The sequence below is a fragment of the Streptomyces hilarionis genome (assembly GCF_024539675.1).
Lineage (GTDB): Bacteria > Actinomycetota > Actinomycetes > Streptomycetales > Streptomycetaceae > Streptomyces > Streptomyces hilarionis.
The window spans coordinates 1-54,868 of record NZ_JAHHIT010000068.1 but is presented as its reverse complement, the minus strand read 5'-3'; the positions used below and the strand labels follow the sequence as shown (position 1 = coordinate 54,868).

Sequence of the window (54,868 nt, the reverse complement as noted above, 5' to 3'; positions counted from 1 at the left end):
CCCCGGGTCCACGGCCCCCGCCGTCCCGCTCCCCCGAGCGCTGGGGCGGCGTCCCTGACGTCGTCCCATCCGCCCTCCCCGTCGCACCCGTCGCACCCGTGGCTTCCTACGACGGGTGACTCTGTCCGAACACCCCGTAGTCACCGCCCGCGGGGCCCCCTACCTTGTCCCCCGTGTCCAGACCCGCAGCTCACACCCGTCAGCCCGGTCCTCCCTTCGACGCCCCCGCCGCCCGCCGACTCCGCGTCGCCCTGGGCATGACCCCCGCGCACGTCGCCCAGGGGCTGCGCACCTCCTACGCCCTCGCCCACGCCACCCCCGACCTGGTGAACGCCTGGGAACGCGGGGCGCTCACCCCCGCCCACGCCGAACTCACCGCGCTCGCGGGCGTGTTGTGGTGCTCCCCGGCCGAACTCATCGGGCCTCCCCGCACCCTGCGCGAACACCGCGTCGCCCGGGGCCTGGCGCCCGAGGACGTCGCCCGGGCCGTGGGCCACGAGTTCCTGGCGTACACGCGCATGGAGGAGAGCGGGCAGTGGCGCGGCACGGACCGGCAGAGCGCGGTCCTCGCCGAGCTCCTCGGCCTCACGCTGCCGGACCTGGTCACGGTCACCGGCCGGGAGGGCGAGCTCGCCGACCTGCTGCGCGCCGCGGCCGGCACGCGCTGGCAGGCATACGTCAAACAGGTGGCCCGGATCGTGCCGCTGGAGCGGCGGCTCCTGGAGGACGCGCTCCAGGAGCTGCACCGCGACTACCAGGGCCGCATGGTCGCCACGCTGAGCTGGGGCGGCGGCAGCGCCTCCGGGGCCGCGGGCGACACCGGGGAGGACTTCCTCGACGCGATCGTCGAGCACTTCTGGACGAGCCTGCGGAAGCGGACCGCGTAGGCCGCGCGGGCCCGCTCCACCCCCGGTCTAGAAGACCGACTCCGCCTCCACGATGCGGTCCTTGGGGACCGTCTTGAGCTCGGTCACCGCTTCGGCCAGCGGCACCATCACGACGTCCGTGCCGCGCAGCGCCGTCATGCGGCCGAACTCGCCGCGGTGCGCCGCCTCCACGGCGTGCCAGCCGAAGCGGGTGGCGAGGACGCGGTCGTAGGCCGTGGGGACGCCGCCGCGCTGGACGTGGCCGAGGATGACCGGGCGGGCCTCCTTGCCGAGCCGTCGCTCCAGCTCGTAGGCGAGGGCCGTGCCGATGCCCTGGAAGCGCTCGTGGCCGAACTGGTCGATCGCGCCCTTGCTGTAGTCCATGGTGCCCTCGGCCGGGTGCGCGCCCTCGGCGACGCAGATCACCGCGAACTTCTTGCCGCGCGCGAACCGCTCCTCGACCATCTTCACCAGGTCGGCGGGGTCGAAGGGGCGTTCGGGCAGGCAGATGCCGTGCGCGCCCGCCGCCATGCCGCTCTCCAGCGCGATCCAGCCCGCGTGGCGGCCCATGACCTCGACGACCATGACCCGCTGGTGGGACTCCGCGGTCGTCTTCAGGCGGTCCATCGCCTCCGTGGCGACGCCGACGGCCGTGTCGAAGCCGAAGGTGCGGTCGGTGGAGGAGATGTCGTTGTCGATCGTCTTCGGGACGCCGACCACCGGCAGTCCGGCGTCGGACAGCATGCGCGCGGCCGTCAGGGTGCCCTCGCCGCCGATCGGGATGAGGGCGTCGATGTTGAAGTCGTGGATCATGTCGGAGGCGCTCTCGCAGGCCTCGCGCAGCCGGTCGCGCTCCAGTCGGGACGAGCCGAGGATGGTGCCGCCGCGGGCCAGGATGCCGCTCACCGCGTTGAGGTCGAGTCCGCGGTAACGGCCGTCCAGCAGCCCCGCGTAGCCGTCCTCGAAGCCGATCACCTCGTCGCCGTAGTGGTCCACGGCGCGGTGCACGACCGAGCGGATCACTGCGTTCAGGCCGGGGCAGTCGCCGCCTGCGGTGAGAACTCCGATGCGCATCGTGCTGTGTCTCCTGCTCGCTGTCGTTGCCGGTGAGCCGGATTCGATTGTTTCACGCCGCCGGACGGGCCGGTCTCTTGACGGGCGCCTTAACCACGGACGGGGGTATTGTCAAGAGGGATCTGCTCACCTAGGTGGGCGATTTTTGTGCGCCGGAGAGAGTCGGGCCGAGCGCCCGGCCCGAGCGCCGACGAACTGCCCCGGAACGAAACGGAGAGCTCGCGTGACCCGCTGTGTGTACGTGACCGGTATCGACCGCGGCGACGGCCGCCAGGTCGTCGAGCTGGGGGTCATGGAGCTCCTGACCCGGCAGGTCGACCGGGTGGGCGTCTTCCGTCCCCTCGTCCACGACGGGCCCGACCGGCTCTTCGAGCTGCTGCGCGCCCGGTACCGGCTGGCGCAGGATCCGGCCACCGTCTACGGCATGGACTACCACGAGGCGTCCGCCCTCCAGGCCGAGCAGGGGGCGGACGAACTGGTCTCCACCCTCGTCGAGCGGTTCCACCGGGTCGCCCGCGACTACGACGTCGTCCTCGTCCTCGGCACGGACTACGCCGACACGCAGTTCCCGGACGAACTGGCGCTCAACGCGCGCCTCGCCAACGAGTTCGGCGCGTCCGTGATCCCCGTCGTCGGTGGCCGCAAGCAGACCGCGGAGTCGGTGCTCGCCGAGACCCGCAACGCCTACCGGGCCTACGACGGCCTCGGGTGCGACGTCCTCGCCATGGTGACCAACCGGGTGGCCCCGGAGGACCGGGAGGCGATCGCCGCGGGTCTCGGGGCCCGGCTGCCCGTGCCCTGCTACGTCGTGCCGGACGAGCCCGCGCTCTCCGCGCCGACCGTCGCGCAGATCAGCCACGCCCTGGGCGCGCGGGTGCTGCTGGGCGACGACTCCGGACTGGCCCGCGACGCCCTCGACTTCGTCTTCGGCGGGGCGATGCTGCCGAACTTCCTCAACGCCCTGACGCCGGGCTGCCTGGTCGTCACGCCCGGCGACCGGGCCGACCTGGTCGTCGGCACGCTGGCCGCGCACAGCGCCGGCACCCCGCCGATCGCCGGTGTGCTGCTCACGCTGGGCGAGGTCCCGACCGACGAGATCCTCACCCTGGCCGCGCGCCTCGCGCCCGGCACGCCGGTCGTGTCGGTGCCCGGCAACAGCTTCCCCACCGCGGAGCAGCTGTTCTCGCTGGAGGGCAAGCTGAACGCGGCCACCCCGCGCAAGGCCGAGACCGCGCTGGGCCTTTTCGAGCGGTACGTCGACACGAGCGAGCTGCGCAAGCGCGTCTCCGCGCCCAGCACCGACCGCGTCACGCCGATGATGTTCGAGCACACGCTCCTCGAGCAGGCCCGCGCCGACAAGCGCCGGGTGGTGCTCCCCGAGGGGACCGAGGAGCGCGTCCTGCACGCGGCCGAGGTGCTGCTGCGCCGGGGCGTGTGCGACCTCACGCTGCTCGGGCCCGTCGACCAGATCCGCAAGAAGGCCGCCGACCTGGGCATCGACCTGGGCGAGTGCGCGCTGATCGACCCGGCGACGAGCGAGCTGCGCGACGCCTTCGCGCAGAAGTACGCCGCGCTGCGCGCCCACAAGGGCGTCAGCGTCGAGCTGGCCTACGACGTCGTCTCCGACGTCAACTACTTCGGCACGCTCATGGTGCAGGAGGGGCTCGCCGACGGCATGGTCTCCGGGTCCGTGCACTCCACGGCCGCGACCATTCGGCCCGCCTTCGAGATCATCAAGACGAAGCCGGACGCCGGCATCGTGTCGTCGGTGTTCTTCATGTGCCTGGCCGACAAGGTCCTCGTCTACGGCGACTGCGCGGTCAACCCGGACCCGGACGCCGGGCAGCTCGCCGACATCGCCGTGCAGTCGGCCAGGACGGCGGCGCGGTTCGGCGTGGAGCCGCGGATCGCGATGCTGTCGTACTCCACCGGCACGTCCGGCTCGGGCGCGGACGTGGACAAGGTGCGCGAGGCGACGGAACTGGTGCGCGGGCGGCGGCCCGACCTGAAGATCGAGGGGCCCATCCAGTACGACGCCGCCGTCGAGCCGTCCGTGGCGGCGACGAAGCTGCCGGACTCCGACGTCGCCGGGCAGGCCAGCGTGCTGATCTTCCCGGACCTCAACACGGGCAACAACACCTACAAGGCCGTGCAGCGTTCGGCCGGCGCGATCGCGGTCGGGCCGGTGCTCCAGGGGCTGCGCAAGCCCGTCAACGACCTGTCACGGGGCGCTCTCGTCCAGGACATCGTCAACACCGTCGCCATCACGGCGATCCAGGCCCAGAGCCCGTCCCCGACCCCCAGCGAGAAGGCGACCGAACTGTGAGCGCGACCCGTGTCCTCGTCCTCAACTCCGGCTCCTCGTCGCTGAAGTACCAGCTGCTCGACATGCGGGACGGCAGCCGGCTGGCGAGCGGACTCGTCGAGCGGATCGGCGAGCGGTCCTCCCGCCTGAAGCACACGCCGCCGGCCACCGGCGGCCGGATTCGCGAGCAGAGCGAACCGATCGCCGACCACGACGCCGCCCTGAAGGCCGTGGCGGAGGAGCTGGCCAGGGACGGCCTGGGCCTGGACTCCCCCGAGCTGGCCGCCGTCGGCCACCGGGTCGTGCACGGCGGCAAGCACTTCACCCGGCCGACCGTGATCGACGACGCGGTCCTCGCCGAGATCGAGCGGCTGATCCCGGTCGCCCCGCTGCACAACCCGGCCAACCTCACCGGCATCCGCACGGCGACGGCGCTGCGCCCCGACGTGCCCCAGGTCGCCGTCTTCGACACCGCCTTCCACACGACGATGCCGGAGGCGGCGGCGCGCTACGCGATCGACGTCGAGACGGCCGACGCGCACCGGGTGCGGCGCTACGGCTTCCACGGGACGTCGCACGCGTACGTCTCCCGGGCGACGGCGAAGCTGCTGGGCAGGACCCCCGAAGAGGTGAACGTCATCGTGCTGCACCTGGGCAACGGGGCGTCGGCGTCGGCCGTGGAGAAGGGCCGGTGCGTGGACACCTCGATGGGCCTGACGCCACTGGAGGGGCTCGTGATGGGGACGCGTTCGGGGGACGCCGACCCGGCCGTCATCTTCCATTTGGCGCGCGTTGGCGGAATGTCCATCGACGAAATCGATGCTCTTCTCAACAAGAGGAGCGGTCTCGTCGGGCTGTGCGGCGACAACGACATGCGGGAGATCCGACGCCGGATCGACGAGGGCGACGAGCGGGCGCAGCTCGCGTTCGACATCTACATTCACCGGTTGAAGAAGTACATCGGCGCTTATTACGCCGTACTCGGGCGGGTGGACGCGGTCGCGTTCACCGCCGGGGTCGGGGAGAACGCGGCCCCGGTGCGGGCGGCGGCGGTCGCGGGCCTGGAGTCGCTGGGCCTGGCCGTGGACGACGCGCTGAACGCCGTGCGCGCCGACGAGGCGCGGCTGATCTCCCCGGCGGGCTCCCGGGTGGCGGTCGCCGTGGTGCCGACGGACGAGGAACTGGAGATCGCCACACAGACCTACGCACTGGTGAAAAACACAAACTGAGCAGGAATACAACTGAGCACGCTTCCGCCCGTTTGTATCTTCCGCCAGACGGAATATTCCGCGGCGAAACAAACCGATAGGATCGCCCCATGCGCCGTTCGAAAATCGTCTGTACTCTCGGCCCCGCGGTCGACTCCCACGAAATGCTCGTGTCGCTGATCGAGGCCGGCATGAACGTGGCCCGCTTCAACTTCAGCCACGGCTCGCACGCCGAGCACCAGGGTCGCTACGACCGGGTGCGGGCCGCCGCCAAGGAGACCGGCCGGGCCATCGGCGTCCTCGCCGACCTCCAGGGCCCCAAGATCCGCCTCGAGACCTTCGCCGAGGGCCCCGTCGAGCTGGTGCGCGGTGACGAGTTCACCATCACCACCGACGACGTCCCCGGCGACAAGACGATCTGCGGCACGACGTACAAGGGCCTGCCGGGCGACGTCTCGCGCGGCGACCAGGTCCTCATCAACGACGGCAACGTCGAGCTGAAGGTCCTGGACGTCGAGGGCCCGCGGGTGCGGACGATCGTCATCGAGGGCGGGGTCATCTCCGACCACAAGGGCATCAACCTGCCCGGCACGGCCGTCAACGTGCCCGCGCTCAGCGAGAAGGACATCGAGGACCTGCGGTTCGCGCTGCGCATGGGCGCCGACCTGGTCGCGCTGTCCTTCGTCCGGGACGCCAAGGACGTCGCCGACGTCCACCGGGTCATGGACGAGGAGGGCCGCCGGGTCCCCGTCATCGCCAAGGTGGAGAAGCCGCAGGCGGTGGAGAACATGGAGGACGTCGTCATGGCGTTCGACGGTGTGATGGTCGCGCGCGGCGACCTGGCCGTCGAGTACCCGCTGGAGCGGGTCCCCATGGTGCAGAAGCGCCTCATCGAGCTGTGCCGGCGCAACGCCAAGCCGGTGATCGTGGCGACCCAGATGATGGAGTCGATGATCACCAACTCCCGTCCGACCCGCGCCGAGGCCTCCGACGTGGCCAACGCGATCCTGGACGGCGCGGACGCGGTCATGCTGTCCGCCGAGTCGAGCGTGGGCGCGTACCCGATCGAGACCGTGAAGACGATGTCCAAGATCGTCACCGCGGCCGAGCAGGAGCTGCTCAGCAAGGGCCTCCAGCCGCTCGTGCCGGGCAAGAAGCCGCGCACGCAGGGCGGTTCGATCGCCCGCGCCGCGTGCGAGATCTCCGACTTCCTCGGCGGCCGCGGCCTGGTGGCGTTCACCCAGTCCGGCGACACCGCCCGTCGGCTCTCGCGCTACCGCGCGTCCCAGCCGATCATCGCCTTCACCACCGACGAGGGCACCCGCAACCAGCTGGCGCTCAGCTGGGGCGTCGAGTCGCACATCGTGCCGTTCGTGAACACCACCGACGAGATGGTCGACATGGTGGACCAGGAGATCGCCAAGATCAACCGGTTCAACCCGGGCGAGATCGTCATCATCACCGCCGGCTCGCCCCCCGGCATCCCCGGCACCACCAACATGCTCCGCGTCCACCACCTCGGCGGCGGCGCCCGCGACTGAGCGGGCGGCCCCGTGACGGGGCCCGTGCGGCACTGAGGGCGCTCCCCTGCGAAGGGGGGCGCCCTCGGCTTCCTCCGCCGCCGGCTCACGCGGCCGGCGGCGCTCCCGCTCCGACCGCCCCGCGCAGCCACGCGTGGTCGCGCAGCTCCGGATGAGCGGCCGTGATCAGGCGGAACGCCTCGGCCCTGGCCGTCGCGGCGAGCCGCCGCAGCTCGTCCCAGGTCGGTTCGGCCCTCGCAGCGGGCCGCTCCGTCGTGAGGCTGACGGTCTCCCCCTGGCGGCCGAAGGAGTAGACGTGCCGGGCTGTCGAGCCGCCAGTCCGGGGGCCAGGAGACGTCGTCCGCGCGGGGCTCGAACGAGAAAGTGATCATCGTGCTCCCCGCTCGTGCGGGCGCACGACCGTGCCCCCGTCGGGGGTGACCCGGCGGGGGCACGGTCTTCTTGCGGCTCCCGGAGTGGCGTGTGACGCCGGCGCTCAGCCGGCGGTCGTGTACTGGTGCAGGCCGGGAACGGTGAGCGTGCCGCCGAACTGGCCGGCCTGCTGGACCTTGGCGTTGGTGAAGTAGATCAGCGGGATGTTCAGCGGCGGCGGGCTCTTGGGGCTGAACGTCACCGGGATCAGGCCGAACAGGTTGCCGGAGATGCTCTCCGTGTACATCACCGTGTCGCCGTCCTTGATCGTGGACGTCGTGCCCTTGCCGGCCTGCACGTGGTACGTGCGGTTCGCCTGCTTGTCGTCCACCGTCTGGTGCAGGTCGCCGATGTCGGTCCCGCCGGAGATGACGTACTTCAGCACCTCCTTGACGGTGCCGTTGGCGGTCTTCACCTTGACGATGCCCTGGTAGTCCGCGCCCTTGAGGAGCAGCGAACTGGCGTTCAGGAACCAGGGGTCGTCGGGCAGCCGGACCTTGTTGTCGATGCCGCCCTCGTCGTCGGTGGCCGCGGGGCAGTCGTCGGCGTTCGCGCCGGCGCTCGACGAGGGGCTCGGCGTGGCCGTGGCGTCGGCGGCGGTGTCCTTGGCGTCCTTGGCCGCTTCCTTCACCTTGTCGGCGGTCTTCCGAGCCGCTTCCTCGGCGGTGTCCTTCGCCGCGCCCGCGCCCGCGTCGCCGGTCTCCTTGGACGTGCCCGTGGAGCCCTTGTCCGTGGACTTGGACGTGTCCGAGGCGCCCGAGGAGCCGGATCCGGCGGCCGGGGCCGAGGCCTCGGCGGAGGGAGAGGCCGACGGGGACGGGCTCGCGGTGGCCGTGTCGTCGGCCTTCTTGCCGTCGAACAGGTCCGTGAGGGCGTCGCCGACGGTCTCCAGGAGGTTCTTGCTCGTCTCCGTGGCCGACGGGGTCGTCGCGGGGGTGTCGCCGGACGTCGCCGACTGCGCGGGCGAGGAGGACGCGGACGGCGCGGGCTCGGCCGCGTCGCCGGAACCCGAACCGGACGAGGACGAACCGCTCTTGCCGTCCGTGGAGTCCGCGGAACCCGACGTGTCCTTCGAGCCGCCCGAGTCGCTCCCGGCGCCGTCGGAGGACCCCTTGGAGTCGTCCTGGGAGGCGCTCCCGGAGTCGTCGGCGGACTTGCTCGCGCTCGGCGAGGCGGACGGCGAGGGCGAGGCCGACGCGGAGGCGTCCGCGCCCTCCAGGGCCGCCACGCAGTCCTTGTACTCGTCGATCGTGAGGTTCTTGGACGACGGCTGGTCGTCGGCGTTCGCGAGGGTGGGCGTGAAACCCATGCCCATGAGGACCGCGGTCGGCATGGCCGCCAGGGCTATCGCCTTGCCGGCCGGCATGTGGAACCTGGTGAACAGCGGCTTCTTGGGTGCCGCGTGGCGCGGTCCGGTGGTTCGCACGCAGGCAGCGTCCACATCGCTCCCGGTGGAAACCTCGTCAGCCGGCACTGTGCCTCCCGTTCGCCCCGTTGGCCGGGCTCGTTCCTGACAGATCGTGCAGGTCGTGCGGCTCGCCCGGTCCCTCGCCCTTGCCGAAGGACGGCCTCTCGTCGACGGCGGGACCGGTGCTGTACGGGTTCGCGCCGAGGTCGTCCGACGCAGCGGAGCCCTCGGGGTACAGGCCCTCGGGGGCGCCTCCGGCGTTCGCGCCGGTCTCCGGCGTCCGGGCCGGGGCGGGCGGCGCCCCCGGGGCCCAGGAGACCGCCATCGCGCCGCCGACGAGGGCGAACAGGAAGCCGATGAGGAAGCCGCCGAGGTTGGACACCGGGATGGACACCAGGCCCAGCAGGATCGCCGCGACGCCCGCGAAGACCTGCACGTGCTTCTGGAACCACAGACTGATGCCCAGGACGCCGAGCAGCACGCCGATGATCAGGGAACCCGCGCCCGCGGTGGTCGCCATCGCCAGTGTCAGGTGGCCCACTTGGAGGTGGGCGTAGGGGAAGTAGGCGATGGGGAAGCCGGCGAGAAGGACGAACAGGCCCGCCCAGAACGGCCTGGTGCCCCGCCAGGCGCGGAACTGCTGCCTCCGGCGGGTGAACTGGCCGGGTGCGGCAGGGGTCTCGGCGCTCATGGAAAACAGCTCCCTGGTGCGGCGTTTCTGTGGTGGTGAGTCGTGCCGTGGGTGAAGACCCGGGCTTCAGACTGGACGGGCGGGGGCGCCACCGGCTCCCCCGCCCGTCAGAGAGTGCTTAGTAGCACTCCTTGACACCCGTCGACAGCGACATCTTCAGGCCGCTGAGCTTGAAGGTTCCGGCGGTGGTGGCCCACGCCGTCTGCTTCACGTCGGTCAGCGTGGCCGACTCGGCCTGCTGAGCGAAGCCGTACGGGTTCGCCGTGTCACCGCTCTTGAGGCCCGGACCCTTGCTGGCGTCCTTGGCCGCAACGCCGATGTCGATGTTCCTGAAGGTCGCGTTCGCCTCGAGGTCCTCGACGTCGATGTAGAGGTTCTCGGCCTCGACCGGCGTACCGCCGCCGCCCGCCTTCAGCGTGAGGCTGACGGACCCGAGCAGCGGGATGTTCGGGGTGACCACGGACTGGCACATGTTCGTGATCGAGGCGCTCTTGAACGCCGAGACGGCGACGGGGTGAGCCGTCTTCTTGCCGTCGAGGGTGTAACCCGAGTCGATCGCGCCGTACTGCGAGAAGCCCGTGCCTTCGAGCTTGTCCGCGCTCACCTTGAACGACTGACCCGACACGCTGAAGGACGCGGCCAGCGCGCCCTGCGCGAGGGCCACGCCTATGCATGCCGTCGCTGCGACGCTGGGCACCATGACCACAGCGAAGCGCTTCCATCTGGTCCCGCCACGCACCTGGGACTCCATATTTCCTCCTTCTCGGACGTACATCTCCTGGCCCTGACTCGCCTCCGAGTCGGCGGCTCAGCCGGGCAGGGATGGGAGAAGTGCTACGTCCTCGGGAAGGGGAGCGCCTGTCCCGGAGGCGCGAACCGCGCACCGATCACCGGCGATCACCCCCGAGCGACAACCACTGGTCGCGCCTGACACGCATCACGCACAACCTTGCTGGACAGGCTTCGCCGCAGCGAAGACCCCCCTGTCCAAGGGCCGACGCCACTGCCGTCGACCCTGCTCGGTGGGGACCCAGGAAAACCCGTTGACCCAACCGGCTGTCGGGGTACGGGATTGGACCGAGCGTGGCCGATCGTGGTGCATTCTCGCCGCCCGCACAAGGGGGTTCGTTACTGGCTAGTAACGGCGGGATAACCGAACAACGACCCACAGGTCTCGACCGGCGACGCAGGGTGTCCTTCATGCCCAGGACAAAACTATTGATCGATGGACGGAATCCGACACATCGACGGCCGCGTCTTACTCCCAGTAACAGCGGCCGCGATTACCAAGATTTGGTAAAGCGCGGCCGCGGGGGAACCGGATCAGCAGAATTTTCACTCCGACGGCACGGGCTCTGACGTTTAGCGACTGGTCAGAACCCGGGCGCGCGACGGTCAGAACAGCGCGCGGGCCAGCGCACGCCGGGCCGCCGCGACCCGGGGGTCCTCGGGGCCGACCACCTCGAACAGCTCGAGCAGCCGCAGCCGCACGGCGTCCCGGTCGTCACCGGCGGTGCGCGCCACGGTGTCGATGAGCCGGCCGAACGCGTCCTCGACGTGACCGCCCACCAGGTCCAGGTCGGCCGCCGCGATCTGCGCCTCGGCGTCCTTCGGCTTCTCGGCGGCGTCCTTGCGCACCCGCTGCGGGTCCATGCCGCCCACCCGGTGGAGCAACTCGGCCTGCGCGAGCCCGAGTTTGGCCTCACTGTTGGCCGGGTCGTCGGCGAGCACGTTCTTGTAGGCCTGGACGGCGCCGCCGAAGTCACCGGCGTCCAGGGCCTGCACGGCGGCTTCGAGCAGGGCGTCGTGAGGGCCGACGGGCTCGGCCGCGACCGGCTGGGCGGCGCCCGGCCCGGCGTCCGCGTCGACGGTCAGGCCGGTGAGGCCGAACCGCTGCTCGGCGACCTCCACCAACTGGTCGAGGGTCTGGCGAATCTGGGCCTCGCCGGCCGCTCCCTGGAAGAGGGGCAGCGCCTGCCCGGCGACGACCGCGAACACCGCCGGGATGCCCTGCACCCCGAACTGCTGCATCAGCATCTGGTTGGCGTCGACGTCGATCTTGGCGAGCAGGAAGCGGCCGTTGTACTCGACGGCCAGCCGCTCCAGGACGGGGCTCAGCTGCTTGCAGGGCTGGCACCACTCCGCCCAGAAGTCGATGACGACGGGCACCTCGGCGGACCGTTGCAGGACGTCCCGCTCGAACCCCGCCTCGTCGACGTCGATGACGAGATCGGCCGGGGACACGGCCCCCGCGCCGCCCTGCCGGGCCGCTTCGGCGCGCGTCTGCTCCGCCTTGGCCTTGGCCTCCTGGGCCGCCTTCACCGCGGCGAGGTCGACGACTCCGCTCATGGACATGTTCCGTGGCTGCATGCGTCTATCCTCCCCCGTCCGCGCGCCTGCGTGAAAAGCGATCCGAAACTTCCCGAACATCCCGGACACGAGCGCCCGGGTCCCCACCCCGCGCCCTGCCGGGCCCGGCCCGTGTACGTCCGTCACGAGCTTTCGATACGACTCGTAGCGTAATGGCACCGGGTGCCTCCGCAACACCGCACCCCGGTGATCTGCCTCACGGAGGCGGGGAAAAAACCTGCGGTTATGGTCGGAGGCATGCAGATCCGCACTCCCGCCTGCCGTCCCGGCCGTCCGCGCAGCGCCGCCGCGGACACCGCGATCCTGGCCGCGACACGGGAGGCGCTGGTCGAGCTGGGCTGGTCGAAACTGACCCTGGGAGACGTCGCGACGCGCGCCAAGGTCGCCAAGACGACCCTGTACCGCCGGTGGGCCGGCAAGAACGAGCTGGTCGTCGACGCGGTCGCGGAACTCTTCGGCGAACTCGAACTCCCCGACCGCGGCAGCCTGGCCGCCGACATCGAGGGCGTGGTCCTTCAGTTCGCGGCGATCCTGGCCCGCCCGGAGGCCAAGAGCGGGCTGATGGCGGCCATCGCCGAGTCCACCCGCGACGACGCGCTGCGCGAACGCATCCGCGCCTCCATCGTGGAGCCCCAGAAGGGGCTGGTCCTGGAGGGCCGGGCCCGCGCGCAGGCCCGCGGCGAACTCCCCCCGGAGGCCGACCCGGTGGAGGCCGCGCGCACGGTCGACCTCATCTTCGACGTGGTGGCGGGCGCGGTGGTGCACCGCACCCTGGTCAGCGCGGAGCCGGCCGACGAGGAGTGGGTGCGCGGCTTCACCCGCGTACTGCTGCACGGCCTGTCGGCGGCGTCCGTCCCGGCCGCCGACGGCTGACGGCTCTGACGGCTCTGACGGCAGACGTTCAGAGGGGCCGACGGGCCGACGGGCCGACGGCGAAGCCGACGCCGGCCGTCACGGGCCGACGTCGGCTCACCACCGCCGGGGAGGGCGCGCGAGGACGCGGCGCGGGCGGGGGCGCTCCCCCGCGTCTCATGCGCCGGGGCGCCCCCGTGCCGGGCGGCGCGGTCGCACCGCGGTCAGGAAGTCACGCCTCGACGGGCGCCGGGGCCGCGTCCGCGGTCCGGCCGGCCAGCTCGTGGCTGATCCGGCGCTCGACGAAGAACGCCGCCGTCGGGATCGTCCCGGCCAGCAGGACCCACAGCTGCTTGCCGACCGGCCACTTCGCCTTGGAGCCGAGGTCGAAGGCGAAGATCAGGTAGACGACGTAGAGCCAGCCGTGCGCGATGGCGACGACGCGGGTGAAGTCCGCGGCGCCGTCCACGTCCAGGCCGTACTTGGCGATCATGCTCAGGCACAGCAGCACCAGCAGGACACCGGTGACGTAGGCCAGGACGCGGTAGCGGGTCAGCACGCTCTTTTTCATGAGGACGAGCGTAACCACCGGTTTTGGGGCGATCTTGCCCGGGTCCGGACCCGCCGCGCCGGTCAGTCCTCGAAGTCGTGGGCCGCCACCCGCAGCGGCCGCAGCATCGCGAAGATCTCCCCGCACTCCTCGGCGTCGTACACCCCGAGCCCGAAGTCCATCGCCATCAGGTCGCGGGTGGCCGCCTCGACGACCTCGCGGCCCTTGTCGGTGATGACGGCGAGGGTGCCGCGTCCGTCGTGGGGATTGGGGCGCTTGTCCACCAGGCCCGACCGCACCAGCCGGTCGACGGTGTTCGTCACGGAGGTGGGGTGCACCTGGAGCCGCTCGCCGATCTTCGACATGGTCAGCTCGCCCTCCTTGGAGAAGGTGAGCAGCACCAGCGCCTCGTACCGTGCGAACGTCAGGCCGTACGGCTTGACGACGGCGTCCACCTCGGCGAGCAGGATCTGGTGCGCGCGCATGATCGACGTGATCGCGGACATGGACGGCACGTTGCCCCAGCGCTGCTTCCAGAGCTCATCGGCGCGGGCGATGGGGTCGAAAGGGAGACTGAGCGGTTTCGGCACGCCTCCAGACCTTACCGGCCGGTCACATCGCGGTCAGCCCCGTCTCGCCTGTCGGTCCCGTGGACCGCCCGGGCCGACAGCGCGCAGCACACGGCGCCGACCGCGCCCGCCCCGGCGACCGCCGCCGCGACTCCCACGAGCTCGGCGGCGACTCCGGCGAGCGCCATCCCGACGCCCTGGAACGTCATGAGCCCGGCGGTGAGCAGCGTCATGGCCCGGCCGCGCAGCTCCTCGGGCACGTCCCGGACGATCCACTGGTCGAGGCCCAGGGTGTACGCCGACCCGGCGCCCGAGACCAGCAGCAGGAGCAGCGAGACGGCGAGACCGGGGTGGAAGGCGTAGCCGAGGTAGGGCAGCAGGGTCACACAGACGAGCGGCAGGGCGATGCGCTCGCGGCTGACGGGCCGCAGCCGGGCCCCCGCGAACAGCTCGCCGGCGACCGTGCCGACGGGGAGCGCGCACATCAGCAGGCCGAGGCCGACGGGACCCGTGCCGAGCGAGTCGGCGTACGGCGCGGCCAGCGCCTCCGGGGCGACGGCGAACGCCGGCGGGATCCAGAAGAGCAGCAGCAGCGCCCGGGTGCGCCGGTCGCCGAGGACCTGGCGCGCGCCCCGGAGGGAGTCCGTCACCAGCGCGCCCGAGGCCCGGGCCCGGGCGGGGCGGCGGCGGGTGCCCAGGCGCAGCAGCGCGGCGGAGGCGAGGAACGTGCCGACCGTGACGAGCAGGGCCCGGCGCGGGGAGACGACCGTGAGCAGCACGCCGCCGAGCCCGAAGCCGGCGAGCAGCGCGCTCTGGGCGGTGATGCGCAGCAGGGAGCGGCCGAGGACGAACAGGTCGCCGTCGCCGAGGACGTCGGCCAGCGTGGCCATGCGGGTGCCCGCGAAGACCGGCGAGACGACGGCGAGACCGCAGCGCAGGGCGAGCAGGACGCCGAGGGGCGCGCCCGGCGTCGTCATCGGCAGGACGCACACCGCGCACACCAGGTCGCAGCCCACCAGGACGCGCCGGGCCGGAAAGCGGTCGGCGACCCCCGCGAGCAGGGTGCCGCCGACGACGTAGGGCAGGAAGCCGAGGGCCCAGGCGAGGGCGCTCATCAGGGGCGAGCCGGTCAGGTCGTAGACGAGCACGGCGAGCGCGACCTCGGCGACGATCACTCCCAGCAGGGAGAGCAGGTGGGCGGCGAAGACGGCCCGGAACTCGCGGACGGCCAGGACGCGGACGTATCCGGCGGGAGCGGGCGCCGGCGCGGCGGCCGTCGTGGCTTGTGACATGGGCAGCAGCGTGCGCGGGCCGCGGTCGGCGGCCTAGAGTTTCGGGCAGGGCCGAATGTCCGGCCGGCCGCGGCTCGGCGGACCGGTCCGCGGCCGTGTGCGGAGGGGGTGGGGCAGGTGCCGTCGCATCTGCACTTCGGGGAGGACGACTTCCTTCGCTGCCGGTTCGCCGTCTCCCCGTTGTGGGAGACGCAGGAGGTCGCGCGCACGCTGAAACGGCCCGACCGGCAGGGCTACCACGCACCCTGGCTGCGCCGTATCCGGGCGGCGGCCGAGCGGCTCGACCTGAGCGGTCTGTGGCTGCTGATGCCGCGCCGGGGCCACTCCCCCGACTGGCTGAGCCCGCCGCCGCTGGGGCCGGTGGCCGGGTTCGAGGAGGAGATCGCCGCCGTCCGGGCGGCGGACCCGGAAGCGGCCCGGCTGGACACCGCCCGTTCGCTGGCGGACACCCCCGGCGCGCTGGACTCGGCGCGGGGGCGGGCCTGGCTGGCGGACCCGGAGCGCATGATCCGGGAGCTGAGCGAGGTGCTGGAGGAGGTCTGGCACACCCTGCTCGCCCCGGACTGGCCGCGGCTGCGCGCCCTGCTGGAGGCGGACGTCGCCTTCCACTCGCGGCGGCTGGCCGAGGTGGGCCTGGGCGGGCTGCTGCCGGAGATCGACCGGCGGTGCGGCTGGCGGGCGGGCACGCTCACCATCGCCTCCCACGGGGAGCACGAGCGGCGGCTGGCCGGACGGGGGCTGGTGCTCATGCCGAGCGTGTTCTCCTGGCCCGACCTGGTCAGCGGCTTCGACCCGCCCTGGCAGCCGACGCTGGTGTACCCGGCGCGGGGCATCGCCGCTCTGTGGGCCGACCCCGCCGACCGCGCCGGCCGTCACCCGCAGACGCTCGTGCGGCTGCTGGGGCGGGGGCGGGCGGCCGTGCTCGGGGCGCTCGACGAACCGGCCGCCACCTCCGCGCTCGCCCGTCGGCTCGGGCTCGCCCCGTCGTCGGTGTCCGCGCACCTGACGCTGCTGCGCGACAGCGGGCTGCTGGTGTCCCGGCGCCAGGGCCACCAGGTGCTGTACGAGCGGACGCCGCTGGGAACCGCGCTGGCGTCGGGCGCCGCCCCCCAGGGCGACGGCGGGCCTCAGTAGAGGCTGCGCAGGCCCAGGACGTCGCCCTTGCCGAGGGTGCGGGCGGCGGTGGAGCAGGCGAAGGAGCTCGCGTACATGGTGAGGTTCTCGTGCCCCTGGCCGGCGTGGGCCAGGCCGAAGACGTGCCCGGCCTCGTGCGTGGCGACGCTGCGCAGGTCGTACGCGTGCGTGCAGGCGTCGGACGGGTGGTCGGTGAACGCGTAGTCGTGGGTGTTGAAGCGGACGTCGGCCTCCAGCAGCTCGTCGGGGCCGTCGGGCACCGGCCGGCTCCAGGAGCAGGTCGTGGCGACGGCCCCGGGGCCGATGTCGCCCGCGTCCCACACGCTCAGGCCGTCCCGGCGCACACAGCGGGCCTCGCGGTCGATGCCGGCCTCGTGGGAGGTGGTCGACAGGTACCGGGCCCGGGCGGTGACGGTGTCGTCGTAGCCGCAGTCGTTGCGGCTGGCGGTGATGGCGGCGACGCCGGCCTCGAAGGCGTGCCGGGCCTCGGCCCGGGAGAGGTGGGCGGGCAGCGGGCCGTCCCCGAGGAACCACTCGTACGTGCCGTACTCCTTGCGCCCGGCGGTGGAGTAGGCCCCGTCGGCGCAGGAGGCGGGGGCGTCGGCCCGGCGGCGCGGACGGGCCCGCGCGTGATCCGCCTCGTAGGCGTAGGAGACCGTGCCGTCGGCCGCGACCGCCACGGTGAAGCCGTGCGCCGAGCCGTCCGCGGTGAGGGCGTCGACGCTGACCGTGATGCCGGGTTCGGGGACCGCGAGGCCCGCGCCGTCGTGGGTGACCAGGCGGCCGACGGCACGGCAGTCGCGCACGGACGAGCCCGCGGGCAGGTCGGCGACGGTCAGCTCGCCGCGCGCCGGCGGGCACGCGGGCGTGCGCGCCGCCTCCCCCGTGCAGACCACCGCCAGCGACGCCGTCAGTGCGAACGCCGTGAGCGCCCTGCCGAGAGTCCCCGGTCCTCGCCGCCCTGCCACCGCACACTCCCCTTCAGGCGCCGCGCCGACGCGCGGAACATGATCGACCGGGGAGACACTAGCCATGCGGTCCGGGCGGCAACCCCGCCTCTCCGTAGCCGTTCGGGTGACCGGGCGGACGGGTGTCCGGGGCGGCTACGGGGCCAGGTGCCGTTCCACGGTCGCCACCTTCGAGGTCAGGCCGTCGCTCACGCCGGGACGGATGTCCGCCTTCAGGACCAGGGAGACCCGGGGGGCTCGTGCCTCGACGGCGGCCACGGCGCGCCTGACGACGTCCATCACCTCGTCCCACTCGCCCTCGACGGAGGTGAACATGGCGTCGGTGCGGTTCGGCAGGCCCGACTCGCGGACGACGCGGACGGCGTCGGCGACATACTCGCCGACGTCCTCGCCGACGCCCAGCGGGGTGACCGAGAAGGCGACGATCACGCGTTCACCACGCCTTCCTTGCGGGCGCGGGAGGCGATGACCGCGTCCTCGGCCTCGCGGCGCAGCCTGCGCTCGGCGAAGAAGCCGCCGGTGGGCAGGACGGAGAGGACGAAGTAGAGGGCCGCGGTCCTCAGGGACCACCTGGCGCGGTTCCAGGCGTCCGCCCAGAAGAGCACGTAGAGGACGAACAGCACGCCGTGGACCATGCCCATCACGGGCACCGCGTTGAAGTCGGTGGTCCGCTTCAGCACGGAGCACACCAGCAGCAGGAGAAAGGACACGGCCTCGGGGGCCGAGACCAGACGCAGTCGGCGGAGGGCGGAGGCGGTCTTCAGGTCCACGGGTCACCTTCGGGGGGAGGTACGGGAGCAGGGCGTCGGGGCACAGCGTTTGTGAATGCACGCACAAGCGTTCGTCCATTGTGGCAAACGGTCCCCCTAAGGGTGTGTTCAGGGTCGTTCTCCACCTCCGGGTGCTGTTGTGCGCACCCGGGTGGCGGATACCTTCCCAGCGTGGCGATGTTTCGACTCCAAGGCAGCAAGGTGCTCGCCGTCGACATGACCGGGGACGCCGTGAAGGCGAAGAACGGCTCGATGGTCGCGTACGACGGGCAGATGGCCTTCAAGAAGCTCAGCGGCGGCGGCGAGGGCATCCGGGGCATGGTGACCCGGCGGCTCACCGGCGAGCAGATGACCGTGATGGAGGTGAGGGGGCAGGGCACGTGCTGGTTCGCCGACCGCGCGTCCGAGATCAACCTCGTCCAGCTCCAGGGCGACAAGCTCTACGTCGAGTCGAGCAACCTGCTCGCGACCGACGCCGGCCTGCGGACGGGGACGAGCTTCACGGGGCTGCGGGGCGCGACCCAGGGCAACGGACTGTTCACGACGACCGTCGAGGGGCACGGCCAGGCCGCGATCACCTCGGACGGCCCGGCCGTGGTGCTGCGGGTCAGCCCGCAGTACCCGCTGACGGTCGACCCCGGGGCGTACATCGCGCATCAGGGCGACGTCCGGCAGTCCTTCCAGTCCGGTGTGACGTTCCGCACCTTCATGGGCGAGGGCGGCGGCGAGGCCTTCCAGATCCGCTTCGAGGGGAACGGCCTGGTGTACGTCCAGCCGAGCGAGCGCAACACGATCGCGGGGGATGTGTGACATGACGTTCCGTGAGATCAACTCCAAGATCGTCGAGGCGACCGTCGTCCCGGGGCAGCGGCTCTACAGCCAGCGCGGCGCGATGCTCGCGTACCGCGGCGAGGTGTCGTTCACGCCCAACGTCCAGGGCGGCCAGGGCGGGGTGATGTCCATGATCGGCAGGCGGCTCGCGAACGAGGACACCCCGCTGATGACCGTCGAGGGCAGCGGCACGGTCCTCTTCGGGCACGGCGGCCACCACGTCCAGGTCATCCGGCTCACCGGCGACACGCTGTACGTCGAGGCGGACCGGCTCCTCGCCTTCGAGGGCACGCTCCAGCAGGGCACGATGTTCCTGGGCTCGCAGGGCGGGGTCATGGGCATGGTCCGCGGCCAGGTCAGCGGGCAGGGGCTGTTCACCACCACCCTCAAGGGGCAGGGGGCCGTCGCCGTGATGGCCCACGGCGGGGTCTTCGAGGTCCCGATCACCCCGCAGCGCCCGGTCCACGTCGACCCCCAGGCCTACGTCGCCCACCACGGCGACGTCCGCAACAAGCTGTCGACCGCGCTCGGCTGGCGGGACATGGTGGGGCGCGGCTCCGGCGAGGCGTTCCAGCTGGAGCTCAGCGGCAGCGGTGCGGTGTTCGTCCAGGCGTCGGAGGAGAAGCTGTGAGCATGCACGGGGCTCCGGGCGGCGGCCCGACGGTCTACGACCCCATGACCCTGCCGGTCGACGACAACGTGAACAGCTACACCTTCTGCGTGGAGCTCAAGGGGAGCCAGTGGTTCCTCCAGAAGGGGAAGATGATCGCCTACTACGGGTCGATCGACTTCAACGGCGTCGGACACGGCCGGCTGGACCGTCTGGTGCGCACTTCCTTCCATTCGCCTCTGCACGCGAGCGACTGGGTCGTGGCGGAGGGCTCGGGCAAGATGCTCCTCGCCGACCGGGCCTTCGACGTGAACTCGTACGACCTGGACGACGGCAACCTGACCATTCGCTCGGGCAATCTGCTCGCTTTTCAGCCAAGTCTGTCGCTCAAGCAGTCGATCGTGCCGGGATTCCTCACGCTGATCGGAACCGGAAAGTTCGTCGCCGCGTCAAACGGTCCGGTGGTGTTCATGGAACCTCCCCTCCGGGTGGACCCCCAGGCGCTCGTGGGGTGGGCCGACTGCCCCTCTCCGTGCCATCACTACGACCACGGGTACATGACGGGCGTGATGGGCGGTCTACGTGCACTGACGGGCCTCGGCGGGGCTTCCGGCGAGGAGCATCAGTTCGAGTTCGTGGGCGCCGGGACGGTGCTGCTTCAGTCGACCGAGATCCTGATGGCGGAGCAGGCCACGGGGGCGGTCCCGCACGAGCCGGGAGTGCCCGGTTCCGGCGCGGGCGCGGGTGGGCACGGCGGCCCCGGAACGCAATCCGGCGCACCGCGCCTTCCCGGACAGCTGGGGGACCTCCAGCGTCGCTTCGGGCTGTGAGCGGTAGTCTGCGGAGTGTGACATCGAACGCGTGCGCACCGTCACACCGCCCTCACTAGTTCGCCTTTCAACATTTTAGGTAGACTTCATTTATGGAGACCGAAACGGCCACTCGATGGCTGACCGATGCGGAGCAGTGCGCCTGGCGCACCCATCTGGAGGTCAACAGGCTGTTGACGTACCAGCTCGAAAAAGACCTGCAGCCGTTCGGCCTGACCATGAACGACTACGAGATCCTGGTGAACCTCTCCGAGTCGGAGGGCCTCCGGATGCGGATGAGCGACCTCGCGTCCGCCACCCTCCAGTCCAAGAGCCGCCTCTCGCACCAGATCACCCGCATGGAGAACGCGGACCTGGTGCGCCGTGAGAACTGCGAGTCGGACCGCCGCGGCCTGTACGCGGTCCTGACCGAGCAGGGCATGGAGACGATGCAGAAGGTCTCGCCGCACCATGTGGACTCCGTGCGGCGGCACTTCATCGACCTGCTCTCCCCCGAGGCCCTGGGCGAGCTCTCCAAGGCCCTCAAGCCCGTGGCGGAACACCTCCGCGGGCACCGGGGACGGCCGTAGCCGGCTCTCCTCGGCACATGGACGGGAAGGCGGAGCCCGAACCGGGCTCCGCCTTCCCGTCCGACGTCCCGTCCAAGGGGGGCCGCCGACGCCGCCCCGCGATCCTGCCGCCCCTGCGCCCGGGCCGGGGGCCGGTGGGCCGCGGGCCCCGCGGTCTCAGGCCTCGGTGAGGCCCGCCACCAGCTCGTCCGCCGCGCGGTAGGGGTCCAGCGTGCCGGTGACGATGCGGTCGGCGAGCGCGCTCAGCCGACGGTCGCCGTGCAGGTCGCCGATGCGCTCGCGCAGCGCCGTCACGGCGATCGTCTCGACCTCGCGGGCCGCCCGGGAGCGGCGCCGCTCGGCGAGGACGCCGCGCTCCTCCATCCAGGCACGGTGCTTCTCCAGCGCCTGGACGACGTCGTCGACGCCCTCGGCGCGCGAGGCGACGGTCTTCACGATGGGCGGCCGCCAGTCCCCGGGAGCGCGGGACTCGCCGAGACCGAGCATGTGGTTCAGCTCCCGCGCGGTGGCGTCCGCCCCGTCGCGGTCCGCCTTGTTGACCACGTACACGTCGCCGATCTCCAGGATCCCGGCCTTGGCGGCCTGGATGCCGTCGCCCATGCCCGGGGCGAGCAGCACCACGCTGGTGTCCGCCTGGGAGGCGATCTCGACCTCCGACTGGCCGACGCCGACCGTCTCGACCAGGATCACGTCGCAGCCCGCCGCGTCCAGCACGCGGATCGCCTGCGGGGCGGCCCAGGCGAGACCGCCCAGGTGGCCCCGGGTGGCCATGGAGCGGATGTACACGCCGGGGTCGCTGGCGTGCTCGGACATCCGCACGCGGTCGCCGAGCAGCGCGCCGCCGGAGAACGGCGACGACGGGTCGACGGCCAGCACGCCGACCCGCCTGCCCTGCCTGCGGTAGGCGGTGACCAGCGCGGAGGTCGTGGTCGACTTGCCCACGCCCGGCGAACCGGTCAGGCCCACCACGTAGGCGTTGCCGGTGAGCGGGGCCAGCGTCGCCATGACCTCCCTGAGCTGCGGGGACGCCCCCTCGACCAGCGAGATCAGCCGGGCCACGGCCCGGGGCCGGCCTTCCCTGGCCTGCGCGGCCAGCGAGGAGACGTCCTGCATCACAGCTCCGTTCAGCTCCGTTCGACTCCGCACGCGTGCGCGGCCGGGGCCGCTCCGCGGCGTTCTCAGGCCTTGGGCACCCGGACGATCAGCGCGTCGCCCTGACCGCCCCCGCCGCACAGCGCGGCCGCGCCGACGCCGCCGCCCCGGCGCTTGAGCTCCAGCGCCAGGTGCAGGACGAGCCGGGCGCCGGACATGCCGATCGGGTGGCCCAGGGCGATGGCGCCGCCGTTGACGTTCACCTTTTCCGTGGACACGCCGAGGTCCTTCATTGACTGCACCGCGACGGCGGCGAAGGCCTCGTTGATCTCGATCAGGTCGAGGTCGGACACCTCCAGGCCGTCCTTCTTCAGGGCGTGCAGGATGGCGTTCGACGGCTGGGACTGGAGCGAGTTGTCCGGGCCGGCCACGTTGCCGTGGGCGCCGATCTCGGCGATCCACTCCAGGCCGAGCTCCTGCGCCTTGGCCTTGCTCATCACGACCACGGCCGCCGCGCCGTCGGAGATCTGCGAGGAGGAGCCCGCGGTGATCGTGCCGTCCTTGGCGAAGGCCGGACGGAGCTTGCCGAGGGACTCGGCGGTGGTGTCGGCGCGGATGCCCTCGTCCTTGCTGAAGACGACCGGCTCGCCCTTGCGCTGCGGGATCTCGACCGGGGTGATCTCCGCCTCGAAGACGCCGTTCTTCTGCGCGGCGGCGGCCCTCTGATGGCTCAGCGCGGCGATCTCGTCCTGCTCGGGACGCGCGATCCCGAGGCGGGTGTTGTGCTTCTCGGTCGACTCGCCCATCGCGATGTTCTCGAAGGCGTCGGTGAGCCCGTCGTGGGCCATCGCGTCGAGCATCTCGATCGCACCGTACTTGAAGCCCTCGCGGGACTTCGGCAGCAGGTGGGGGGCGTTGGTCATGGACTCCTGGCCGCCCGCCACCACGATGTCGAACTCACCCGCGCGGATCAGCTGGTCCGCGAGCGCGATGGCGTCCAGGCCCGACAGACACACCTTGTTGACGGTGAGCGCGGGGACGTTCATCGGGATGCCGGCCTTGACCGCTGCCTGCCGGGCCGGGATCTGGCCCGCGCCCGCCTGCAACACCTGGCCCATGATCACGTACTGCACCTGGTCGCCGCCGATGCCCGCACGGTCGAGGGCGGCCTTGATCGCGAAGCCGCCGAGGTCGGCTCCGGAGAAGGACTTGAGGGAGCCCAGCAGCCGTCCCATGGGCGTGCGCGCGCCCGCGACGATCACCGAGGTCGTGCCGTTGGAGCCAGTCGATCCAGTCATGAGCTGCGATTCCCCTTACCGGCCTGCACAGGCCGAGGAGTGAACGAGGGTTTACTTCGAATGTACTGAGTGGCACTCCGTGCCGTCATCGGGCCGTCAGTGTGATCGCGCGCACGTTGCGTAACCACCGCCGGCGCGCTGCACTGACATCATGCTGACGCGAATCGACCACATCGGGATCGCCTGCCACGACCTCGACGCGACCGTCGAGTTCTACCGTTCCACATACGGCTTCGAGGTGTTCCACTCCGAGGTCAACGAGGAGCAGGGCGTGCGCGAGGCCATGCTCAAGATCAACGAGACGTCCGACGGAGGCGCCTCCTACCTGCAACTCCTCGAACCGACGCGGGAGGACTCCGCCGTCGGCAAGTGGCTCGCCAAGAACGGCGAGGGGGTCCACCACATCGCTTTCGGTACGGCGGATGTGGACGGCGACGCCGAGGACATCCGCTCCAAGGGCGTACGCGTTCTGTACGAAGAGCCCCGACGCGGCTCCATGGGGTCACGAATCACCTTCCTGCACCCCAAGGATTGCCACGGAGTACTGACAGAACTGGTCACATCGGCCCCTGTTGAGTCACCTGAGCACTGACCCTCGTACATATGGGCCGGTAGGGTTGGGCTCGGTCGCCGCTCACACCGGGGCGACCCGGTCCTGCCGTACGGCGGCAGGACGCAGCCGGGGTCCGGGTTTCGGGGGACGAGCGTCGGGGCAGCAGCCCATGCTCCGTCGTTGATCTGACACCATTCCCCGGGAGCCCCGTTCGGCGGATGGACGGAGCTCGTTCGGCAAGCTTGCGACCAGGGACGGATGGGACCGCGCAGTGCGGGGCTACGAGAGCCAGGAGCGGGAACCGGCGGCTGACGTCGACCACCTGACTCGGTTCGAAGCCGAGATGAAGCGGCTGAAGACCGAGCGGGAAAAGGCGATTCAGCACGCCGAGGACCTCGGCTACCAGGTCGAGGTGCTGCGCGCCAAGTTGCACGAGGCGCGTCGCACCATCATGTCCCGGCCCGCCTTCGACGGCGGCGACCTCGGGTACCAGGCCGAACAGCTGCTGCGCAACGCGCAGATGCAGGCCGACCAGCTGCGCCAGGACGCCGAGCGCGAGCTCAGCCAGGTGCGGGCGCAGACCCAGCGCATCCTTCAGGAGCACGCCGAGCAGGCGGCCCGGCTCCAGGCCGAGCTGCACCAGGAGGCGGTCACCCGCCGCCAGCAGCTCGACCAGGAACTCGCCGAGCGCCGGCAGAACGTCGAGTCGCACGTCAACGAGAACGTGGCCTGGGCCGAACAGCTGCGCGCCCGCAGCGAGGCGCAGGCCCGCCGGCTGCTCGACGAGTCGCGTGCGGAGGCCGAACAGGCCCTGGCCACGGCCCGCGCGGAGGCGGAGCGGGTCGCCGCGGAGGCGCGCCAGCGGCTCCAGGCCGACGCCGAGACGGCCCGCGCGGAGGCCGAGCAGCTCCTGCTGCGCGCCCGCACGGACGCCGAGCGGCTGCTGAACGCCGCCTCCACGCAGGCCCAGGAGGCCAGCGACCACGCCGAGCAGCTGCGCACCTCCACGGTCACCGAGTCCGACGCCGCCCGCCGCCAGGCCGGTGAGCTCAGCCGCGCCGCCGAGCAGCGCATGTCCGAGGCCGAGGAGGCACTGCGCAAGGCGCAGGCCGAGGCGGACAAGGTGCTCGCGGAGGCGAAGGCCGCCGCGGAGAAGGCGCTCGCCGGCGCGGAGGCTGCCAAGGAGCAGCGCACCCGCACCGCGAAGGAGCAGGTCGCCCGGCTGGTCAGCGAGGCCACCAAGGAGGCCGAGACCACCAGGGCGGACGCCGAGCAGCTCGTCGCCGACGCGCGCGCCGAGGCCGAGAAGATCGTCGCGGAGGCCTCCGAGAAGGCCCGCACGCTCACCGCCGAGGAGAGCGCCACCCAGCTGTCGAAGGCGGCCAAGACCGCCGAGGACGTCCTCAACAAGGCACAGGAGGACGCCCAGCGCACCACGAAGGCCGCCGCCGAGGAGGCCGAGCGGATCCGCCGCGAGGCGGAGACCGAGGCCGACCGGCTGCGCGCCGAGGCGCACGACATCGCCGAGGAGCTCAAGGGCTCGGCGAAGGACGACACCAAGGAGTACCGCGCCAAGACGGTCGAGCTCCAGGAGGAGGCCCGGCGGCTGCGCGGCGAGGCCGAGCAGCTGCGCGCCGACGCGGTCGCCGAGGGCGAGAAGATCCGTGCCGAGGCCCGCAAGGAGGCCGTCCAGAAGATCGAGGAGGCGGCCCGCTCCGCCGAGGAGCTGCTGTCGAAGGCGAAGGCCGACGCGGACGAGCTGCGCCAGAAGGCCACCTCGGACAGCGAGAAGGTGCGCACCGAGGCCATCGAGCGCGCCACCACGCTGCGCCGGCAGGCCGAGGAGGTGCTGGAGCGCACCCGCGCGGAGGCCGAGCGCTCCCGCGAGGAGGCGGTGGAGCTCGCCGAGACCATCACCTCGAACGCCGAGCAGGCGGCGCGCGAGCTGCGCGAGGAGTCCGAGCGGGCGGTCGAGGCCCGGCACGCGGAGGCCGCCGAGGAGCTGACCCGGCTCCAGACGGAGGCGGAGGCCCGCCTCGCGTCCGCCGAGCAGGCGCTGACGGACGCCCGGGAGGAGGCCGCGCGGATCCGCCGCGAGGCCGCCGAGGAGACCGACCGGCTGCGCTCGGAGGCCGCGGAGCGCATCCGCTCCCTCCAGCAGCAGGCCGAGGCGGAGGCCGAGCGGCTGCGCAACGAGGCCGCGTCCGACGCGGCCGCCTCGCGCGCCGAGGGCGAGGCCGTCGCCGTCCGGCTGCGTTCCGAGGCCGCCGCCGAGGCGGAGCGGCTGAAGTCCGAGGCGCAGGACACCGCCGACCGGGTGCGCGCCGAGGCGCAGGCGGCGGCCGAGCGGCTGTCCGCCGAGGCGTCCGAGACGCTGGCCGCCGCGCAGGAGGAGGCCGTCCGGCGCCGGCGCGAGGCCGAGGAGCTCCTCGGCTCCGCCCGCCAGGAGGCCGGCCAGGAGCGCGAGCGGGCCCGCGAGCAGAGCGAGGAGCTGCTGGCCTCCGCGCGCAAGCGCGTGGAGGAGGCGCAGACCGAGGCCGTCCGTCTGGTCGAGGAGGCGGACCGGCGGGCCAACGAGATGGTGTCGGCGGCCGAGCAGCACGCGCAGCAGGTGCGCGACTCGGTGGCCGGGCTGCACGAGCAGGCCCAGGAGGAGATCACCGGCCTGCGGTCCGCGGCCGAGCACGCGGCGGACCGCACCCGGCGCGAGGCGGAGGAGGAGGCGGACCGCGTCCGCGCCGACGCCTACGCCGAGCGGGAGCGGGCCGCCGAGGACGCGGGCCGGGTCCGCCGCGAGGCGAACGAGGCGTCCGAGGCCGCGCAGGAGCTGGCCGAGCGGACCGTCGGCGAGGCGATCGCCGAGGCGGAGCGGCTGCGTTCGGAGGCGTCCGCGCACGCCCAGCGGGTGCGCACCGAGGTCTCGGACGCCATCGCGCAGGCCGACCAGGACGCCTCGCGCACCCGGGCCGACGCCCGCGACGACGCCAACCGCATCCGTTCGGACGCTGCGGCGCAGGCCGACGCCCTCATCCACGAGGCCCGCAGCGAGGCGGAGCGGCTCCAGAGCGAGACCCTCGCGGAGGCCGAGCGCCTCCAGTCGGAGACGGTCGCGGAGGCCGAGCGGCTGCGGTCCGAGTCGGTCGCCAAGGCGGAGAAGCTGATCCAGGACGCGTCCGGGGACGCGGAGCGGCTGCGCGCCGAGGCCGCCGAGACGGTCGGGTCGGCGCAGGCGCACGCGGAGCGGATCCGGGCCGAGGCCGAGCGGGTCAAGACGCAGGCGGCGGCGGAGGCCGACCGGCTGATGAGCGTGGCCCGCGAGGAGGCCGACACGACGCTGGACGAGGCCCGCAAGGAGGCCAACAAGCGCCGCTCCGAGGCGGCCGAGCAGGTCGACACCCTCATCACGGAGACGGCGGCCGAGGCGGACAAGCTGCTCACCGAGGCGCAGCAGCAGGCGCAGAAGGCCACGGCGGACGCGGAGGCGCAGGCCGACTCGATGGTGGGCGCGGCCCGCAGCGAGGCGGAGCGGCTGGTGTCCGAGGCGACCGTCGAGGGCAACTCCCGGGTGGAGAAGGCGCGTACGGACGCCGACGAACTGCTGGTCGGCGCCCGCCGGGACGCGACCGCCATAAGGGAGCGGGCGGAGGAGCTGCGCGACCGCATCACCAGCGAGATCGAGGCGCTGCACGAGCGGGCGCGCCGCGAGGCCGCCGAGACGATGCGCTCGACCGGGGACCGCTGCGACGCGCTCATCAAGGCGGCCGAGGAGCAGCTCGCCAAGGCGCAGGCCAAGGCGAAGGAGCTGGTGTCGGACGCCAACTCCGAGGCCGGCAAGGTCCGTATCGCCGCGGTGAAGAAGGCCGAGGGGCTGCTCAAGGAGGCCGAGCAGAAGAAGTCGACGCTGGTGCGCGAGGCCGAGGAGCTCAAGGCCGAGGCGATCCGCGAGGCGCGGCGCACGGTCGAGGAGGGCAAGCGCGAGCTGGAGGTCCTGGTGCGCCGGCGCGAGGACATCAACGCCGAGATCTCCCGGGTCCAGGACGTGCTGGAGGCGCTGGAGTCGTTCGAGGCGCCGGGCGGGGCCAAGGACGGGGGCGTCAAGGCGGGCGCGGCCATCGGAGCCCCTCGATCGGGTGGGAAGTCCCCGGACGGCTAGCGGAATGTGTGGATTGCGTTAAATTCTCGGGCCTTTGAGGGCACCTTTGGCAAGCGGTCCGCCGCCGAGCCACCCAAAAGGGGTGTCATTCTCCAGATCAAACACGCATACGCTCGATGACACACCGCAAAGGCCCCTAGGATTCCCCCTATCACCTCACCGGTCTCATTCGACAGGAACCCCATGAGCGACACTTCCCCCTACGGCTTCGAGCTTGTGCGGCGTGGGTACGACCGCGCTCAGGTGGACGAACGCATCTCGAAGCTCGTCTCCGACCGTGACAGCGCTCTGGCCCGTATCACTGCTCTGGAAAAGCGCATCGAGGAGCTTCACCTCGAGACGCAGAACGCCCAGGCCCAGGTAAGCGACGCGGAGCCGTCGTACGCCGGTCTCGGCGCGCGTGTCGAGAAGATCCTCCGCCTCGCCGAGGAAGAGGCCAAGGATCTGCGCGAGGAGGCCCGTCGCGCGGCCGAGCAGCACCGTGAGCTCGCCGAGTCCGCGGCCCAGCAGGTGCGCAACGACGCAGAATCGTTCGCTGCGGAGCGCAAGGCCAAGGCCGAGGACGAGGGCGTCCGGATCGTCGAGAAGGCCAAGAGCGACGCGTCGCAGCTGCGCTCCGAGGCGCAGAAGGACGCGCAGTCGAAGCGTGAGGAGGCCGACGCCCTCTTCGAGGAGACCCGCGCCAAGGCCGCGCAGGCCGCCGCCGACTTCGAGACCAACCTGGCCAAGCGCCGGGAGCAGTCGGAGCGCGACCTCGCGTCCCGTCAGCAGAAGGCGGAGAAGCGTCTCGCGGAGATCGAGCACCGCGCGGAGCAGCTGCGCCTGGAGGCCGAGAAGCTGCGCACCGACGCCGAGCGTCGCGCGCGTCAGACCGTCGAGACGGCGCAGCGCCAGGCCGAGGACATCGTGGCCGACGCCAACGCCAAGGCGGACCGGATCCGTTCCGAGTCCGAGCGCGAGCTCGCGGCGCTCACCAACCGCCGCGACTCGATCAACGCCCAGCTGACGAACGTCCGCGAGATGCTCGCCACGCTGACCGGCGCCGCGGTGGCGGCGGCCGGCACGCCGTCCACGGACGACGAGCCGATCTCCCGCGGGGTTCCGGCGCAGCAGTCCCGGTAACGTCCGGGGGTACGGCGGCCGAACATCGGTGAAGCCCTTTGCCACTCCGGTGGCAGGGGGCTTTGTCGCGTTTTAGCGTGGCCGCATGATCGAGCTCGAGGGCCTGACGAAGCGGTACGGCGAGAAGGTGGCGGTGAACGACCTGACCTGCACCGTCAGACCGGGCATCGTCACGGGCTTCCTCGGTCCCAACGGCGCCGGCAAGTCCACCACCATGCGGATGATGCTGGGCCTGGACCGGCCGTCGGCCGGGGACGTGCGGATCGACGGACAGCACTACGACCGGCTCAAGGACCCGCTGAAGTACATCGGCGCCCTGCTGGACGCGAAGGCGATGCACGGCGGGCGCAGCGCCTTCAACCATCTGCTGTGCCTGGCGCAGAGCAACGGCATCCCCCGCAGCCGGGTGCACGAGGTGCTGGACACCGTCGGACTGACGGCGGTGGCGAAGAAGAAGGCCAAGGGGTTCTCGCTGGGCATGGGCCAGCGGCTGGGCATCGCGGGCGCGCTCCTCGGCGACCCGCGGATCCTGATGTTCGACGAGCCGGTCAACGGGCTCGACCCCGAGGGCATCCACTGGATCCGCAACCTGATGAAGTCGCTGGCCGCGCAGGGGCGGACGGTGTTCGTCTCCTCGCACCTGATGAGCGAGATGGCCCTGACGGCCGACCACCTGGTGGTGATCGGGCAGGGCCGGCTGCTCGCCGACACCTCGATGGCCGACTTCATCGCGCAGAACTCGCGGGCGTACGTGCGCGTCCGCACCCCGCAGCGCGAACGACTGCTCGACGTCCTGCACGGGGCCGGGATCACCGTCGTGGAGAGCGGCAGCGGCGCGCTGGAGGTGGACGGCGGCAAGCCCGAGCGCATCGGGGAGCTGGCCGCGCAGCACCAGATCGTGCTGCACGAGCTGAGTCCGCAACAGGCTTCGCTGGAAGAGGCGTTCATGCAGCTGACCGCGGAGTCGGTGGAGTACCACGCGCACACGCAGGCGCCTGCGGAGCAGCCGTGGGGCGACGACTGGACGAGGAGCTGACGATGGCGGCGACCCAGGTCATCAGGTCCGAGTGGACCAAGATCCGGTCGGTGGCGTCCACCGTGTGGACGCTGTCCCTCGCGGTGGTGGTCACCGTCGCCCTCGGCATGCTGATCGCGGCACTGTCGAACAACGACTTCGACCACATGAGCCGCAACGACCGGCTCTCGTTCGACCCCACGTTCATCAGCTTCGCCGGGATGAGCCTCGGCCAGCTCGCGATGATCGTGTTCGGGGTGCTGGTCGTGTCGAACGAGTACAGCACCGGAATGATCCGCACCTCGCTGGCCGCCGTGCCGCAGCGCGGGGCGTTCCTGTTCAGCAAGATCGCGGTGGCCGGCGCCCTGGCGCTGGCGGTCGGTCTGGCCACCAGCTTCGTCACGTTCTTCCTCGGCCAGGCCATGCTCGGCTCGCACCGGGCGGAGATCGGCGACAGCGGGGTGCTGCGCGCGGTGATCGGCGGCGGCCTCTACATGACGCTCATCGCGGTGTTCTCGATGGGCGTGGCCACGATGCTGCGCTCGCCGATGCTCTCGCTCGGCATCCTGATGCCGTTCTTCTTCCTGATCTCCAACATCCTCGGCAACGTCTCCGCGACGAAGAAGATCGGCCAGTACCTGCCCGACCAGGCCGGCAGCAAGATCATGCGCGTGGTGACGCCGATCGACGACAACACCCCGTACGGGCCCTGGGGCGGGTTCGCCATCATGGCGCTGTGGGCGCTCGCCGCTCTGGCGGGCGGCTATCTGCTGCTCAAGCGGCGCGACGCCTGAGAACGCGACGCCGCAGACCGGGCGAGGCCCGTGACGACCCGGTGCACGAAACGACCCGGTGCACGAAACGACCCGACGGCCGACACGATCGGACGCCCCGGGCTTCGGTCTTTGCTTTCATTTGAGCGGAACCGTCAGCGCCCCGATATCCTCCTAACCCTTACGGGGGCGTGCGCCCTGCTGTCCTGATCCTTTCGATGGGTGCGGAGCATGATCGAAGCAGTCGGCCTGACCAAGCGCTACGGCGACAAGACCGCTGTTCACAACCTTTCCTTCCAGGTACGGCCCGGTGCCGTGACGGGCTTCCTCGGGCCGAACGGCTCGGGCAAGTCGACGACCATGCGGATGATCCTCGGCCTGGACAACCCGACCGCGGGCACGGTGACGATCGGCGGCTATCCGTACCGCAAGCTGCCGAACGCGGCCCGCCAGGTGGGCGCGCTGCTCGACGCCAAGGCGGTGCACGGCGGCCGGCACGCCCGCAACCACCTGCTGTGCCTGGCCCAGCTGTCGGGCATCCCGGCCCGCCGGGTCGACGAGGTGCTCGGCGTCGTCGGCCTCCAGGACGTGGCCAGGAAGCGCTCCAAGGGGTTCTCCCTGGGCATGGGCCAGCGGCTCGGGATCGCGGCGGCGCTGCTCGGCGACCCGCAGGTGCTGCTCTTCGACGAGCCGGTCAACGGCCTCGACCCCGAGGGCATCCTCTGGGTGCGCAACCTGATGAAGTCGCTGGCCGCCGAGGGCCGCACGGTGTTCGTCTCCTCCCACCTGATGAGCGAGATGGCCCTGACCGCGGACCACCTGATCGTCATCGGGCGCGGGCAGCTCCTGTCCGACATGAGCGTGACGGACTTCATCTCGGCCAACTCCGCCGACTTCGCCCGGGTGCGCACCCCGCTCACGGACCCGCCGCTGCGCGAGAAGCTGGCGTCGGCGCTGACCGAGGCGGGCGGCCATGTGCTGCCCGAGCCGGACGGCGCGCTGCGGGTGACGGGCCTGCCGCTGCCCCGCATCAGCGACATCGCCCATGACTCGGACGTCCGCCTGTGGGAGCTGTCGCCGCACCAGGCCTCCCTCGAGGAGGCGTACATGCGGATGACGCAGGGCGCCGTCGACTACCGCTCGACCGTCGACCAGAAGGCCGGGCTCCAGCAGCCGCTGCCGCCCGGCGTCCAGCCGCCGATGCCCGTGCCGGGCCAGGGCCAGCCGGGCTGGTACGCCCCGCCGCCCCCGCAGCAGGGCTATGCGCCCCCGCAGCCCGCCCCGACGCCTCCGGCGGCCTCCTACGGGGCGTACGGCGCCTCGGGCGCGCCCGGGGCGGCTCCGGCCCCCGCCGGGGCCAATCCGTACGCGGCGCCCGTCCAGGCGCCCGCGCAAGCTCCGGCAGCGCCGGCTCCCGCCGACGCCCCGGCCGCCGCCCCCGCCCCCGACGCCGCACCGACCAAGTCCGAGGACGCCCGATGAGCACCCCGCAGCACCCGTCGCCGCAGGCCGCGCCCGCCTGGCAGGCGCCCGGTCCCTCGTACGGCCAGGCAGGCCCCGGCTACACCTCGCCGATCCCCGTCGTGCGCACCCACCTCGGGCACGCCGTCGCCTCGGAGTGGACCAAGATCCGGTCGGTGCGCTCCACGATGTGGACGCTGGGCGTGTTCGTGCTGCTCGTCGTCGGCATCGGCCTGCTGGCCGGTGCGGTGGTCGCGGCGAACGCCTCGGAGAGCGACCTCTCGGACCAGACCGCCCTGTCGTTCGGCTTCTTCGGGCTCCTCCTGGGCAGCATGTGCGTCATCACGCTGGGCGTGCTGACCACGGCCTCGGAGTACGGCACCGGCATGATCCGCACGACCATGGTGGCCTGCCCGTCGCGCGGGCGGGTCCTCGCGGCGAAGGCGGTCGTGTTCTTCTCCGTCGCCTTCGTGGTGACGCTCGTGTCGTCCGGCCTCGTCGCGGTGATGCACGTGGGCATGCTGGGCGACGCCCGCCGCCCGACGGGCGAGGAGTGGCTGAAGGCGACCGTCGGCGTGTCCCTCTACGTGGCGCTGCTCGGGCTGCTGTCCCTGGCCGTCGGTTCGATCATCCGGCACTCGGCGGGCGCGATCACGATCATGATCGGCGTCCTGCTGGCCCCGCTGGTCATCGCGATCTTCATGTTCTCGTCCTCGCTGGAGGACCTGCGGCAGGCACTGTTCGAGTACTCGATCCCGAACCAGATGAGCGTCTTCTACGCGACCTCGCTCAGCGAGAGCGGGCCGAGCGGCTGGGACCCGCTGTGGATCGCGCTGGGCGTGACCGCCGCGGCCCTCGGCGCCGCCTTCGCCCTGCTGGAGAAGCGGGACGTCTGATCCGCCGCACGGCCGCCCGCCGAGCGCGGGGCTAGAACCTCGGCGCGTTACGGGACCGCTGCACCCCCGGGGTGCGGCGGTCCCGCGCGTTCCAGCACGCCTTGTGCCAGTGCCGTCGGTCGTCGACGCCCGCGTGCTCGGGCCAGGCGACGACGTGCGGGACGCCGTCGGGAATCAGGTGGTCGCAGCCGGGGCACCGGTAGGCCTTGCCCTGCGCGCTCGACCCCGCCACGTGCCGCACGCTCCACCGCTCGCCCTGCCAGGCCTGCGCCGACTCCCAGCCGCCGTAGCGGCTCGCGCCGTCGTCCTCGGCGCTCCGGCCGGACGAGCTCTCACCCTTGGGTCGGTTGCGGCGCGGCGACACGGGACACCTCACGGGGCTCTACGGTGGGCGGGTTCGGCGTCCAGCGTACGCGGCCGGGGCCGGGGCACCCGTAGGTCGGCCGCCCCGCACGTCACCCCGCGGGACGCCGCATTCTGCAGACAATCCGCAAATCTCTCCGCCAGGCCGTGTCCTCGGCACGTGTCGGACGGTTATGCCCGGTGGGGGAGCTCCGCGTCGGAGCCAAGGAAGCAGGAATGTCCATGCGTGTGGGAAGTTTCGTGTTGGGAGCCCAGTTCCCCGGCCAGGGCCAGGGCGAGGCGCTGCATCGCGCCGTGCGCTCCGCCGAGGTGGCCGAGGAGGCGGGTCTGGACTCGGTCTGGCTGGGCGAGCACCACTTCGTGCCGTACGGCACGTGCCCGTCGGCGGTCACCCTCGCCGCTCTGCTGCTGGGCCGCACCCGGCGCATCCGGGTGGGCACGGCGGTCAGCGTACTGCCCACCGTCCACCCCGTGGCGCTCGGCGAACAGGCCGCGCTGCTGCACCTGACGAGCGGGGGCCGCTTCTCGCTGGGCGTGGGCCGCGGCGGGCCGTGGGTCGACCTGGAGGTCTTCGGAACGGGACTGCGGGCGTACGAACAGGGCTTCCCGGAATCACTCGATCTGCTGGTTCGCTGGCTGCGCGAGCCCTCGGTGGGAGCGGACGGCGAGCGATTCCGCTTCCGCGAGGTCCCCGTGGTGCCCCGGCCGTCGGAGGCCCTGACCGAGACGGCGGGGCCGGAGGTCGTCGTGGCCTGCACCTCACCGGCGAGTGTGCGGCTGGCCGCCGAGCGCGGGCTGCCGATGCTGCTCGGGATGCACGTCGGGGACGAGGAGAAGGCCGAGATGGTCGCCCAGTGGCGGCGCTGCGCGCGCGCCGCCGGCCGCTCGGGGGACGAGATCCGCAGCGCGGCGCACGTCTCCGCGGGCGTCTGCCAGATCGCGGACCGGCGGACGGACGCGGTGGAGACGCTGGTGAAGGCGATGCCGGGCTGGTTGAAGCAGGGCCTGGACGCGCATGTGACGGTGGACGGCCGAGCCCGCAGCATGCGGGACCCGGTGGCGTACACCGAACTGCTCTGCGGGCTGCACCCGGTGGGCACCCCGCGGTTGTGCGCCGACCGCCTCGCGGCGACCGGCGAGCGGACCGGCATCTCGCGCTTCGCCCTGCTCGTCGAGGGCTCCGGCGACCTCGCGGCGACGGAGGAGAACGTACGGCGGCTGGGCTCGGAGGTGCTCCCCCACCTCCGGTGAACAGCCCAGCCGACCATGAGGCCTGCCGCTCCCGCGTCTGTGGAACCTCCCGCGTCAGGAGCGGCAAGCGACAGCCTCACCGGTTTCAGCAGTCCCGGAATTCCGGGGACTGGTTGAGCACCTGGCTGCGGATCGAGGTGAAGCGGCCGAGCTTCTCGTCGACAGCCGGGTCCAACGGGAACACCGCCACCCGGTGGCAGTTCTGGAAGGCCAGCCGCACACCGAAGTGCCGTTGCAGCGCACCGCGTATGGCGTCACTCGCGAGCGCGCGCAGCAGCTGCCCGCGTGCCTGCTCGTCCGGCGGGGGCGTCTGGTTGTCGGCGAAGTCCGCGCCGTCCACCTTCAGCTGGGCCACCAGGGAGCTGACCATCTCCCACGCGTAGGGCAGGGAGGTCCGGACGCAGTCGACGAATTGTGCTTCGTCGACCTCGCCTCGCTCGGCCTGTTCGAGTAGGGCCGGTGAGACGTCGAGCGACATGGGTACTCCTCTCGCACCCCCGGAACAACAGGGGTTGACGGACAGGGAAGGGGAGTCGGCATGCCGAAATACCGCACACGCTGAGTACACGCATCGCGACCTCCCGTTCACTACGGTAGGCAACGGACGGTGACCGCACCAGGAGAATGGGCACATAGGGAACCCCGGTTGGGCACACAATCGGCCACTGTCGAGCGCCCGTCGAACGATCGTTTTCCAGGGCGAATCGCTAGGGGGCAGGGGCGTCGGATAGCGTTGCGCCCCATGCGTCTCGTCATCGCCCGGTGCTCCGTCGACTACGCCGGCCGGCTCACCGCCCATCTCCCTTCCGCCCCCCGTCTCATTCTGGTGAAGGCGGACGGCAGCGTCTCGATCCATGCGGACGACCGCGCCTACAAGCCCCTGAACTGGATGTCGCCGCCCTGCACGCTCAAGGAGGGCACGGGCGACGACGAGGGTGTGTGGACCGTCGTCAACAAGGGCGGCGAGAAGCTCATCATCACGATGGAGGAGATCCTCCACGACTCGTCGCACGAACTGGGCGTCGATCCCGGCCTGATCAAGGACGGCGTGGAAGCGCACCTCCAGGAGCTGCTCGCCGACCGCATCGAGACCCTCGGCGAGGGCTACACCCTCATCCGCCGCGAGTACATGACCGCCATCGGCCCGGTGGACATCCTGTGCCGGGACGCGGAAGGGCAGACCGTCGCGGTGGAGATCAAGAGGCGCGGCGAGATCGACGGGGTCGAGCAACTCACCCGCTACCTGGAGCTGTTGAACCGCGACCCGCATCTCGCGCCGGTGCGCGGCGTCTTCGCGGCCCAGGAGATCAAGCCCCAGGCCCGCGTGCTGGCCACGGACCGCGGCATCGGCTGCACGGTCCTCGACTACAACGCCCTGCGCGGCATCGAGGACGACAAGCTGCGCCTGTTCTGACCACGTTCGCACGGACGACGAGACGGGCCGGGTTCCGGAAGGGAACCCGGCCCGTCTCCGTGTGCCCGCGCGCTCAGATCACCTCGTCCGGCGCTGCCGGCGTGCCGGCGCTCGCGGCGGGTCCGGCGGAGGTGAGGGAGCTGCCCGGCGAGGACGACATCGAGCTGGTCGCCGAGTGGGAGCTGCCGCCGGTCGGCGTGCTGGTGGGCGCTCCGGTCTCCGACGCGGACGGGCTCGCGGAGGCGGACGGGCTCTGCGACGGCGACGACGACGGCGACGACGAGGGCCTCGAGGACGGGCTGGGCGACGAGGAGGGCCTGGGCGAGCCGGACGGCGTGCCCCCGTGCCCGGGGCCGGGCGAACCGCTGGCGTCGGGGGACGGTTCGGGCGACCCCGTGGGCGAGGGGTCGTCCGAGGTGCCCATGGTGCCGTCCGGGCCGGGGTCGGTCGGTCTGCTGGTCGCCCCGCCGGTGTCGGAGGACGTTCCGCCGTCGCCGGGGGCGTCGGCGTTCGGGTCGTCGCCGTTGGCTCCCGCGTCGGCGGTCGGGTTGACGCCGACCCGGTCGGAGGGGTTGTGGGCGTCGTTGTCGGAGGTCGCGCCGAGCGTCACGACCGTGCCGAGCACGGCGACGAGCAGCGCGCCCGCACCGGCCGCGACGAGGTTGCGCCGGGCCAGGCCCCTGAGGCCGGCGCGGTGGCGCGGGGCCGGCGGGGGCGACGGCTCGCGGCGGGCGACGAGGGTCTCCACCTCCGGCGCGAAGGACGGGAGCGCCGCCTGGACGGCGCGCGGCGGGGGCGCCGGCTCCTCCTGGCGGGGCTCGGGCGTCTCCTCGTCGGGCGCCGCCGGCAGGCCGGGTATGTCGCCGCTGGCGTCGGCGACCAGGGCGAGGGCGCGGCGGCCGGCCACGGTGCCGCGCTTGTCGGCGATGGCCCCGCGCAGGGTGAGGGAGGCCTCCAGTTCGGAGCGGGCGCGGTCGAGGTCGCCGGAGCACAGGGCGAGGACGCCGAGTTCGTGGTGGAAGTAGGCGCGGTCGGCGGACTCGCCGGCCAGTCGGGCGGCTTCGGCGCCCTCGTGCAGGGCGCTCTCCCAGGCCCGCCAGTGCAGGCCCGCGGCGAAGGCGGGGGCGGCGGTGCGGGCCAGCCGGACCGCGGTGGCCTCCTCGCCCTCGTCGGGGCGGGTGGTGGCGGGGACGACGGCGGCGAGGGCCGCGAGCACCGCGTCGGCCTCGGCGCACACCCGGTCGGGCGTGACCGAGGGGTGTCCGGCCCACCAGGCGTAGTGCTGGGCGGCGGTCCGGGCGCGGGCCTCGGCGTCGTCGGCGTATCCGGCGGCCTCCAGCTGGGTCCGCACGCCGACGGCGAGGCGGTAGCGGGTGCCGACCGGGGAGACGAGTCCGCAGGCGGTCAGTTCGCCGAGGGCCGCGTCGGCGTGGGTGTCGCCGACGAGGGCGGGCAGGTGCGCCTGGTGCGGGACCTCGCCGCCGAGGGCGACGGCGAAGCGCAGGGTGGCGCGGGCGCAGGCACTGAGGCGGGCGGCGAGCAGCGGCGCGGGCGCGGCGGCCTCGCCGAGCGAGGGCAGGGGTATCTCCTCCGCCTCGCCGGCCCCGGCCGCGGCCTCGACCGGTCCGGCCGGCCGGGCGTCCTCGAAGACGCCGAAGGCGTCCACGGCGTCGGCGTCGGCGCGCAGCCGGTCGCGCTGGCGGAGCAGGGCGCCGGCCTGGACGAACCGCAGCGGCAGTCCCTCGGACTCGAACCAGAGGTCGCCGGCCCAGTTGGCCTCCTCCTCGGTGAGGACCCGGCCGACGGCCTGCTCGATGACCTCGACGCCGCCCGCGCGGTCGAGTCCGGCCAGGGCGACCTCCTCGACGGCGGACTCCGCGGAGGGCGCGGGGGCGTCCGGGTCGGCGCCGAGCAGGAAGGCGCACTCGGGCGTGGCGTCGAGCAGTTCGTCGAGGTCGGCGCCGCCGAGGTCGACGTCGTCGACGACGACGACCGCGCCGATCTCGCGGACGAGGTCGCGCAGCTCGTCGTCCCCGGGGCGGTGCCGGGGGGCGTCGTGGACGGCGTGGAAGAGGTCGTGCAGCAGGTCGGAGGCGGTGCGGCCGAAGCCGGAGAGGCGGACGACGCCGTCGGGGGCGAGGTCCTCGCAGTCCTCGGCGACGAGGTCGAGGAGGCTGGTGCGGCCCGAGCCGGGAGCGCCGGTGACGCGGACGGAGCGGCCGCGGGCGAGCAGGCGGACCAGTTGTTCGCGTTCGTCCTGGCGGCCCTGGAGCGGCCACGGGGTGCGGGCCGGGCCGGCGGGGGCCGGCGGCCGGGCGGCGCGCTCGGTCTCGGCGCGCTGCTCGGGCGTGCGCCTGCCGGGCGGTTCGCTCTCCTGCGTCCCGGGCGGACGCCGTTCTATCTCGCTGCCGTCCACCGGGTTGACGGTGAGCAGGTGTTCGCCGACGACGAGCCGCACGGTGCGGGCCTGGGCCGGCTGGTGCTGGCCGAAGTCGGGTGTGAGGGGGTCCCGGGAAGGGCGTGGGCGCGGCGCTTTCCCGTCGCCGTCATGGCCGTACTCCTCGGGTCCCCGCGGGTTCGGGTCCATAGGTTCGAGCCCCCCAAAAGCGTCGTGTGGCGGTAGCCCCTCCCGGCCTTGCTGCACACTGCGCTGTCGCTTCTGGTCCGGTGCCCGCTCGAGGCTGAGAGCGGCGGGCAGACGAACCGTAAACCTTCGCACAGTATCTACGACAGCCCGGGGTGCCGCGCCGCCCGAAGCGTCACAGTCTCGTGAGGATTGCGCCCGTCACACGTTTCCCGTGCAGGCCACGGCCCCCGTGGGTCACACCCGGGGCAGCGACTCCACGCCGATGCCGCCCTCGATCGCGAGGATGCGGTGCAACCGGGTGGCCACCAGCAGGCGTTGCATCTGCGGGGGTACGCCGCGCAGCACCAGCCGCCGGCCGCAGCGGCCCGCCCGTCGGTGGACGCCCATGATGACGCCGAGTCCGGTGGCGTCCCAGGAGTCCAGCTCGGACAGGTCGAGCACCAGGTCGCCGACTCCGTCGTCGACGGCCGTGTGCAGGGCCGTACGGGCGTCCGCCGCGCTGCGGACGTCGAGACGGCCCCCGACGACCAGCTCGACGTGGTCGCCCCTGATGTGCATAGCGCTCCCCTAAGCGTGCGTCTCGTGCTCCGCGGTGTGATGTCCGGTGGTGCGTTGCATCCTCTGACTGCGTGAAGCGGCCGGAGGTTGCCGTCTGTGAGCGAACCGATACCGAATTCACCCGCAGGGGTGAGGCCCGTGGGGCCTGTGCGGTGTGCGCCTGGAGAAGCCCTGCCCGCTCACGCGTCCGATGTCACCGGCGTTCAGCCATCCGGCGCAGCCGTTCCGGTCGCCTGTCCGGTTGCCCGTCCCGGTACCTGTCCGTGTGCCTCTCGGCCGGACATTAGCGGTCGGGAGTCGCTGTGTGACCGGTTAGTAACGCGTTTCACGTCTCAGGGCGTGAGACGCCGGTCACGTCGTCAATTCCTGCCCGATTCCCACCGATTGGCCCGGAAACGAGCCCGGGTGGCCACCGTGACGGACGGAACGGAACGCACCCGCGGGGACGGTCTAGATTGGCGTCATGGTCAATCTGACGCGCATCTACACCAGGACCGGCGACCAGGGCACCACGGCTCTCGGCGACATGAGCAGGGTCGCCAAGACCGACCTGCGGATCGCCGCGTACGCGGACGCCAACGAGGCGAACGCGGTGATCGGCACGGCGCTCGCGCTGGGCGGGCTCGACGAGGAACTCGTCGCGGTCCTCACCCGCGTCCAGAACGACCTGTTCGACGTGGGCGCGGACCTGTCGACGCCGGTGGCGGAGAACCCCGCGTTCCCGCCGCTGCGGGTGGAGCAGTTCTACGTGGACCGGCTGGAGGCGGACTGCGACCGCTTCAACGAGCGGCTGGAGAAGCTGCGCTCGTTCATCCTGCCCGGGGGCGCCCCGGGCGCGGCGCTGCTGCACCAGGCCTGCACGGTCGTCAGGCGGGCCGAGCGCTCCACGTGGGCGGCGCTGGAGGTGCACGGCGAGGTGATGAACCCGCTGACCGCGACCTACCTCAACCGCCTGTCGGACCTCCTGTTCATCCTGGCCCGCACGGCCAACAAGGCCACCGGCGACGTGCTGTGGGTGCCGGGCGGCGAGCGCTGACCGGGGCGGCCCGCGGCCGCGCCGGGCGGGAGGCCGGGCTCGCTAGCGCAGGTTGGCCGGTTCCCGCTCCGGCTCGCCGCGCGGCCGCTTCTTCGGGAAGAGGGTGTAGCTCGCGGCGATGACGAGGTTGACGCCGACGACGAACAGCATCCGCTGCTGCCACGCCCGCAGCGAGTCGGTCCCGCCGTCGCCGCCGACGTACCAGACGGCCGCCTGGAGCAGGGCGACGGCGGTCAGGGCGGCGAGGATCCAGCGGCCGGCGACCTTCCACTCGTGCACGGCGCGGGCCGTGCCGTACCGGGGCGGGCGCACGGGCGGCGGACCGCCGGCGAAGCGGTGGGCGACCCGGGCGTCGACCCACCGGATCGTGGAGTGACCGAGGCCCACGGTGAAACCGATGTAGACGGCGGCGAGACCGTGCCGCCAGTCCGGCTCGGCCCCGTTGCGCAGGTCCACCGCGGTCACCGCGAACAGCACGACCTCCAGCAGCGGCTCGCACAGCAGCAGGGCCAGCCCCAGCCTCGGCATGCGCAGCACGTACCGGAAGGCCAGTCCGGCGGCCAGCAGCATCCAGAAGGCCACCTCGCAGACGACGATCAGCGCGACGATCACGGCTTGCTCCTCTCGGTCTCCTTCCAGACTGCCGCCGCCGGAACCCGCCCTCGTCGTCGCCAATGACGAACCGGCGGTACATCGAAAGATGCAGTCCGGGACCGTCCCCGAGGGGCAGGCGCCCGGCGCGTGGGGCGTGTTGGATGGAGGGCATGCCCGTCAGACGTCTCCCCCGTCCGCACCAATTCGACGTGTTCCTCGCGGTCGGCGGACTGCTCGGCGGACTGCTCCTGGTGGCTGCCGGGCTGGGCACCCGCAGGTCCGACGATCCGATCACCCTCTTCGACGGCCCCTGGCCGGTGCTGGCGCCGCTCACCGTGATGGCGGGCTGCGAGGTGCTGCGCCGGGCGGCCCCGCGCACGGCCCTGATCGTCGCCGGCGTCACCGTCACCGCGGACCTGGCGACCCAGGGCAACCTGTCCACCGTCCTGATGTTCACCGACGTCGTGTACGCGGCCGTCCTGTACGGTCCGCTCGCCTCCGCCCGCCGCATCCAGTGGATCACCGGGCTGCTCACGGTGGCGGGGACGCTGGTGCCGTTCGCGGTGTGGCGGGTGCCGGAGGCGCTGCTGATCGGCGTGGTCGTGGGCGTCGTCGCGTACGGGCCGGCCGCCACCGGGTGGATCGTGCGCAACCACCGTGACGCCGCCGAGGCCGCCCGGCTGCGGGCCGAGCAGACCGCGCTGCTCGCCGAGGCGGACCGCGCCCAGGCGGTCGGGGCCGAGCGGGCGCGGATGGCGCGGGAGTTGCACGACATGGTCGCCAACCACCTCTCCGCGATCGCCATCCACTCGACGGCGGCCCTCTCGCTCGACGATCCGGCCACCTCCCGGCAGGCCCTCACCGTCATCCGCGAGAACAGCGTCGAGGGGCTGGCGGAGATGCGGCGGCTGATCGGCATCCTGCGCGACGGGAGCGGGGACCGCGAGCCGGCCGCCGCTCCCACCCTCGACGGCCTGCGGTCCCTGGTCGACGGGGCCCGCGCCAACGGGCTCGACGTCAGCCTCGACGCCGACCACGGCACGGTCCCCACGCCCGTCGAGTTCGCCGCGTACCGCATCGTCCAGGAGTCGCTGACCAACGCCCTCAAGCACGCGCGCCCGGGGCGGGTCACCGTCGACCTCGTCCAGCACGGGGACGCGCTCGACCTGCGGGTGTGCAGTCCCTACGGTCACCGGGGCGGGCCCCGCGCCCCCGGCTCGGGCGCCGGGCTGGTGGGGATGCGGGAGCGGGCGGCGCTGCTCGGCGGCACGTTCGCCGCCGGGCCGGACGGCTCGCGCTGGACCGTGCGCGCCGTGCTGCCCCTCGCCGAGGGAGAGTCCGCGTGAGCGCCGTCATCCGGGTCCTGGTGGCCGAGGACCAGTCGGCGGTCCGGTCGGGGCTGGTCCTCATCCTGGGCAGCGCCCCCGACATCGAGGTGGTCGGCGAGGCGGCGGACGGCGAGCGGGCGGTGGCGCTGGCCCGGGAGCTGCGGCCCGACCTGGTGCTGATGGACGTGCAGATGCCGCGGCTGGACGGGGTGTCGGCGACCAGGCGGGTGGTCGAGGAGGGTCTCGCCGACGTGCTGGTGCTGACCACCTTCGACCTCGACGAGTACGTGTTCGGCGCCCTGCGGGCGGGCGCGGCCGGATTTCTGCTGAAGAACGCGGAGGCGCGGGACCTGCTGGCCGCGGTCCGTACGGTGGCGGCCGGGGAGGGCCTGATCGCGCCGGCCGTGACCCGCCGTCTGATCGCCGAGTTCGCCGCCCGTCCGGTGCGCGCGCCCGCGGCCGATCCCGCCGTGCTCGACTCGCTGACCCGGCGCGAGCGCGAGGTGCTGGCCTGCCTGGGCGAGGGGCTGTCCAACGCGGGGATCGCCGAGCGCCTGGACATGGCCGAGGCGACGGTGAAGACCCACGTGAGCCGGCTGCTGGGAAAGCTGGAGCTGCGCAGCCGGGTCCAGGCGGCGGTGCTGGCACGGGAGTTGGGGATCGGCCTCCCGGGCGGGTGACGGCCGCGAGGGAGCGCGGCCGTCACCGGGGAAACCGTCGGGCGGTCGCCCCGCGGCCGGGAACACGGCGGTTCGAGGTTTATCCCGCGCAGTGGTCCAGACCTATTGACCCGTGGTCCAGACCTTTCTATTCTCGCGGCACCGTGGGTGTGAAGGCTCAGTCACGCCCCCCAACTCCCCCCGAGGAGGCGCAGGATGCGCTTCAGACACAGAGCCGCGGCAGGGTTCGCGACCCTGTTGCTCCCGCTGGCCGGCCTGGTCGGTCTTACGGGCCCCGCCCAGGCGGCGGCAGACTCAGCGGCGGCCTCCGCCACCTACACGAAGGCCTCCGACTGGGGCACCGGCTTCGAGGGCAGGTGGACGGTGAAGAACACCGGCACCACCGCCATCAGTTCGTGGACGGTCGAGTGGGACTTCCCCTCCGGCACGTCCGTCACCTCGGCCTGGGACGCCGACGTCACGTCCTCCGGCCTGCACTGGACCGCCAAGAACAAGTCCTACAACGGCTCCCTGGCCCCCGGCGCCTCGGTCAGCTTCGGCTTCAACGGGGCGGGAGCCGGCTCACCGTCCAACTGCAAGATCAACGGCGGCAGTTGTGACGGCACGACCGTCCCGGGTGACGCCGCGCCGTCCGCCCCGGGCACCCCGACCGCCTCCTCCGTCACCGACACCTCGGTGAAACTCGCCTGGTCGGCCGCCACCGACGACAAGGGCGTCAAGAACTACGACGTCCTGCGCGACGGCGCCAAGGTCGCCACGGTGACGACGACCTCGTACACCGACACCGGCCTGACCGCCGGCACCGACTACTCCTACACCGTCCGGGCCCGCGACACCGCCGACCAGACCGGACCGGCCAGCGGCGCGGTCGCCGTCCACACCACCGGCGGCGGCACGACTCCCCCCACCACCGGCGACAAGGTTAAGCTCGGCTACTTCACCGAGTGGGGCATCTACGGCCGCAACTACAACGTCAAGAACCTCGTGACGTCCGGCTCGGCCGCCAAGATCACGCACATCAACTACGCCTTCGGCAACGTCACGAACGGCCAGTGCGCGATCGGCGACTCCTACGCCGACTACGACAAGGCCTTCACCGCCGACCAGTCCGTCAGCGGCGTCGCCGACACCTGGGACCAGCCGCTGCGCGGCAACTTCAACCAGCTGCGCCAGCTGAAGGCCAAGTACCCGCACATCAAGGTGCTGTGGTCCTTCGGCGGCTGGACCTGGTCCGGCGGCTTCGCCCAGGCCGCCGCCAACCCGGCCGCGTTCGCGCAGTCCTGCTACAACCTGGTCGAGGACCCGCGCTGGGCCGACGTCTTCGACGGCATCGACATCGACTGGGAGTACCCCAACGCCTGCGGCCTGTCCTGCGACACCAGCGGCGCCGCGGCCTACAAGAACCTGATGCAGGCCCTGCGCGCCAAGTTCGGCACGGGCAACCTGGTCACCGCGGCGACCACCGCCGACGGCTCCACCGGCGGCAAGATCGACGCCGCCGACTACGCCGGCGCCGCCCAGTACGTCAACTGGTACAACGTGATGACGTACGACTTCTTCGGCGCCTGGGCGGCCCAGGGCCCGACGGCCCCGCACTCGCCGCTCACCTCGTACAGCGGCATCCCGACGGCCGGGTTCACGACGGCCGACGCGATGGCCAAGTTCAAGGCGAAGGGCGTGCCCGCGAGCAAGCTGCTCATCGGCATCGGCTTCTACGGCCGCGGCTGGACCGGCGTCACCCAGGACGCCCCGGGCGGCACGGCCACGGGCCCGGCGGCCGGCACCTACGAGCAGGGCATCGAGGACTACAAGGTCCTCAAGACGTCCTGCCCCGCCACCGGAACCGTCGCCGGCACGGCGTACGCGAAGTGCGGCAGCAACTGGTGGTCGTACGACACCCCGGCCACCATCGCCGGCAAGATGACCTGGGCCAAGAACCAGGGGCTGGGCGGCGCGTTCTTCTGGGAGTTCAGCGGCGACACCGGCAACGGAGAGCTGGTGAGCGCCATCAGCAACGGACTGGGATAACCCCCCGTCCGACACCGCACCCGCCGCGGCCGGCCTCCGGGCCGGTCCGCGGCGGACCCGTTCCGCGCGCCGCGCACGCCCCCCGCGTGCGCGGCACCGTGCCGGCCGGCCGACAGGACGCACCACGACCGGTGTGTCAGGCGACGTTGACGCGCTGACCGGGCGGGGCCGCCTCCAGCCAGGCGAGGAATCCGGTCAAGGCGTCCTCGCTCATGGCGAGTTCGAGCCGGGTGCCGCGGTGCACACAGACGAGGACGACCGCGTCGGACAGCAGCGCCAGCTCCTCCTCGCCCTCGGGAAGCCGGCGGCCCGCCACCTCGATCGAACCGCGCTCCAGCACACGGCGCGGGCGGTAGGCGTAGGAGAAGACCCGGTACCACTCGATGCGGTCGCCGTTGTAGCGGGCGACGCCGTAGCTCCAGCCCTTTCCGCTCGTGTCCGGTTCCTCGGGGACGCCCCAGCGCAGCGAACAGTCGAAGGTGCCGCCGGACCGCTGGATGAGTCTGCGGCGCAGACCGAAGACGAACAACCCCAGCACCACCAGGGCCACGACGATTCCGCACACAGTCAGAGCGAGGACCATCGACACCGACCTCCTCGTCTCCTAGGTACCGAAATAGGTAACGGAACGGAAAAAACATCCATATCTGCCTCAGCCGCGGTCGGCGCCGGATTGCTCCGGAACCGACCGCGGCTGAGTGACGTCATGCGGCTGTGCCCTGGGTCAGCGCGAGGCCGCCGCACGCAGTCGTACGTCCGCGCGACGCTCGGCGGCGGCGTCGCCCTCCGCCTTCGCGCGCTCCAGCTCCCGCTCCACGCGCTGGACGTCGATCTCGTCCGACAGCTCGGCGATCTCGGCCAGCAGCGAGAGCTTGTTGTCCGCGAACGAGATGAAACCGCCGTGCACCGCGGCGACGACCGTTCCACCATCACTCGTACGGATGGTCACCGGGCCCGACTCCAGCACACCGAGCAGCGGCTGGTGACCGGGCATGACGCCGATGTCGCCCGACGTGGTGCGCGCGACGACCAGGTTGGCCTCGCCGGACCAGACCTCTCGGTCGGCCGCGACCAGCGCGACGTGCAGCTCAGCAGCCAAGGTGGCTCCTCGGGTCACCACCCGGCGGATTCTGCCGGGTGTTGGTTACAAGTCTAAGGGGCGTGAGTGAGGGGGCGGGACGCGCCCGCCCCCTCGGACGTGAGCCGTGGGGCTCACTGCGAACTCAGGGAGTTCAGGAGACGCCCAGCTCCTTGGCGTTGGCCTTCAGGTCCTCGATGCCACCGCACAGGAAGAACGCCTGCTCCGGGAAGTGGTCGTACTCGCCGTCGATGATCGCGTTGAACGCGGTGATCGACTCGTCCAGCGGGACGTCCGACCCGTCGACGCCGGTGAACTGCTTGGCGACGTGGGTGTTCTGGGACAGGAAGCGCTCGACGCGACGGGCGCGGTGGACGGTGAGCTTGTCCTCCTCGCCCAGCTCGTCGATGCCGAGGATCGCGATGATGTCCTGAAGGTCCTTGTACTTCTGGAGGACGTTCTTGACGCGCATCGCGGTGTTGTAGTGGTCCGCCGCGATGTAGCGGGGGTCCAGGATCCGGGACGTGGAGTCCAGCGGGTCCACGGCCGGGTAGATGCCCTTCTCCGAGATCGGACGGGACAGAACCGTCGTCGCGTCGAGGTGGGCGAAGGTGGTGGCCGGGGCCGGGTCGGTCAGGTCGTCCGCGGGGACGTAGATCGCCTGCATCGAGGTGATCGAGTGACCACGGGTCGAGGTGATGCGCTCCTGGAGGAGACCCATCTCGTCGGCCAGGTTCGGCTGGTAGCCCACCGCGGAGGGCATGCGGCCGAGCAGGGTCGAGACCTCGGAACCGGCCTGCGTGAAGCGGAAGATGTTGTCGATGAAGAACAGCACGTCCTGCTTCTGCACATCGCGGAAGTACTCCGCCATGGTCAGACCGGCCAGGGCCACGCGCAGACGGGTGCCCGGGGGCTCGTCCATCTGACCGAAGACCAGGGCGGTCTTGTCGATGACGCCCGAGTCGGCCATCTCCTCGATGAGGTCGTTGCCCTCACGGGTGCGCTCACCGACGCCGGCGAACACGGAGACACCGTCGTGGTTGTTGGCGACGCGGTAGATCATCTCCTGGATGAGCACCGTCTTGCCGACGCCGGCGCCGCCGAACAGACCGATCTTTCCACCCTTGACGTACGGGGTGAGAAGGTCGATGACCTTGACGCCGGTCTCGAACATCTCGGTCTTCGACTCGAGCTCGTCGAAGTTCGGGGCCTTGCGGTGGATGGACCAGCGCTCACCGTCGTACTGCTCGTCGACGTTCAGCACCTCACCGAGGGTGTTGAACACCTTGCCCTTGGTGAAGTCGCCGACCGGGACGGTGATGCCCGTGCCGGTGTCGGTGACCGCGGCCTGGCGGACCAGACCGTCGGTGGGCTGCATCGAGATCGTGCGGACCAGGCCGTCACCCAGGTGCTGGGCGACCTCCAGGGTCAGCGTCTTCTTCTCGCCGGCGAGGGCCGGGTCGGCCACCTCGACGTGAAGGGCGTTGTAGATCTCCGGCATGGCGTCGACGGGGAATTCCACGTCGACGACCGGGCCGATGACCCGGGCGACGCGGCCCGTGGCAACGGCCGTCTCAACTGTCGTCGTCATTACCTGTCACTCCCCGCGGTCGCGTCGGCCAGGGCTGCGGAGCCACCGACGATCTCGCTGATTTCCTGGGTGATTTCGGCCTGGCGGGCCGCGTTGGCAAGGCGGGAGAGCGTCTCGATGAGCTCTCCTGCGTTGTCGGTGGCCGACTTCATCGCGCGCCGCGTGGCGGCGTGCTTCGAGGCTGCCGACTGGAGGAGCGCGTTGTACACGCGGCTCTCCACATAGCGCGGCAGCAGGGCGTCGAGGACGTCCTCCGCCGAGGGCTCGAAGTCGTACAGCGGAAGGATCTCGCCCTTCGGCGCCGACTCCTTGGCCACCTCGTCGAGGCTGAGCGGCAGCAGGCGGTCGCCGAGCGCCGTCTGCGTCATCATCGAGACGAACTCGGTGAAGACGATGTGGAGTTCGTCCACGCCGCCCTCGGCCGTGTCCTTCTCGATGGCCTCGATCAGCGGACCCGCGACCTTCTTCGCGTCCGCGTAGGTGGGCTCGTCGGTGAAGCCCGACCACGAGTCCGCGACCTTGCGCTCGCGGAAGTTGTAGTGGGCCAGACCGCGGCGGCCGACGATGTACGTGTCGACCTCCTTGCCCTCCGCCTCAAGGCGCGCCGTCAGCTGCTCGGCGGCCTTGATCGCGTTGGAGTTGAAGGCGCCGGCCAGTCCGCGGTCGCTCGTGAGGAGCAGCACCGCGGCACGGGTCGCCGTCTCCGCCTCCGTGGTCAGCGGGTGCTTGGTGTTCGAGCCGGTGCCGACCGCCGAGACCGCGCGGGTGAGCTCGGTCGCGTACGGCGCGGAGGCCGCCACCTTGCGCTGCGCCTTGACGACGCGCGAGGCGGCGATCATCTCCATCGCCTTGGTGATCTTCTTGGTCGCGGTGACGGATCGGATGCGACGCTTGTAGACCCGGAGCTGGGCTCCCATGAGTCAGGTCCCTTCCTTACGTCACTTGGCCGCGGCCGGGGCGTCCTCGCCGAGAAGCTTGCCGTCCGAGGTCTCGAACTGCTTCTTGAACTCGGCGATGGCGTCGGCAACAGCGGTGAGGGTGTCGTCCGACATCTTCGCGCCCTCCTTGATGGAGGTCATGAGGCCCTGCTCCTTGCGGTGCAGGTAGTCCAGCAGCTCCTTCTCGAAGCGGCGGACGTCGGAGACCGGAACGTCGTCCATCTTGCCGGTGGTGCCGGCCCAGACGGAGACGACCTGGTCCTCGGTGGGCATCGGCTGGTACTGCGGCTGCTTGAGCAGCTCGACCAGGCGCTGACCACGCTCCAGCTGCGACTTCGACGCGGCGTCCAGGTCGGAACCGAAGGCGGCGAACGCCTCCAGCTCGCGGTACTGGGCGAGGTCGAGGCGGAGCCGGCCCGAGACCTGGCGCATGGCCTTGTGCTGGGCGGAGCCGCCGACGCGGGAGACCGAGATACCGACGTTCAGGGCCGGGCGCTGACCGGCGTTGAACAGGTCGGACTCCAGGAAGCACTGGCCGTCGGTGATGGAGATGACGTTGGTCGGGATGAACGCCGACACGTCGTTGGCCTTGGTCTCGACGATCGGCAGACCGGTCATCGAGCCGGCGCCCAGCTCGTCCGAGAGCTTCGCGCAGCGCTCCAGCAGGCGGGAGTGCAGGTAGAAGACGTCACCCGGGTAGGCCTCGCGGCCCGGCGGGCGGCGCAGCAGCAGGGACACGGCGCGGTAGGCGTCGGCCTGCTTCGAGAGGTCGTCGAAGATGATGAGGACGTGCTTGCCCTCGTACATCCACTGCTGGCCGATGGCCGAGCCCGTGTACGGCGCCAGGTACTTGAAGCCGGCCGGGTCGGACGCCGGGGCGGCGACGATGGTCGTGTACTCCAGCGCGCCGGCCTCTTCCAGGGCGCCACGCACGGAGGCGATGGTCGAGCCCTTCTGGCCGATGGCGACGTAGACGCAGCGGACCTGCTTCTTCGGGTCGCCCGAGCGCCAGTTGTCGCGCTGGTTGATGATCGTGTCGACGGCCAGGGCGGTCTTGCCCGTCTGGCGGTCGCCGATGATCAGCTGACGCTGACCACGGCCGATCGGGGTCATCGCGTCGACGGCCTTGTAGCCGGTCTCCATCGGCTCGTGCACCGACTTACGGGCCATGACACCGGGAGCCTGAAGCTCCAGGGCACGGCGGCCGGACGTCTCGATCTCGCCGAGGCCGTCGATCGGGTTGCCGAGCGGGTCGACGACGCGGCCGAGGTAGCCCTCGCCGACGGCGACGGACAGCACCTCGCCGGTGCGGGTGACCGGCTGGCCCTCCTCGACGCCGCTGAACTCGCCGAGGATGACGGTACCGATCTCGCGCTCTTCGAGGTTGAGCGCGAGACCGAGGGTGCCGTCCTCGAACCTCAGCAGTTCGTTGGCCATGGCCGAGGGGAGGCCCTCGACCTTCGCGATGCCGTCGCCGGCAAGGGTGACCGTACCGACCTCCTCGCGCGAGGCCGCGTCCGGCTTGTACGACTGGACAAAGTTCTCCAGCGCGTCCCGGATCTCCTCCGGCCGGATCGTGAGCTCCGCCATCTGGGTTCCCTGCTCTCCTTGTTGGGCCCGAAGTTTCACTTTGGGGGGATGGGGACTCCCCCCTGAAAGAGGTGAATCCTCTGCACGGCCCAACCAGGGCCGCCATCAGTTCGTACTGCGGTCTTGAGTTGCTGCTAGCTCGCCATGCGGCGGGCGGCGTCCTCGAGGCGGTCCGCGAGGGAGCCGTTGATCACCTCGTCGCCGACCTGCACCCGGATCCCGCCGAGGACCGCGGGGTCCACGTCGAGGTTGAGGTGCATCCGACGGCCGTAGAGCTTCGCGAGGGCCGCGCCGAGGCGCTGCTTCTGCGGGTCGCTCAGCGGCACCGCCGAGGTGACGACGGCGACCAGACGGTCGCGGCGCTCCGCGGCGAGCTTGGACAGGGACTCGAGGCCCGCTTCCAGGCTACGTCCACGCGGCGCGGTCACGAGGCGCGTCACCAGTCGCTCGGTGGCCGCGTCGGCCCGGCCCCCGAGCAGGCCGCGCAGCAGCTCGCTCTTGGCCTGGACGGTGGCCTTCCGGTCGGTCAGTGCGGCGCGCAGCTCGGTGTTGGAGGAGACGATCCGCCCGAAGCGGAACAGCTCGTCCTCGACGTCGTCGAGCGTGCCGGCCTTCTGCGCGGCGGTGAGGTCGGCGATGTTCGCCAGCTCCTCCAGCGCGTCCACCAGGTCGCGGGACTGCGACCAGCGGGAGCGCACCGTGCCGGCCACCAGGTCGGCGGTCGGACCGCTGACCTGGCTGCCGAGCAGGCGCTGGACCAGCTCGGCCTTGCGGTCGGCGGCCTGCGCCGGGTCGGTGAGGACCCGACGCAGCGCGATCTCGCCGTGGAGCAGCGCCGTGACGGACGCCAGTTCCGCTGCGAGTCGCTCCGCGTCCACGGACGTGGAGTCCGTCAGCGCGTCCAGACGCTCACGGGCTGCTGCGAATGCCTCGCGGCTCGCTCCGTGTGCGGTCATCGAGACGCCTCGGCCTTCTCCTCGAGCTCGTCGAGGAAGCGGTCGATGACACGGCTCTGCCGGGCGTGGTCCTCGAGGGACTCGCCGACGAGCTTGCCGGCCAGTTCGGTGGCGAGCTTGCCGACGTCCTGACGCAGCGCGGACGCGGCGGCCTTGCGGTCGGCCTCGATCTGGCTGTGTCCGGCGGCGACGATCTCCTCGCGCTGACGCTGGCCTTCCGCGCGCATCTCGGTGATGAGCGTGGCGCCCTGCTCCTGCGCCTCCTGGCGCAGCCGCGCGGCCTCGTGGCGGGCCTCGGCGAGCTGGGCCTTGTACTGCTCCAGGACGCTCTGGGCCTCGGTCCGGGCAATCTCGGCCTGTTCGATCCCGCCCTCGATGGCGTCGCGACGCTCTTCCAGAACCTTGTTGATGTTCGGAAGGAGCTTCTTGCCCAGGACGAAGAACACGATCGCGAACGCGATCAGACCGATGACGAGCTCGGGGATCTCCGGGATCAGAGGATTCTGGGCCTCCTCCTCAGCCGCGAGTTGCAGCAAGGGCGAGATCACATCAGTTCCTTCCGTGGAATTCTCTCGTCAGCGCAGACGCGGATCAGGCGCTCGGGTAGACGAAGCCCATGACCAGACCGATCAGGGCGAGCGCCTCACAGAGCACGAAGCCCAGGATCTGGTTCTGGCGGATCAGGCCGGCGGCCTCGGGCTGACGGGCCAGGGCCTGGGTGCCGTTACCGAAGATGATGCCAACGCCGACGCCGGGGCCGATGGCCGCGAGACCGTAGCCAATGGCAGCGAGGTTGCCCTTGATCTGGACCGCGGCGAGGGTGTCGAGAGCGGACATGCCGTAACTTCCTTCTCTTTCACACAGACCGGTGGGGGTTGGCCACCGGAAATTCGGGGGGGTGGTGCGGGTGCTCAGTGGTGCTCGGCGAGCGCGCCCTGGATGTAGCTACAGGACAGGAGGATGAAGACGTAGGCCTGGAGAGCCTGGATGAACAGCTCGAAGACCGTCATCACGAGGACCATCAGGAACGAGACCGCCGAGTAGGCGATGCCGATGCCGTTGAGCAGGTACCAGGTTCCGATGGTGAAGATGAGGATCAGAACGTGGCCCGCGAACATGTTCGCGAACAGTCGGACGGCGTGGGTGAACGGCCGGATGAACACGTTCGACAGGAACTCGAAGAACATGACCATCGGGAAGACCGGGCCGAGCGACGGGTCGTAGCCGGTGATGTTCTTCCATCCGCCGATGAAGCCGTGGCGCTTGAACGTCAGGCTCATCCACAGGATGTAGACGATGGCCGCGAGGCCCGCCGGGAAGGCGATGACCGCGGTGGCCGGGAACTGGGCGATCGGGATGATCGACCACAAGTTCATGATCCAGATGAAGAAGAACAGCGAGAACATCAGCGGGACGTACTTCTCGCCCTCGCGCTTGCCGATCGTCTCGTAGACGACGCCGCGACGGACGAAGTCGTAGCCGGCCTCGCCGACCATCTGGAGCTTGCCGGGGATCAGCTTCGGCTTGTTGAACGCCGCCCAGAAGAACCCGATGACGACGACGGTGCTCACCAGCGAGAGCAGCATCGGCTTGTTGAACTCGATGCCGCCGACGGTGAAGAGCGGCTCGAACATGAACGAGTGCAGGCCGGGGGTCGGGAAACCGCACCCGTCGAAAATATGACAGTCGGTCTCGAAGGCGAGCGTCTTGGCGTTACTCACCGCGAGCTCCTTCAGCGTGGCGCATGGGTACGGCAACCTCGATGTGTCGGCGCGGCCTGCGACCGCGGGACGGCACTGGACTGGACTTGCGGATAAGGGGGCGGCGACTGGGCTCCGAACCGTGAGACGTCACAGGCACGCTTGCCGCCCGCGCCAGCTCTGCCGCAGTTGTGGCGAGACCATAGCAAAAGAGCGGAAGGCCCTTTACACCGGCCCTACAGGTCACGACGACGTCCGGGCGGAGTCCGGCTCGACGTAGAGGATCTTGGCCTTCATGTGCGAACGCACCTGTGCCGCGATCCACACGAGAGTGGCGGCGAGCAGCGTGAACGCGAAGCATTTCGGGTTGAAGGCCGAGGTCCCCTTGAAGGTGATCAGGACGATCATCAGCAACAGGATCTGCGTGGTGTAGAGCAACAGCCCCATCGACTGGAAGAGATGGGGAAGCTGGCGCGCGGTGCGCAGCAGCACCACCAGTCCGCCGCCCATGAAGAGCAGGACGAGCACCGCGCCGAAGACGGCGCCGAGCGCTCCCTTGCCGCCGGCGACGGCGGCGCTCACCGCGACTCCCGCCACACCCGCGACAGCGGTGGGCAGGGCACAGTGCAGGAGCGTTCGTACGTCGTTGGACTGCATGGCGGCAACTCCGCAATCAAGGGGGGCAGGGTGTCGTCATGGACGAGCGTAGCCCCGGTCCGAGGGGCGAGAGACCTCACGCCGTCTCGCTCCGACCGACCGTCGTGGTGCGGTCCATCGGCTCTGTCCGGGGGTACTCGTGAACCGTATCACAAACTATTTGATGAGGTCTTTACCTACTGGGTGTGCCCGCTGTCACACATGAGAGCGACCGTGCGCGTCTGTGCGAGATCGCGGGGAGCTTGTCTGGTATTGGGGGCCTTTGCCCGCTCGTACTTCCCCCACGAGTTGGCAATGCTCTAGTCAGATTCTTACCTTGTCAGGGGGGAGCGCGAGGGCGCGGGCCCCGACGTCAGTAGGTGTAGAAACCCTGCCCCGACTTGCGGCCCAGCAGCCCGCCGTCGACCATCCGCGAGAGCATCGGGGACACCGCGTGGGCGGGCTCCCTGAACTCCTCGTACAGGGCGCGGGCGATGGCCGCCACGGTGTCCAGGCCGATGAGGTCGGCCAGCGCCAGCGGGCCCATGGGGTGGGAACAGCCCAGCGTCATCGCCTTGTCGATGTCCCGGGCGTCCGCGTACCCGGCCTCGTACATGCGGATCGCGGCGACGAGGTAGGGGATCAGCAGGGCGTTGACCACGAACCCGGAGCGGTCCCCGGCGTGGATCGCCTGCTTGCCGAGGACCTGGGTGACGAAGTCCGCGGCGGTGCGCCGGGCGCCTTCGTCGGTCAGCAGCGAGCCGACCACCTCGACCAGCGGCAGCACCGGGGCCGGGTTGAAGAAGTGCAGCCCGAGGACCTGCCCCGGGCGTCGCGTGGCCCGGGCCAGCCGTATGACGGGCAGGGCGGAGGTGTTCGTGGCGAGGATCGCGTCCGGGGCCTCGACGACCTCGTCCAGGGTGCGGAAGACCCGCAGTTTCGTGGCCTCGTGCTCGGGGACGGCCTCCAGGACGAGCTGACGGTCGTGGAAGGCGCCGAGGTCGGTGGCGTACGTGACCCGCGCGAGCGCCTCCTCCCGCTCCGCGTCGCTGATCCCGCCCTTGCGCACCGCGTTGCCGAGGGAGCGCTCCAGCCGGCCGCGCCCCCTGGCCAGGCCCGCTTCGCCCGAGGAGACGAGCAGCACGTCGCGCCCGGCCCGGGCGCAGACCTCGGCCAGGCCGGCGCCCATCACGCCGCACCCCACCACGCCGACCCGCCGGATCTCCCCGGCCGCGAGCGGGACGGGGGCGTCGGCGGGGGCGGCGGCCTCGGAGGCGGTCGTGGACGCGGTGGTCATGGCTTCTCCTGGGGGCGGCGGGGACGAGTGG

General features: G+C 71.6%; 53 protein-coding genes. 24 read left to right on the top strand and 29 right to left on the bottom strand.

The genetic code is table 11. The features are described from left to right. Positions 1-173 precede the first annotated feature (173 nt). The gene (locus KMS84_RS18050; RefSeq protein WP_438818949.1) at positions 174-887 is read left to right on the top strand and encodes a helix-turn-helix domain-containing protein; all 714 of its coding nucleotides are present in this window, start codon (positions 174-176) and stop codon (positions 885-887) included. Between the two features lie 27 nt (positions 888-914). On the opposite strand, the gene KMS84_RS18045 is transcribed toward KMS84_RS18050, so the two are convergent. Further along, positions 915-1,940: an ATP-dependent 6-phosphofructokinase gene (locus KMS84_RS18045; RefSeq protein ID WP_256917266.1), complete on the bottom strand. Its 1,026-nt coding sequence runs from the start codon at positions 1,938-1,940 to the stop codon at positions 915-917. Positions 1,941-2,163: 223 nt separating this feature from the next. Here KMS84_RS18045 and pta point away from each other — a divergent pair, with 223 nt between their 5' ends. From pta to KMS84_RS18025, 4 genes are all read left to right on the top strand, one after another. Continuing rightward, positions 2,164-4,266 carry a phosphate acetyltransferase gene (gene pta / locus KMS84_RS18040; RefSeq protein ID WP_256917265.1) on the top strand — a complete coding sequence of 701 codons (2,103 nt, stop codon included), beginning with the start codon at positions 2,164-2,166 and terminating at the stop codon, positions 4,264-4,266. Then, positions 4,263-5,474 (top strand): acetate kinase, encoded by a 1,212-nt coding sequence (locus KMS84_RS18035; RefSeq protein ID WP_256917264.1) that lies wholly within the window; start codon positions 4,263-4,265, stop codon positions 5,472-5,474. Before pta ends, KMS84_RS18035 begins: the two co-directional genes overlap by 4 nt. A gap of 89 nt (positions 5,475-5,563) precedes the next feature. After that, positions 5,564-6,994: a pyruvate kinase gene (gene pyk, locus KMS84_RS18030; RefSeq protein ID WP_256917263.1), complete on the top strand. Its 1,431-nt coding sequence runs from the start codon at positions 5,564-5,566 to the stop codon at positions 6,992-6,994. A gap of 161 nt (positions 6,995-7,155) precedes the next feature. Then, complete coding sequence (locus KMS84_RS18025) at positions 7,156-7,287, top strand: hypothetical protein (protein WP_256917262.1); 132 nt, start codon at positions 7,156-7,158, stop codon at positions 7,285-7,287. Between the two features lie 182 nt (positions 7,288-7,469). Here KMS84_RS18025 and KMS84_RS18020 read toward each other — a convergent pair whose 3' ends face one another. The 4 genes from KMS84_RS18020 to KMS84_RS18005 form a co-directional block, all read right to left on the bottom strand. Next, a complete protein-coding gene (locus KMS84_RS18020) occupies positions 7,470-8,879 on the bottom strand; it encodes a hypothetical protein (protein WP_256917261.1) in 1,410 nt (469 codons plus the stop codon). Next, on the bottom strand, positions 8,869-9,504 hold the full coding sequence (locus tag KMS84_RS18015; RefSeq protein ID WP_256917260.1) for a DUF6114 domain-containing protein: 636 nt from the start codon (positions 9,502-9,504) through the stop codon (positions 8,869-8,871). The genes KMS84_RS18020 and KMS84_RS18015 overlap by 11 nt, the downstream gene beginning before the upstream one ends. A 118-nt stretch (positions 9,505-9,622) precedes the next feature. Then, positions 9,623-10,255: a DUF6230 family protein gene (locus KMS84_RS18010; protein WP_256917259.1), complete on the bottom strand. Its 633-nt coding sequence runs from the start codon at positions 10,253-10,255 to the stop codon at positions 9,623-9,625. Between the two features lie 644 nt (positions 10,256-10,899). Further along, positions 10,900-11,874 carry a tetratricopeptide repeat protein gene (locus tag KMS84_RS18005; protein ID WP_256917258.1) on the bottom strand — a complete coding sequence of 325 codons (975 nt, stop codon included), beginning with the start codon at positions 11,872-11,874 and terminating at the stop codon, positions 10,900-10,902. A gap of 237 nt (positions 11,875-12,111) precedes the next feature. Between KMS84_RS18005 and KMS84_RS18000 the strand changes: the two genes are divergently transcribed. Next, a complete protein-coding gene (locus KMS84_RS18000) occupies positions 12,112-12,747 on the top strand; it encodes a TetR/AcrR family transcriptional regulator (RefSeq protein WP_256917257.1) in 636 nt (211 codons plus the stop codon). A 211-nt stretch (positions 12,748-12,958) separates the two neighbouring features. On the opposite strand, the gene KMS84_RS17995 is transcribed toward KMS84_RS18000, so the two are convergent. The 3 genes from KMS84_RS17995 to KMS84_RS17985 all read right to left on the bottom strand — a co-directional run bounded on the left by KMS84_RS17995 (position 12,959) and on the right by KMS84_RS17985 (position 15,137). Then, positions 12,959-13,297 carry a DUF3817 domain-containing protein gene (locus KMS84_RS17995; RefSeq protein ID WP_256917256.1) on the bottom strand — a complete coding sequence of 113 codons (339 nt, stop codon included), beginning with the start codon at positions 13,295-13,297 and terminating at the stop codon, positions 12,959-12,961. 62 nt (positions 13,298-13,359) lie between these two features. Next, positions 13,360-13,866, bottom strand: coding sequence for a MarR family winged helix-turn-helix transcriptional regulator (locus KMS84_RS17990; RefSeq protein WP_256917255.1), 507 nt, complete (start codon positions 13,864-13,866; stop codon positions 13,360-13,362). Between the two features lie 11 nt (positions 13,867-13,877). Further along, positions 13,878-15,137 carry an MFS transporter gene (locus KMS84_RS17985; protein ID WP_256917254.1) on the bottom strand — a complete coding sequence of 420 codons (1,260 nt, stop codon included), beginning with the start codon at positions 15,135-15,137 and terminating at the stop codon, positions 13,878-13,880. Positions 15,138-15,254: 117 nt separating this feature from the next. Here KMS84_RS17985 and KMS84_RS17980 point away from each other — a divergent pair, with 117 nt between their 5' ends. Beyond that, positions 15,255-16,271: an ArsR/SmtB family transcription factor gene (locus KMS84_RS17980; protein ID WP_256917253.1), complete on the top strand. Its 1,017-nt coding sequence runs from the start codon at positions 15,255-15,257 to the stop codon at positions 16,269-16,271. Here the strand turns inward: KMS84_RS17980 and KMS84_RS17975 are convergent. The 3 genes from KMS84_RS17975 to KMS84_RS17965 all read right to left on the bottom strand — a co-directional run bounded on the left by KMS84_RS17975 (position 16,265) and on the right by KMS84_RS17965 (position 18,009). Continuing rightward, a complete protein-coding gene (locus KMS84_RS17975) occupies positions 16,265-17,239 on the bottom strand; it encodes a matrixin family metalloprotease (RefSeq protein ID WP_256917252.1) in 975 nt (324 codons plus the stop codon). The two genes, KMS84_RS17980 and KMS84_RS17975, sit on opposite strands and share 7 nt — an antisense overlap. Before the next feature lie 135 nt (positions 17,240-17,374). Beyond that, the gene (locus tag KMS84_RS17970; RefSeq protein WP_256917251.1) at positions 17,375-17,668 is read right to left on the bottom strand and encodes an MTH1187 family thiamine-binding protein; all 294 of its coding nucleotides are present in this window, start codon (positions 17,666-17,668) and stop codon (positions 17,375-17,377) included. Further along, positions 17,665-18,009, bottom strand: coding sequence for a DUF3817 domain-containing protein (locus tag KMS84_RS17965; protein ID WP_256917250.1), 345 nt, complete (start codon positions 18,007-18,009; stop codon positions 17,665-17,667). The genes KMS84_RS17970 and KMS84_RS17965 overlap by 4 nt, the downstream gene beginning before the upstream one ends. 177 nt (positions 18,010-18,186) lie before the next feature. Here KMS84_RS17965 and KMS84_RS17960 point away from each other — a divergent pair, with 177 nt between their 5' ends. The 4 genes from KMS84_RS17960 (at position 18,187) to KMS84_RS17945 (ending at position 20,849) form a co-directional block, all read left to right on the top strand. Then, complete coding sequence (locus KMS84_RS17960) at positions 18,187-18,819, top strand: AIM24 family protein (RefSeq protein WP_256917272.1); 633 nt, start codon at positions 18,187-18,189, stop codon at positions 18,817-18,819. A 1-nt stretch (position 18,820) separates the two neighbouring features. Further along, positions 18,821-19,471 (top strand): AIM24 family protein, encoded by a 651-nt coding sequence (locus KMS84_RS17955; RefSeq protein WP_256917249.1) that lies wholly within the window; start codon positions 18,821-18,823, stop codon positions 19,469-19,471. 2 nt (positions 19,472-19,473) lie between these two features. Then, positions 19,474-20,280, top strand: a complete 807-nt coding sequence (locus KMS84_RS17950; protein ID WP_256917271.1) for an AIM24 family protein — start codon at positions 19,474-19,476, stop codon at positions 20,278-20,280. Between the two features lie 92 nt (positions 20,281-20,372). Then, positions 20,373-20,849 carry a MarR family winged helix-turn-helix transcriptional regulator gene (locus KMS84_RS17945; RefSeq protein ID WP_256917248.1) on the top strand — a complete coding sequence of 159 codons (477 nt, stop codon included), beginning with the start codon at positions 20,373-20,375 and terminating at the stop codon, positions 20,847-20,849. A 156-nt stretch (positions 20,850-21,005) separates the two neighbouring features. Here KMS84_RS17945 and meaB read toward each other — a convergent pair whose 3' ends face one another. Together meaB and KMS84_RS17935 are read right to left on the bottom strand one after the other, a co-directional pair. Then, complete coding sequence (gene meaB, locus KMS84_RS17940; protein WP_256917247.1) at positions 21,006-21,962, bottom strand: methylmalonyl Co-A mutase-associated GTPase MeaB; 957 nt, start codon at positions 21,960-21,962, stop codon at positions 21,006-21,008. A 65-nt stretch (positions 21,963-22,027) separates the two neighbouring features. Further along, positions 22,028-23,239, bottom strand: coding sequence for an acetyl-CoA C-acetyltransferase (locus tag KMS84_RS17935; RefSeq protein WP_256917246.1), 1,212 nt, complete (start codon positions 23,237-23,239; stop codon positions 22,028-22,030). 151 nt (positions 23,240-23,390) lie between these two features. On the opposite strand from KMS84_RS17935, the gene mce reads away from it, so the two are divergent. From mce to KMS84_RS17900, 7 genes are all read left to right on the top strand, one after another. Then, positions 23,391-23,831 (top strand): methylmalonyl-CoA epimerase, encoded by a 441-nt coding sequence (gene mce / locus KMS84_RS17930; RefSeq protein WP_256917245.1) that lies wholly within the window; start codon positions 23,391-23,393, stop codon positions 23,829-23,831. A gap of 232 nt (positions 23,832-24,063) precedes the next feature. Further along, positions 24,064-27,945, top strand: a complete 3,882-nt coding sequence (scy, locus tag KMS84_RS17925; RefSeq protein ID WP_256917244.1) for a polarized growth protein Scy — start codon at positions 24,064-24,066, stop codon at positions 27,943-27,945. A gap of 183 nt (positions 27,946-28,128) precedes the next feature. After that, complete coding sequence (locus KMS84_RS17920) at positions 28,129-29,067, top strand: coiled-coil domain-containing protein (protein WP_079659495.1); 939 nt, start codon at positions 28,129-28,131, stop codon at positions 29,065-29,067. Between the two features lie 85 nt (positions 29,068-29,152). Continuing rightward, positions 29,153-30,103 carry an ABC transporter ATP-binding protein gene (locus KMS84_RS17915; RefSeq protein ID WP_256917243.1) on the top strand — a complete coding sequence of 317 codons (951 nt, stop codon included), beginning with the start codon at positions 29,153-29,155 and terminating at the stop codon, positions 30,101-30,103. Positions 30,104-30,105: 2 nt separating this feature from the next. Continuing rightward, a complete protein-coding gene (locus KMS84_RS17910) occupies positions 30,106-30,876 on the top strand; it encodes an ABC transporter permease (protein ID WP_256917270.1) in 771 nt (256 codons plus the stop codon). Between the two features lie 210 nt (positions 30,877-31,086). After that, positions 31,087-32,337 (top strand): ABC transporter ATP-binding protein, encoded by a 1,251-nt coding sequence (locus tag KMS84_RS17905; protein ID WP_256917242.1) that lies wholly within the window; start codon positions 31,087-31,089, stop codon positions 32,335-32,337. Beyond that, entirely contained in the window at positions 32,334-33,212 is an 879-nt protein-coding gene (locus tag KMS84_RS17900) for an ABC transporter permease subunit (protein ID WP_256917241.1), read from the top strand. The genes KMS84_RS17905 and KMS84_RS17900 overlap by 4 nt, the downstream gene beginning before the upstream one ends. Before the next feature lie 31 nt (positions 33,213-33,243). Here KMS84_RS17900 and KMS84_RS17895 read toward each other — a convergent pair whose 3' ends face one another. Continuing rightward, entirely contained in the window at positions 33,244-33,576 is a 333-nt protein-coding gene (locus KMS84_RS17895) for an Rv1322 family protein (protein WP_256917269.1), read from the bottom strand. 221 nt (positions 33,577-33,797) lie between these two features. On the opposite strand from KMS84_RS17895, the gene KMS84_RS17890 reads away from it, so the two are divergent. Then, positions 33,798-34,826 (top strand): LLM class flavin-dependent oxidoreductase, encoded by a 1,029-nt coding sequence (locus KMS84_RS17890; protein ID WP_256917268.1) that lies wholly within the window; start codon positions 33,798-33,800, stop codon positions 34,824-34,826. Positions 34,827-34,911: 85 nt separating this feature from the next. On the opposite strand, the gene KMS84_RS17885 is transcribed toward KMS84_RS17890, so the two are convergent. Next, positions 34,912-35,304, bottom strand: coding sequence for an SCO5389 family protein (locus KMS84_RS17885; protein WP_256917240.1), 393 nt, complete (start codon positions 35,302-35,304; stop codon positions 34,912-34,914). Positions 35,305-35,568: 264 nt separating this feature from the next. On the opposite strand from KMS84_RS17885, the gene nucS reads away from it, so the two are divergent. Beyond that, positions 35,569-36,240 carry an endonuclease NucS gene (nucS, locus tag KMS84_RS17880; RefSeq protein WP_256917239.1) on the top strand — a complete coding sequence of 224 codons (672 nt, stop codon included), beginning with the start codon at positions 35,569-35,571 and terminating at the stop codon, positions 36,238-36,240. A gap of 73 nt (positions 36,241-36,313) precedes the next feature. Here nucS and KMS84_RS17875 read toward each other — a convergent pair whose 3' ends face one another. Continuing rightward, entirely contained in the window at positions 36,314-38,827 is a 2,514-nt protein-coding gene (locus KMS84_RS17875; RefSeq protein WP_256917238.1) for a P-loop NTPase family protein, read from the bottom strand. A 234-nt stretch (positions 38,828-39,061) separates the two neighbouring features. Then, on the bottom strand, positions 39,062-39,385 hold the full coding sequence (locus KMS84_RS17870) for an STAS domain-containing protein (RefSeq protein WP_020131168.1): 324 nt from the start codon (positions 39,383-39,385) through the stop codon (positions 39,062-39,064). A gap of 463 nt (positions 39,386-39,848) precedes the next feature. Between KMS84_RS17870 and KMS84_RS17865 the strand changes: the two genes are divergently transcribed. After that, a complete protein-coding gene (locus KMS84_RS17865) occupies positions 39,849-40,421 on the top strand; it encodes a cob(I)yrinic acid a,c-diamide adenosyltransferase (protein ID WP_256917237.1) in 573 nt (190 codons plus the stop codon). Positions 40,422-40,463: 42 nt separating this feature from the next. On the opposite strand, the gene KMS84_RS17860 is transcribed toward KMS84_RS17865, so the two are convergent. Next, complete coding sequence (locus KMS84_RS17860) at positions 40,464-41,033, bottom strand: hypothetical protein (RefSeq protein ID WP_256917236.1); 570 nt, start codon at positions 41,031-41,033, stop codon at positions 40,464-40,466. 152 nt (positions 41,034-41,185) lie between these two features. On the opposite strand from KMS84_RS17860, the gene KMS84_RS17855 reads away from it, so the two are divergent. From KMS84_RS17855 to KMS84_RS17845, 3 genes are all read left to right on the top strand, one after another. Continuing rightward, positions 41,186-42,361, top strand: a complete 1,176-nt coding sequence (locus KMS84_RS17855; RefSeq protein WP_256917235.1) for a sensor histidine kinase — start codon at positions 41,186-41,188, stop codon at positions 42,359-42,361. Then, positions 42,358-43,023 (top strand): response regulator, encoded by a 666-nt coding sequence (locus tag KMS84_RS17850; protein WP_256917234.1) that lies wholly within the window; start codon positions 42,358-42,360, stop codon positions 43,021-43,023. Before KMS84_RS17855 ends, KMS84_RS17850 begins: the two co-directional genes overlap by 4 nt. Positions 43,024-43,218: 195 nt before the next feature. Further along, entirely contained in the window at positions 43,219-45,051 is a 1,833-nt protein-coding gene (locus KMS84_RS17845; RefSeq protein ID WP_256917233.1) for a glycoside hydrolase family 18 chitinase, read from the top strand. Positions 45,052-45,187: 136 nt separating this feature from the next. Here the strand turns inward: KMS84_RS17845 and KMS84_RS17840 are convergent, their stop codons facing one another. The 11 genes from KMS84_RS17840 to KMS84_RS17790 all read right to left on the bottom strand — a co-directional run bounded on the left by KMS84_RS17840 (position 45,188) and on the right by KMS84_RS17790 (position 54,837). After that, a complete protein-coding gene (locus KMS84_RS17840; protein WP_256908598.1) occupies positions 45,188-45,634 on the bottom strand; it encodes a DUF2550 domain-containing protein in 447 nt (148 codons plus the stop codon). A gap of 141 nt (positions 45,635-45,775) precedes the next feature. Continuing rightward, the gene (locus KMS84_RS17835; RefSeq protein ID WP_256917232.1) at positions 45,776-46,150 is read right to left on the bottom strand and encodes a F0F1 ATP synthase subunit epsilon; all 375 of its coding nucleotides are present in this window, start codon (positions 46,148-46,150) and stop codon (positions 45,776-45,778) included. Positions 46,151-46,283: 133 nt separating this feature from the next. After that, the gene (gene atpD, locus KMS84_RS17830; protein ID WP_256917231.1) at positions 46,284-47,720 is read right to left on the bottom strand and encodes a F0F1 ATP synthase subunit beta; all 1,437 of its coding nucleotides are present in this window, start codon (positions 47,718-47,720) and stop codon (positions 46,284-46,286) included. Further along, a complete protein-coding gene (locus tag KMS84_RS17825; protein WP_256917230.1) occupies positions 47,720-48,637 on the bottom strand; it encodes a F0F1 ATP synthase subunit gamma in 918 nt (305 codons plus the stop codon). The genes atpD and KMS84_RS17825 overlap by 1 nt, the downstream gene beginning before the upstream one ends. Before the next feature lie 21 nt (positions 48,638-48,658). Next, positions 48,659-50,248 (bottom strand): F0F1 ATP synthase subunit alpha, encoded by a 1,590-nt coding sequence (gene atpA, locus KMS84_RS17820; RefSeq protein ID WP_190153241.1) that lies wholly within the window; start codon positions 50,246-50,248, stop codon positions 48,659-48,661. 134 nt (positions 50,249-50,382) lie between these two features. After that, positions 50,383-51,204 (bottom strand): F0F1 ATP synthase subunit delta, encoded by an 822-nt coding sequence (locus KMS84_RS17815; protein WP_256917229.1) that lies wholly within the window; start codon positions 51,202-51,204, stop codon positions 50,383-50,385. Further along, positions 51,201-51,749: a F0F1 ATP synthase subunit B gene (locus KMS84_RS17810; RefSeq protein WP_438818950.1), complete on the bottom strand. Its 549-nt coding sequence runs from the start codon at positions 51,747-51,749 to the stop codon at positions 51,201-51,203. The genes KMS84_RS17815 and KMS84_RS17810 overlap by 4 nt, the downstream gene beginning before the upstream one ends. A gap of 46 nt (positions 51,750-51,795) precedes the next feature. Further along, on the bottom strand, positions 51,796-52,041 hold the full coding sequence (gene atpE, locus KMS84_RS17805) for an ATP synthase F0 subunit C (protein WP_256917227.1): 246 nt from the start codon (positions 52,039-52,041) through the stop codon (positions 51,796-51,798). Positions 52,042-52,115: 74 nt separating this feature from the next. Beyond that, positions 52,116-52,925, bottom strand: a complete 810-nt coding sequence (gene atpB, locus KMS84_RS17800) for a F0F1 ATP synthase subunit A (protein ID WP_256917226.1) — start codon at positions 52,923-52,925, stop codon at positions 52,116-52,118. A 222-nt stretch (positions 52,926-53,147) separates the two neighbouring features. Further along, positions 53,148-53,561, bottom strand: coding sequence for a Cg1360 family ATP-synthase-associated protein (locus KMS84_RS17795; protein ID WP_256917225.1), 414 nt, complete (start codon positions 53,559-53,561; stop codon positions 53,148-53,150). A gap of 352 nt (positions 53,562-53,913) precedes the next feature. After that, positions 53,914-54,837, bottom strand: coding sequence for a 3-hydroxybutyryl-CoA dehydrogenase (locus KMS84_RS17790; protein ID WP_256917224.1), 924 nt, complete (start codon positions 54,835-54,837; stop codon positions 53,914-53,916). Positions 54,838-54,868: the final 31 nt, after the last annotated feature.

Coding starts and splice junctions, on each gene's coding strand:
- KMS84_RS18005 (WP_256917258.1), bottom strand. CDS start 11,874: ATGCAGCCACGGAACATGTCCATGAGCGGAGTCGTCGACCTCGCCGCG.
- atpA (WP_190153241.1), bottom strand. CDS start 50,248: ATGGCGGAGCTCACGATCCGGCCGGAGGAGATCCGGGACGCGCTGGAG.
- KMS84_RS17985 (WP_256917254.1), bottom strand. CDS start 15,137: ATGTCACAAGCCACGACGGCCGCCGCGCCGGCGCCCGCTCCCGCCGGA.
- KMS84_RS18010 (WP_256917259.1), bottom strand. CDS start 10,255: ATGGAGTCCCAGGTGCGTGGCGGGACCAGATGGAAGCGCTTCGCTGTG.
- KMS84_RS17870 (WP_020131168.1), bottom strand. CDS start 39,385: ATGCACATCAGGGGCGACCACGTCGAGCTGGTCGTCGGGGGCCGTCTC.
- KMS84_RS17865 (WP_256917237.1), top strand. CDS start 39,849: ATGGTCAATCTGACGCGCATCTACACCAGGACCGGCGACCAGGGCACC.
- pyk (WP_256917263.1), top strand. CDS start 5,564: ATGCGCCGTTCGAAAATCGTCTGTACTCTCGGCCCCGCGGTCGACTCC.
- atpD (WP_256917231.1), bottom strand. CDS start 47,720: ATGACGACGACAGTTGAGACGGCCGTTGCCACGGGCCGCGTCGCCCGG.
- KMS84_RS18015 (WP_256917260.1), bottom strand. CDS start 9,504: ATGAGCGCCGAGACCCCTGCCGCACCCGGCCAGTTCACCCGCCGGAGG.
- KMS84_RS17875 (WP_256917238.1), bottom strand. CDS start 38,827: ATGGACCCGAACCCGCGGGGACCCGAGGAGTACGGCCATGACGGCGAC.
- KMS84_RS17905 (WP_256917242.1), top strand. CDS start 31,087: ATGATCGAAGCAGTCGGCCTGACCAAGCGCTACGGCGACAAGACCGCT.
- KMS84_RS17945 (WP_256917248.1), top strand. CDS start 20,373: ATGGAGACCGAAACGGCCACTCGATGGCTGACCGATGCGGAGCAGTGC.
- KMS84_RS17840 (WP_256908598.1), bottom strand. CDS start 45,634: ATGGTCCTCGCTCTGACTGTGTGCGGAATCGTCGTGGCCCTGGTGGTG.
- KMS84_RS17995 (WP_256917256.1), bottom strand. CDS start 13,297: ATGAAAAAGAGCGTGCTGACCCGCTACCGCGTCCTGGCCTACGTCACC.
- KMS84_RS17900 (WP_256917241.1), top strand. CDS start 32,334: ATGAGCACCCCGCAGCACCCGTCGCCGCAGGCCGCGCCCGCCTGGCAG.
- KMS84_RS17855 (WP_256917235.1), top strand. CDS start 41,186: ATGCCCGTCAGACGTCTCCCCCGTCCGCACCAATTCGACGTGTTCCTC.
- nucS (WP_256917239.1), top strand. CDS start 35,569: ATGCGTCTCGTCATCGCCCGGTGCTCCGTCGACTACGCCGGCCGGCTC.
- mce (WP_256917245.1), top strand. CDS start 23,391: ATGCTGACGCGAATCGACCACATCGGGATCGCCTGCCACGACCTCGAC.
- KMS84_RS17910 (WP_256917270.1), top strand. CDS start 30,106: ATGGCGGCGACCCAGGTCATCAGGTCCGAGTGGACCAAGATCCGGTCG.
- KMS84_RS18000 (WP_256917257.1), top strand. CDS start 12,112: ATGCAGATCCGCACTCCCGCCTGCCGTCCCGGCCGTCCGCGCAGCGCC.
- KMS84_RS17915 (WP_256917243.1), top strand. CDS start 29,153: ATGATCGAGCTCGAGGGCCTGACGAAGCGGTACGGCGAGAAGGTGGCG.
- KMS84_RS17960 (WP_256917272.1), top strand. CDS start 18,187: ATGTTTCGACTCCAAGGCAGCAAGGTGCTCGCCGTCGACATGACCGGG.
- KMS84_RS17790 (WP_256917224.1), bottom strand. CDS start 54,837: ATGACCACCGCGTCCACGACCGCCTCCGAGGCCGCCGCCCCCGCCGAC.
- KMS84_RS17815 (WP_256917229.1), bottom strand. CDS start 51,204: ATGACCGCACACGGAGCGAGCCGCGAGGCATTCGCAGCAGCCCGTGAG.
- KMS84_RS17890 (WP_256917268.1), top strand. CDS start 33,798: ATGCGTGTGGGAAGTTTCGTGTTGGGAGCCCAGTTCCCCGGCCAGGGC.
- KMS84_RS17920 (WP_079659495.1), top strand. CDS start 28,129: ATGAGCGACACTTCCCCCTACGGCTTCGAGCTTGTGCGGCGTGGGTAC.
- KMS84_RS17955 (WP_256917249.1), top strand. CDS start 18,821: ATGACGTTCCGTGAGATCAACTCCAAGATCGTCGAGGCGACCGTCGTC.
- KMS84_RS17935 (WP_256917246.1), bottom strand. CDS start 23,239: ATGACTGGATCGACTGGCTCCAACGGCACGACCTCGGTGATCGTCGCG.
- KMS84_RS18045 (WP_256917266.1), bottom strand. CDS start 1,940: ATGCGCATCGGAGTTCTCACCGCAGGCGGCGACTGCCCCGGCCTGAAC.
- meaB (WP_256917247.1), bottom strand. CDS start 21,962: ATGCAGGACGTCTCCTCGCTGGCCGCGCAGGCCAGGGAAGGCCGGCCC.
- KMS84_RS17795 (WP_256917225.1), bottom strand. CDS start 53,561: ATGCAGTCCAACGACGTACGAACGCTCCTGCACTGTGCCCTGCCCACC.
- KMS84_RS17950 (WP_256917271.1), top strand. CDS start 19,474: ATGCACGGGGCTCCGGGCGGCGGCCCGACGGTCTACGACCCCATGACC.
- KMS84_RS17845 (WP_256917233.1), top strand. CDS start 43,219: ATGCGCTTCAGACACAGAGCCGCGGCAGGGTTCGCGACCCTGTTGCTC.
- KMS84_RS17885 (WP_256917240.1), bottom strand. CDS start 35,304: ATGTCGCTCGACGTCTCACCGGCCCTACTCGAACAGGCCGAGCGAGGC.
- KMS84_RS17825 (WP_256917230.1), bottom strand. CDS start 48,637: ATGGGAGCCCAGCTCCGGGTCTACAAGCGTCGCATCCGATCCGTCACC.
- atpE (WP_256917227.1), bottom strand. CDS start 52,041: ATGTCCGCTCTCGACACCCTCGCCGCGGTCCAGATCAAGGGCAACCTC.